A 57,671-nucleotide genomic window follows, 5' to 3' on the forward strand; every position below is an offset into this window, starting at 1 on the left:
AAATTCACTATGCCACTACAGATCGCTTACATTTAGGTTGTATGCCTTCCATAAGTCATACTTCTAAGCGTTTGAGTGAAGAAAAGCACTGGACTGAAGCATTAGAACACTTTCTAGAGTTCAAAGGGGTTCAACGGGTCAGTGCATTGACTGTCCATCAGTTGAAACAGCGCATTACCTTCTTCTTTGAGAGCACTGCGCTATCTGGTTTATCAACAATAACTGCGATGACACTGATGGAGTACATTAAGACTCTCAATAGCTCTAGTCTTTCAGCAAAAAGCTGTAAAGATTATTACGCGGCGTTAAGTCAATTTATACGTTGGTGTGCGACCATGTCTTTGATTGAAAGAAACGTGTCCGCAGATATCAAAGCGACTTTCAAGAAGTCTATAAAAGCTGATAAGCAGCGCTCAAGGTGGTCAGAGAGTCAGCTTTCAACACTCTTCTCATCTGAGCAGTTTCAGCAAGTGGATAATGGTTTCTACTGGGTTACTTTATTGCTCACGTACATGGGTATGAGGCCGAATGAAGTGTGTCAGCTACGTACAGAAGACGTGGTCGTTAGCGGTCCACTCCCTTACTTAAACGTAACAGATGAAGGCCACGGACAGCGGATCAAGAATCGTTATGCTCTGCGACAAGTCCCCATTCATCAGAGTCTAATCAAACATGGCTTTCTTGAATATGTTGAGCTTCGTAAGAACAATAGCAAAACCGGTCTATTCGATTACAAGTCACTGGGTCTCAACAAGGACTGGAGCCAACAATATTGCCAACAATTCGGCAGACTCCTATCTAAGATCGGATTGAAAGCAGGGCAACGCCCTACTGCGTACTCCCTCCGTCACACTTTCATTGATGTTCTTAAGCAAAAGGAAGTGGCTGAGTCTACAGTCGCTGATATCGTTGGCCATCATCACCCCTCAATGACATTTGGCCGATATGGTAAGCAAACAAAACTGAAACTTATGCTTAGTGCGGTTAACCAGTTCTCACTTCAACTGGGAGGCTCACATGAGTAAGTTCAACTATGATGAGTTGCACACGGTTTATAAGGCGTTCAAGCAAAGCTATTTTGAAGGGGATGAAACCTCGTTGCTTGCTTTATCGAAACAGTATAACTATCAAGATATCCACTGCCTCTATCAGCTTTTTGAGCGCCTCGAAGATAAACCAAGCACAACATCTATGTCATTAATGGCATTAGGAATAGATTGGCAAACACAGCAGGCACTGTTTGGTGACTTTGAAACACTGAGAGAAATTGCAGAGCTCGTAAGCCCTCCACCCATGTCACACGTAGAGTGTTTTGATGCCTTTGTTCTACCTTATTGGACCATTATGTCAAAGAAAGGGATTGTTCTTATTAGCACGAGAAGCCAAGAGCATTTTACTTTCGTACATCGTGTGTCAGGAGTAGAAATTCAAGTTAATATAAAGCGCTGAATCTCAATGTCATTTTGAAAAACCAAATCTCGTGAACACCTTAGAGCTCACGAGATTTACCTTTTAAATTATTATGAAGACCTTATCAATCAAACTCTCGGTCGGCACTCATTCTCCGTTTTTTGGGGGAAGCAGTGTTCAGGTTTTCCCTATTATCTAGGAGGGCGTCTTTCATCCCACATACAAGTGCCTGCTGTATTGGGTTTCCATCCAATTTTGTCATGTGAGCTGACATCCTTCTTTCTAATAAAGTCAGTAGTTCTTTCTCATCCCTTTGTTCAAAGACAAATGATTTCATCAAATCTTGAAAGATGGGAGCTAACGTATCAACAACGGTATGAGTCAGTTTAGCGATCACCTTTTTTAGATATGAGTTCGATTTCTCTAACTGTTCATTTATTTCTTCATTGTGTAGAACTTTTGATTCTGCCGTTTTGAGCTGTTCTTTGACTGTTGATAGAGCGGTAGAGGTTGTATCCAGTTGATTAGTTGCAGTGTTTGTGTCCGATCGTAGTAAGTCTATATCTACATGTAATCTTCTTATTTTTTCTTGTTCCTCCTTTTGTTGATTTTTAACTTCGTTGATGTGTTGATTTAATTGGATCAACTCCTCGAGCTTCAATGAGATTGTTTGCTCAATTTGTAGTTGCTCCTTTTCCAGCATTCTAGTGTGATAATTACAATCCCTTTCACTTTTTTTGCTTTCCTTGCCGGCGCATTTCTTTTACTTTTTGTTTATCTTTCTGAAGTTCTTGATTGAACTCCATGCTCAATCCTTTTTCTATGAAGAGGTTTTTATTCATAAACCGCCGAAAACATTCCTGCAACAGCGCTCCATGCTCTGATTGCTCCCTTCTTGTAAAGCACGCTCCTTTTCTGTATTGAATTGGCGAGTGTGAACGGTCCAAGAAGTTCTTCATCATTTGAGCTAGATTTGCTTTGGCTACTCTAAGATCCCATTCTTTAGTTCGGCTATTTTGCGCGTTAAGAAAGAGGTGGACATGCTCCCCAGTATCTTCATTGATACCTCTTTCATCGCTATGAACAAATACTGAGATGACTTCATATTCTTTGAAGTAGAGGCGGTAATAATCCATCAGTGCTTCAGCCATTTCACGGCCACAAAGAAGATCCTGAGAAACTTCATTTCGGTGTGGAATGACAAAAATCGACTCTTCTACCAAGTTTGAGTTCAAATTTTTAGGGAACGAAACCAGTTTGTTATGAAGTGAAATGTACTTCTCAAAAGCGTTCAGCCTCTGCTTCTTGCGAGAGAAATCAATACTCCTAGCTTCATTAAGCAAAGAGTCTAGTTTAAGCGGGACATGTTCAGGGGTGCCTAAAATCTTAGCGATAAAATTAGCCCCCTCGGTATTTCCCTTTTCTGATTGTAAAGCGGCTTTTAGTTTCTTCTTATATGCTCTCTTTCTTTGTTTACATTTAGCTAGGCCTTCTTGAGGTTTCTGAGGAAGTCTTATAGATTCGATAAACTGGGATTTATCGTCATTGCTCAATTCATCAAGTTTCGTCCATTGGTTGTTGATATATACTTCGTTGAGGTGACTGAGATCTGGATTCCATTCAATGGTTTCAGATTTCGCATTTTCATCTCGGATACTATGTCCTGCTGACTTCTTAAGCTTGGCCTGTTTTTCTGCTGTGCCGGAATACGGAAGCGTTGAAAAAAAGCATGTGATGGCTTTATTTTTCATTGTGTAGTCCTCGGTTTGTGTGTTGTTGTGTTGAGGTTGAGGGGCGTAGCCCCCACCAAGAAGCTTTCGTTCATCTTTTACGCAGTAAAAGTGTTGCGAAAGTGTCCTTAGTTACGATGTCGTTATCTTTTTGAAAGCCGGTGTCGAGACACCGGAATGAGGCAAATTAAAGGATGGGTTTGTCGATCGAATTTGCAGCTTTCTGAAAGTGCAAATCAATCAGGTTGGGGTAGTCTTTTGCGTCTTCTTCGATCCATTGGGAGTAGTGCTTATAAAGCATATCTAGCGTGTTGTGCCCTAATTGAGACTTTATCCAATAAAGGTTTGCCCCACTTAAAATAGCCTGAGATGCGAATGTATGACGGGCCTGACTCGCACCTCGATGAGCGACGTTGGCTGCAACGAGCCAGCTTTTAAAGGTGCGATCTATTGCTTTATCTTTTTGGTAAAATTTCCCTGTATCAAGATTAGGGAATAGAGGTTTTGCGGTAAGTTTGGTTCGGGTCTTTTGATCATTTTCGGTGATATGGATTTCTTGAGCCGCTAAGCCAAAGATTAAACTTAACTGGTTTTCAATTATCTTTTGGGCTGTCTTAGACAATTGAATCCTACGCTTTGATCCCGTAGTTTTTGGCCTTTTAAAGTGATTAACTACGCAAGCTCTCTCGACTTTAAGCTCTCTTTTTATTGGGTCATAATCATCAACAACTAGTGCCAACCACTCACTTTTTCGAAGCCCTGTATGGCAAGCCAGAAGGACCCCATTTTTAACACTTGAGCAAGCTGCTGCTTGGTGAGTTAAATTATTTATGTCATTCAGTGTGAATGGATTACAGCTAATGGGAGCGTTTTGTTTGTAAGATCATTATGTGCATGTAAGTAGCGAAGAATACCGCTTCGTACAATATCTCGAATGTCTAGTTCTCCGAAAAACGTTACGATACGTTTTAACTTAGATCTCCATGCTTTTATTGTTGAATTAGCGTAAGTTCCTTTTTCAAGTTCGAACATTGTTTCTGCTACCGTGCGAAACAAAAACTTATCTCTGCATTTCATGATGCAAACCTCATTTTTATTTGAGATCTACGCTACAGATTTACAAAAAAATCGTCAATAACATTGATAAGTCATAAGTGCATGATTTTACTATAAAATAAATACACGCCTCAACATTATTGCTTAAATAACAATCGCTTAAAAAAGTAATTAAGAGATATCGCATAATATAACCAATCAATCAATTTAACTTATCAATAAATCTTAACCAGCAAAAAACACCAAAATTAACCATTAAATTTAGTTAATAATGTTTAGTTGGGTGTCTTTTGCAACACTATCTATTGAAATGTGAAATTCATAATTTTTTGTTTATCTGAATCATTTTAATATGTAGCAAGTTGGCTATGTTTAAGGGTTTAGCTATTTTCGCCCAATAGTAGTGTTGTTTGCACAATCTAAGGAATGATAGAAAAATGTTACGTTTTGGCATATATTACAAATTAAGTATGACGAAACGTATCATTAAAAGTGAATCCATCACAACTCGATAAGCTTAAAAAGCTATCCATATTCACCACCTCAGACGCTGCAAAATTCAATGTAACTCGTGCCGCCCTTTCTCGCGCTGTGGAAAAAGGTGACATAGAAAAACTACAGCGAGGACTCTACGGGTATGTGGGTAGAGAAGAATCGGAGATGCACTCTTTTGCTGAGGTCAGTGTCAGAGCGAAAAAAGGGGTTATCTGCCTTCTATCAGCACTCAGTTACCATAATCTCACTACCCATGCACCTTTTCAGATATGGCTCAGCATTAAAAAAGATGATAGGGCTCCCAATATTGACTACCCAAGCATTAAGATTGTTCGTACCAGGGACGTGACGGATTTGGGGGTGATCTCAACACAAGTTGATGGTATTCCTGTTTTAGTAACGGACGTTGAGCGGACGATTGTTGATTGCTTTAAGTTCCGCAACAAGATCGGGATTGATGTCGCGATTGAAGCACTTACAGAGGCAAAAAGAGCTAACAGATTAGAGCAAGGGAAGCTCTGGGAGTATGTAAAGCATTACAGAATGACAAATGTAATGATGCCCTATATGGAGATAATAAACTACAATGGTTAGTCACTTACTTCTAACACGTTGTTACCTTCTTTTATAGAGTGCTAGATTGAACATCGATCATATTGTAGAAAGCGCAGCAATTGCTCAGGTGTGAAGCATATAGCCAAAGAATTTAAGCGTTTTCCTTTTAGGGTTTCCAGAGGAAAAGCAGCGGTAGAGCAATTTATATCAGCTTCGCCCCAAACAACACGCTGACCGTCGCGCTTTTTATAGCGTTCATCTTGCTTGAGGACGCTTCTGCCTTTCAAGGTATCAATTATAAATCCTAAAGGGAGGTCGTTTATCTTTGCTAAATGCAGCAATGTGTTGACCTTCGTTTTATAGCACTTACTAAAATACCGCATAACTCCCTATATATAGCTTCTGGAATACTTGTGCAGTTTTACAACTAACTACAGGTAATAAAACGAACTGCAGCAGTGACATTGCCTAGTTTAAGCCCCCCGATTCTGTTTTGCTAGCTAACGAGCGTCAGGTCTACTTGTCGATAGCTGCTTATTAAATTCATGTCACTCAAAATTACCAATTATCGTTTTCGCCTTCAGTACGTGTCCGTAGATAGCCGAATTTTGCCCAAATGTAGCTAATCTGACACCCAAAATATGAAAAATTGGCATCATTGTGCGGTTCTTTCATCAAATGAATATTTTGATTTTGAAATGTAAATCGCTCAAAAAGCGCTACAAACTTACAAGGGACATGGCTTTGTCGCGCAATTCAATGGAACTAAATCTAGAACCTACGCTCAGATCTGCTAGATTAACTCCCTCTTGTAGCCTTATGGCTAAACCTTATTGCAAAACAACCAGTCGTTTATTAACCGTGCTTCACTGACCTTCTGGATTGAATAAGAGGCGATAAGTGGGCGGCCGCAATTCAAATTGAGGTCTCATTTAAGATCGAAATGAGGGGAGCAGCAGAGCATCTAGTTGTTAATGGCCTTAAGGTTTATGGTAAAGGGACAGTAAAAAAACAAGGGGCGGATGGCAACCGTAGAGTTAGGCGAAAGCTGCATTTTGCCGTCGATGCTAGCACTCATGAAACAATTGTAACCGAGCTAAGTTTATCGACGGTTACAGATGGAGAAGTGCTCTTGAACTTACTTAAACAAATACACCGAAACCCTAAGTATCTGGTGATGCCGTTTATAACACAAGAGCTTGTCACGCAGTTATTAAGATTAAGCAAGCCGTTGTGCATACTCCGCCAATAGAAGGTGTAGCCTTCTGGGAGCGTTGACGCCCTTGAAATATCGCAGTGGGTTGCCAGAAGTTATACGGCTCAAATCAGTTTTGGAAAGAACGGTATAGATAGGACAAACATTTACTCTCAGAAACAGCGATGTATCGAGTTAAACATTTGCTAGAGGGACGATTAAGCCAAGAAATTACAATACACGAATTGATGAAACTTACGCGATGATAAAACGCTAAACAAATTTAATGGGTTAGGTATGCGTGAACATCGTAAAATTGACCAACAAAGATGCAAATTGGGTAGGTCTATCTACGAATTTAATGACACAACAAAGCCCTTGAAAAAGCGCATTTTCAATCAAACCACGTGGCTCTCTAACAGCGTGTCGTGCGGGGGCGATCTCAACATTGAGTCGTTGAATAATTGAAGTGCTAATGTAATACCTAAATCACTTTATCGATGTCGCTTCCCACGCTTAATATGTCTATCTTGCGTCTAGTTTCTTAACGCTTCTTTGTCAATCCAAAAAGGACAGCGATTTTCGGCCAATGAGTGATTGGTTTATTGCCTAAAGTTGATTGTTTTATAACGAGGTTTAGGTATAGACCGGTCGTGTGGCGAATGTCGCCGTTCAAATCGTAGGTTCTGGATTTAGTTCCACCGAATCAAGCAAAAAAACTAACCCTTCAGTACGCCTACAATGGGCAGGGCTACAGCATGAGTGCCTGGTTTTTCACCACCTGACTAAAACCAGCACTTAATACTGCCTCTAGCATGGACGTATTCATCATACATCGCATTTGTTTCCCTACTATGCTTAGCTTGGTTGGCTCTTCTCGGAGCATGTTCAAGCTCATATGACGTAAGCATGATAAGTTCTCCGCACCGTGATCTTTGTATATCTGGCACGCATCTTCATTCATGGTGACATCAAGTACCCAGTGCATTGACTCCATTCCCCAATATTCTCTAACTGCCTTCGCCGCTTGCTCTGCACTAAGTTCTTTAGAGCTGATGTAATAACGGTACTCTAGCTCGACAGATTTGCCTTTCTCAAGGCGGAAGTTTTCAACCATTACAATGCTCTTTAAGCCTTTCCAGCGAGAAGTTACCTTTAAGTTGGGTGCTGTCAAAAACATAGCATTGGCGAGACTCTACACGACCGTGCCCTTGTTCAATAGAGAGGTCGTCAGCCACGTTTGCTCGTTGAGATGAGAACGCTTTCTCTATTGCTTGTCGCAGTTTTCTTTGGTTGCTCTTTACGGCAAGCAAGTAATCACCACCTTGCTCTACAATGACCTTGGCAATCTTGGTTTGACAGGCCAACAAGGGTTCCCTTGATATCGAGCATCTTTATCAATTCAGGGATCGCGGTAATCTCATTACTTTTTTCTTCGGTTTTCAGCTGTCCCAACACGAGCTTATTTGACGATGCATAAGCACTAATCATATGAATGGTGCTCGCCCTGTCTTCACGATTGTAAGAGCCTCGAAGTGTTTTGCCATCTATCGCAATTACTTGACCTTCGGTAAGAGTATGTATTGATTACATCCAGTTAATGAAGCACTTTTGGAACTGCTCGGGTTCAATGGTAGAGATGATACGAGCTAGCGTGTCATCAGCAAGATTACCATCCAAAACATATCATTACGCTTAAACCAATCATGATGACCGAGAATGTATTCACGAATATCAAACCAACCTTTCGCGCCTGCAATCACCGCACATAGCGAGCCCAAAAGGACTTCAAAAAGGCAATATGTGATCTTTACACCTTTACACCTTTGCGTTGGTCGATAATCGTTTGAAAATGTTCTTGGAAGTGACCAATGTGCACGATGCTATCTCTAAAAGGGGTTATATGATCACAGCTAAATGTGATCGTCAAATCGATCATTTTTTTGATTAAAAAACGTTCACGATCTCACCCGCTACAATGGGTGCTTATCTTGAATGCACATTGTCCGTAATTTATAAATTGTGATCATGAGCGGTTATATCTTATAACCCGTAGTTATATTTGGGATGGATATATCAATAAAGATGCAGTGCATTAGAGTTCGCATGTTCGGTGGTGTAGCATATAAAAATAATATCGGAAGGGGCATTAGGTTCATTAATTCAATGCATTAGATAAGAAATTTAACCTACTGGTCGGAAAATGCTTAAGAGAGAACAAAAGTATAAATTGCAAAGTGCTGAAGTAAATCAGTTGTTTAGTCGCAGAGAGCCAAGAGGTAAGTTTAAAAATGAGTTACTTCTAGAATTAGGGCAGTTTTTAGAAATCACAGCAAAAGTCACAGACAGACAAAGTATAAATATCAGTTCATTTATACATTGGATTAAACCCGCAATTCTTCATGACCAGTACTTATTTATAAAAAACGATGGCGATCTTGATCCTTCTGGGTATGTTCTTTGGGCGTGGGTAAGTAGAAAAACACTAAACGAATATTTTACTCAAGAGCGTTTTGCTCTTCATCCGATGTGCTGGAATGAAGGGAAATATCTTATCATTGTCGATTTTGCGATTGTTGATAATTCATTATCTCAAACTGTAATACGTAACTTGTATCGAAGAGCTCGAAGTCAAGCCGATATATCATTCAATACGGTCAATATTTGTGTTCGGAATCAGGCCGGTTTTGTAGTTAAGCATAATAGGAAAAGTGATTATGGAAATTAACTTCATTAAAAATAATTTTAAAGACAATGCTGACCAATTCGATATTTCTAATCAAAAATTACCGGAAATTTCTTTTGCTTATTTTGAGACAAAAAGATTAAAGAACTCGGAACTGGTATGGTTAAATACTGATCTATTAAATACGTATGGCTTCAATGGTTCAGTCGAAGAAATAGAAAAATTTTTGTTAGAACAATATTCTTATGTCTCGGAGGGCTATACCAACAGCAACCGAGTAATGAATAACACACGTAAGAGTTTTTGGGCTGATCGTTATGGCTCAAGACATGAAGTATGTAATGGTGGAAGTGCTCGCTGCGGGTTTGATGGTTATTTCCAAATTAAAGGTATTGGTTTAACTCCTCTTTTGGCTCAAAATATGAGTGAATCCCATTCTCACGGTAAATTATTCTTAGATGAAGCTATTGCAGAAGCTATTTGGGGGGAAGTATGTCACAAACACCTGCCATTAGGAGCTATTAGAACGTTAGCGATTATAAAAACTAATGTAAATCAAGAGTATTTGTATTTAGATGGTAAACCGAAAAAACCTTGTGCTTTGGCAATTCGAGAGTTTTCTATTCGGCCTGCTCATTTTGAAAGAGCTACTTTCTTTTGGCCATCTCATGAAAATATGTTTCTTCGAGTCGATGATGCAGATAGGGTGCGAGAGTCAATTAAATATCTACCGAGATCTTTAGGTATTAGTGAGTTCGAGCTTTCTTCTAAACAAGAACTTTTAAATTGTTTGAGTCTGATTATTTCTCGAATAGCGAAGCAAGTCGCTTTTTCTAGGGTTAAAGGGATACCACATGGTTCGTTAACAAGCTCTAATATTGGAATTGACGGTCGGTTTTTAGATTTTGGAACCATTACGGCTGTCCCTGATTTTGGTAATTATGTACTTGCCGATGGTGTCGGAGGCGTATGGGATGACCATTTACTAATTTATAATTGGTTGAAGAACTTAATAACAACATTGAACAAATATACAACGTTCAGTGAGGGAATTTCTGAACAAAATTCAAAGGGCTTGGTTGAAGGTTTTTTAAACGAACTTGATTGTCAAGAGAATCTCGCAATACTAGAAGAATTAGGTGTGAAAGATATAAGTAGTAATAATATTTATTTGGCAGGGAAAGTAAAGAACTTGTTGACGTCATCTCAGCGTAGAAACTTAGGTGAGTTTCGTTCAGATATTTTTAAACAGAAAATTGCTGAACTTGCGCAGCGAGAAGGTCTAATCGTCGGTGATATAAAATTTGAACTTAGAGAATTTAATTACTCATCATTTGTCATTTTGAATGACGATTACCTTATAAAATCTAGATACTCGAAAGATTCAATAAATAAACTAATTAGTAAATATTGTTAAGGGTGAATGTATGTTGGATTTAATTGAAATCTACTTAGTTACGACATCATCTATCACTTTGTTGACTACTATTGTCTTGTTTTTATCATACAAATTTAAATCGGAAAATGTGAATTCTTTATATACACCCTCAGTTTCTGTGTTTGTGCCTTATTATAATGAAGATTCAAAATTATTATTGAAAGCTTTATCATTTTTAGACGACCAAAAATATCCATACCAACTAGAAATTTTAATAATTGACGATGGCTCTACAAATGGAACAACCAAAGAGGTAGAAAAGTGGTTGACGATAGAAAGAAATCAAAATTATAAACTAATTAAAAAACCTAATAATGATGGTAGGAAAGGCTTTGCTTTAGATTATGTTCTTAACTTAGGTATTCCTACTGGCGAAGTTTATGTGGTTGTGGATAGTGACACTTTTATTGAAGAAACTGGAATTCGAGAATTAGTCAAAAAATTATGGTCTGATGAACGTTATGCAGCTGTGTGTGGGTATATTACGCCAAATAACTATCAAGAGAGTTTTATTGGTCTACTTCAACATTATGAGCATATTAGTTTTTATGGAGCGATAAGAGCAGCACAAGATAGGTTAGGATGCGTACCTGTCTTGGCAGGAGCTTTTGTTGCCCACCGAGCGAGTGTTGTGAAAGAGCTAGGTGGATGGAGTGAATGGTTAGTTGAAGATATCGCATGGTGTTGGAAAGCAATTTCAAACCAGTATAAAACGGGTTATGCACCAAGAGCCAAAGCAACAACTCAATGTCCAACTGATACAAAAAGCTTATTTAAACAAAGAAGAAGATGGGCGAGAGGGCGTGTGGAAGCTTACGTTGTCGCTTGGAAAACACATTGGTTAGCGGGTCTATGTTCTACTCCATGGTTCATTTTTACAGCAACTCAGTACATATTTCCATCTAGTTTTATATTATTGATGTTTATGATTATGTTTAAAATTTGGATACCGGTTGTGCTGGGTTTAATAAATATGGTTTTATATTTATATTTAGTTAATTTGTATATCAACGATTACGAATTAAAATCACAGACCGATATAAGACAAATACTTAAAGCTCCGCTGTTTTCGTTAGTGCTAGAAACCATTATTTGGCTACCAAATTTAATAGGTTATATTGACGAATTATTAGGAAAGAAGAAAAACTGGTTAACTCGATAGTTCTCGAATTAACATAGATGAGCGCAGTACTCTTTTACTGTATTAATAAAAAGGAAATTAATATGTATAACCTAAATACAGACGAAATTTTGATGGTCGATGGTGGGGGGGATGGTGGTAGCTTTATCAAAACAAGTATTCAGGGATATATCGCTGGAGAAGTGATTGGTGCAGGCCTTGGGTATCTTAATAATGCGCTAGGTGGCAACAATAATTATAGTAATAACTCTGGAGTCAGTACAGGTACCAATCAAAATTATGGAGGCTATGGTTTAGATTCTGGTGGTGGCATGATGCAAGCCGGTGGTTCAAGAGGTGGATATGGTTACTAATATTAATTAGTAATCAATAATCAATAGGGCAGGCTGACTGTACATGCCCTATTTTCAATGGAGCTTAACTTTGAATGTAAAAGTAAATTATGTACTCAAGACTGGTCTTTGCATTTCAGTTTTTACTATTTTTACTTCATTTATCATACAATTGATTGTTAATTTAATTTCAATTGAAGATCAGGAGGTTTATAAAAAAGCTGAATACAGCCTTGCTTTATTTGTATTAATTAGCCCAGTTATTGAAAGTATAATTTCTATACTTATTTTAAGGGTGTGTATAATTTTTATAAGTCAGAACGCATCATGTATAGCATTAGGCGTTGTTTGGGCGGGATTACACTCGACAATGGGCTCTAGTATTTCGAATAGCATTGGTTTATGGTTAGTATCATTTTTATCTTTTTCTGTTTATGGTTGGTTATATTTTAGATGTCTTCATGCTAATTTTTTAGTTAATGTTATCATAATTACATTTCCTCATACCTTGCACAATATTTATGTTTACCTTTTCATTGCTTATTTTTTATAATTAATGATTTTTCAGTAAGTTAAAAGTGTTCATTCAACTTCAACGTTATTATTCTTTGTTTTAAAATATAAAATAATTGTGAATTTAAAAGGTTTAGTAAATATGAAGTATAAGATTAATTCTAATGATGGTTGTTTTTCTGTGAACTGGGCTTTAATTAATAACTGTAATTACAAGTGTGATTACTGTCATTCAGATTTGAATAGTGGATCTATTAAAGCACCCTCGTATGAAGTTGTAGTCGATTTTATACAGACAATACTAGAACAATCAAATAGGTTGCAGCTGAAACCATATTTTGAGTTTGGTGGTGGTGAAGTTACTCTACTTAGATATTTTGGCGATCTTATAAAACATATCCATAAAAATGATGGTTTAGTCTGTATTGTTTCAAATGGTTCGAAATCTTTGCAGTGGTGGACTGAAAACGCTCAATTTTTAAATGGTGTAAGCTTGAGTTTCCATATCAATGATATTCGAGAAAAAGCTCACTTTGTTGAAGTAGCAAGAATATTAGAAGCTTCCAGTAATACTCGTTTACACGTCAATGTAATGATGGAGCCGAATAGATTTAAAGATTGCTATCTATTTGCATTGCAATTAAAAGAGCAAGTTAAATGCTCAATTGCATTACAACCTCTATATGAAGGTTTCGGTCATGGTGGCATCACAAAAAAATATACTTATACCGAAGAGCAAGAATTATTAATGCAAACCTTTCGGGGGAGACCTGATGAAAAGAATCTACCAGAGCCAAGATCGTCCTTAGATATTGAATATACAGATGGTTCAATAGGGACGCTATCCACTTTTGATCTGCTGATTAATAATCAAATCAACTTTATTGGCTGGGATTGTTACGCAGGTGTCGAGAGTATAGTGGTTACTTTTTCCGGTGAAATCTATCGAGCGTGGTGTATGCAAGATGGTGCGATCGGCTCTATATATGATAATGAAATTACACTCCCGACGAATCCGACTCGTTGTCGAACTAAAATTTGTCAATGCGGATCAGATATATCATCTACCAAGATAAATAAAAAATCAGTTCAAAAAGAAAACAATCGTATTGCAATTATAGAATTGGATTAAGAGATCGATCATATGGTGGCAAGAGCCAAACATTTATATCGTCCCGAATTTTTTGAAGCACAAAAACAAACTAATGAGGGTGCCATTTTACTCAATAACTCGTTTAATCAAAATATTTATCTTCTCCTTTCTATGTTGGTTTTTATTGCTGTGGTTGCCTTTATCACGATGGGCGAATATACAAGAAGAGAAACCTTGGTTGGTCTTGTCAGTCCTTTAGGGGGGATGGTGAAGGTGCAAGCCAACGATTCTGGGTATGTAGAAAAATTGTTCGTAAAAGAAGGCGATAGAGTTGAAAGTCTTACCCCACTTTATGAAATTAAAACGGAACGTTTTGACGAGTCGGGCATAGGTGTTAAAAAAAGGATTTTAGCATCACTCGAGAGTCAGTATCAATTAATCATTGAAAGAAGGCAACAAGAAGAAGAAAGGGTTGATTTTGAACGTCAAGCTTTAGTTGAAGATATTGTTCGCTTAGACATCGAAACGAACATTTTAAGAAATGTATTGAATTTGTCCAAAAATGAGTTGGCGCTAACTAAGGAGTTGGTAAATAAACAAAAAGTTCTTTTAAAAAATAACTTTATATCAGAACTTGATTATCAAAAACAACAATTAGATTTGATATCCAAGCAGTCTCAGGTAGAAACTCATAATTTAAACCTGCAAAGGTTACAGCGAGAGAAACAAAGCCTAGTTACTAATTTGAATAACCTCGATATAAATTTAAGTATTAGCCTTAAAGATCTTGATAGACAATTAGAGGCGATGACTCAGAGTAAAGTTGAATTTTTGTATCAGAGTGATAGTCAAGTACGCTCCCCAATTAAGGGGATTGTGGCATCAATCTTGGCAGAAGAGGGGCATTCTGTTGTTAATGATCAACCGCTACTTATTCTTGTTCCAGAAAGTGAAAAAGCTTTTGTCGAATTATACGCACCTAGTCGTAGTATCGGTTTTATGAAAGTTGGACAAAAAGTTAGATTAAGGTTTGACGCATTCCCTTATGAAAAATTTGGTGTCCAGACTGGCATGATCACGAGTGTTTCCAAGTCTTCCGTCGCTCCTGAAATGATTGCTAATCGGCGTTTGATTAAAAATAACGAAGTCGAGGGGTTATACCAAATCAAAGTAGAGCTATCAAAGCCAACGATTACTGTTTATGGACGAGAAGAAAGTCTAGTTTCTGGCATGACGGTTGTCGGTGATATAGAGCTTGATACACGAAAGATTTACGAATGGATATTAGAGCCGCTATATACGATTAAAGGGAAGATATAGATTGTGGAAATGAACAGCCAAATAGATTGGGGGATGGGTAAAAAGTTGACGTTGGTACGTCAAACTGAAAACGCTGAATGTGGCGTTGCCTGCCTCGCTATGATTGCTGATTGGCATGGACATCAAATCAGCTTAAGGCATTTACGGGCAAAGTTTGGTATTACACAGCATGGGATGTCGTTTTCTCGGCTCATTGAATGTTCAGAATTGATAAGCCTGTCAGGACGGGCCGTCCGCCTTGATCTTAATGAATTAGAGCAATTAAGCACACCTTGTATTCTTCATTGGAACCTAAACCATTTTGTGGTTTTGAAATCAGTGAAAGGGAAAAAGGTTGTCATCCACGATCCTGCTAATGGTGTGGTTAACCTTACCCTGTCTGATGTAAACAAACACTTTACTGGTATCGCTCTTGAATTATCACCAACACATGACTTTAAGAAGATTGATGAGAAAGAAAAGACGAAGCTTTCGGAACTGATAGGTAAAACTGTTGGATTAAGGTCGTCTCTTATTAAAATATTTCTGTTTGCATTGGTTTTGGAGGCTCTTGCTCTGTTATTGCCAATGCTTAACCAAATTGTGATTGATGAAGTATTAGTCGGCTATGATGAGAATTTACTTATTTTGATAATATTTTCCATTCTTCTTATTGCAGCAACCCAAACATTAATTGGCCTTGCAAAGGAGTGGGCGACTATTACATTATCGGTCAATTTTAATATGCAATGGACAGCTAACGTTTTTCATCATTTGTTTCGCTTACCGATTGAGTGGTTTGAAAAACGTGATATTGGCAATATCAGTGCTAAATTTGCGGCAATTAACGTAATTCAAAATACATTGACTACCAGCGTGATACAAGCTTTGTTAGATCTTGTGTTAGTGGTTGGCACGTTAACCGTTATGCTTTTATACAGCCCGACGCTTTCCGTAATTGCAATCATAGCTGCACTTGTATATGTGATCTTACGTTTTGCATGGTTTGGTACATTTAAACGAGCAGAAGAAAATACTTGGGAAGCAAATACTAAGGAAGAAAGCTACTTCTTGGAGACCGTGAGAGGGGTTCTAAGTTTGCGAGTTAATGGGACGCTACCTTGGCGAGAGTCTTCTTGGCGGAATTTGAATATCAAGAGAAGAAATGCCCAGCTTTATGAACTTAAATTGGGAATGATTTATAACACGATAAACATCACCATTATCAGCATAGTGTCTGCTTCCGTACTTTGGTTTGGTGCTAATTTGGTGTTAAGTGGGCAATTTACTATTGGGATGCTCGTCGCTTTTTTATCCTATCAAGGTCGCTTCTCAGGCAGTATCAGTTCTCTAATTGATAAGTATTTTGAATATCGAATGCTGTCTGTTTATAACGAACGGCTTGCCGACATCGTACTTACCCAAAAAGAAAGAAATAATGATTACGGATTTAAAGCTGTCCAGTCAAGTACGACGAATAATTATGAGGAATTGATTGATTTTTCGGGTGTTTCTTTTTCTTATGGTGCGAATGATCCCCTTTTATTAATTAATGCATCGTTTTGTATTAAGCGAGGCGAAATAGTTGCTCTTATCGGTCCCTCTGGGTGTGGGAAGTCAACAATATCGAAATTGTTATTAGGAATCTATAAACCAACGGATGGACACATTGGTTTTTTTGGAAATTCTAATTTATCAATGAAAGAAGTCAGGCAACGTATAGGTGCAGTTCTTCAAGAAGATCAGTTATTTAGTGGTTCTATTATTGAAAATATTACTTTTTTTGGTTCTGATTTGGATGAGGAATGGTTAGTAGAGTGTGCTCGAAAGGCGGGGGTGCACGATGATATCGAGCGTTTGAATATGGGATATCATACTCTTGTTGGCGAAATGGGTTCAAGTTTATCTGGGGGGCAAAAACAGCGAATATTAATTGCTCGGGCATTATACAAGAAACCTGAATTATTGATATTGGATGAGGCAACGAGCAGTTTAGATATACATACGGAATCGTTAGTTTGCCAAACATTTAGGCAGATTGGACTTCCAATATTGATGATAGCACATCGTCCTGAAACAATAGCGGCTACTGATCGAGTGCTACTTTTGCAAGATGGAATGATCACCGAAGTGCCAAATTCATTTAAGAGGAGATGAAGTGAAGTATCAATCAAAAAGAATACTCTGTCCGATGTCTGACGTTATGTTAACCGATGAGCAAATAATGGATCGTTATGGTCAATATTTTGGTATAGAGCCTTGGGTTAGTTTTTCGGGCTGTCCTGTTGTTAACTTGACCAGAATTTCAGAAGACACGTCCATATCGATATTATCGTCGGTTAATCAATGTATCAAGATTGGAGTTGGTTGTTATATTGAATCAACGGTACTTCCTGCTTTTCCTTCAGGTCCAACAAAATTAACTTGTGTAGCTATTAAAGATGGGAACTATGGACAAATAACCATCGGGAACAACACGGCATTACAAGGGACTACAATTTGTTCATATCAATCGGTCACTATAGGTGAGCGAGTTATGTTTGGCCCAAACGTAGTTATTATGGATTGTAGTGGTCATGCGACAGAAAGCCGAGGCGAGCAAGACGAATTAGAACGTTTGAAAGTCGCCCCTGTTCAAATTGGTAATGACGCATGGATTGGTTATGGGGTGATTGTTTTACCTGGTGTTTCAATAGGGGAAGGCGCTGTAATTGGAGCTGGGAGTGTTGTCTGTAACGATATCCCTAATGATTGTGTTGCCGTAGGAAACCCGTGTTCAGTAGTAAGGAAATTAAAAGAGGGAATATGAAAAACTATATTATTTTCAAGAAAGATACACTATATTTAGCTATCGATTTAAATGAATATCAAGTGTCAGATGTTATTTACTCTTTATTAGTTCAAAATTTTATTGTAACGAACATTAAAATTGTGGCACCTGATAGTAAGACTGCTTTAGATAAGTTCCATAAAGTTTTATCTGCTTATTCAATTAGTCATAGCGATTTTCGAGGTATATCTGTTTAAATTTAAATTGGGGTTATTTAATCATGAAAGAAATTAAGTGTTCAGGTTTTATATTTGATGTTGATGCTACATTGGTAGATACAATGTCAGTGATTGATGATATATGGAAAGCATGGGCGTCATTAAAAGGTATAAGTTTTACAGAAGTATTTCCATATGTTCACGGACGAAAGGTAAACGAAACTCTATCCATGGTAGATGAGAAATATAATAATATACAGGAACAGGAGTTAATAAAATCAATTGCAATAGAAAAGATGGAGAGTGCAAAACCAGTTAAAGGAGCTTTGGGTTTTATTAGTAAGATACCATTAGATAAGTGGTCAGTAGCCACGAGTGGACCAAGAAGTATAGCTACAACAAGCATGAAAGCTTCCGGCTTTCCTTTACCAAATGTAATGATTTGCGGTGAGGATGTTGATAAAGGAAAGCCTCATCCAGTCCCATTTTTGAAAGCAGCAACACAACTTGGAATTACGTCTGATCTATGTGTTGCATTTGAAGATTCTCCCGTTGGAGTCAAGTCAGCTAAAGCTGCTGGTTGTTTCACTATTGCTTTGCTAACTAGTCACGATGAAGAAGAGTTACTGGAGGTTAATGCTGATTTAATAATACAGGACTTTTCTAAATTACACTTGTGTGAAGATTCAAGTGGTTTTTTAATTAAAATAGAGGAATAAATATGAATGAAATAGTCAATATTGAGATTGATATACCGAAAGCAATTGGTATATCAAAAGTTATTGAAGCTCCACAAGGTTGCACATTAATCAATGTTATTAAGTCAAATTATAAACTTGAAGTTCACTCAAGAATAATAGATGTTAATGATGAAATTAACAGATTTTGTTTAGTTTACTTAGATGGAATAAGAGCAAACGATTCTAACATGACTATAGTCAAAGATTGTAAAATAGAAGTAATATTACCTATGGCTGGAGGATAGCATCGTGAGTGAAAGATACTCTAGACAAGTAAAAGTTATCGGAAATGAAGCTCAAGAACAATTGCAAAAATCGTCAGTACTAATCATTGGATGTGGTGGGTTAGGTTGTCCTATTTCATTATATCTTTCTACTGCTGGAGTAGGTAGTTTAACACTCGTCGATGATGATATCGTAAGTATGTCAAACCTTCATAGACAAGTATTATTTGGAGAAGATGACATAGGGTTAAGTAAGGTTGAAGTGGCTTCTACAAAGCTTAAGAAACTTAATTCAAATGTTAACATAGCTGATTATCACACAAGGTTAAATAAAGAAAACTCTAGTTCGATTATTGATGGCCACGATTTGGTTATTATTGGATGCGACAACTTTGAAACAAGGTTTATAGTCAGCGAAAGCTGTCAAAGACTTCAAGTTCCTTACATTAATGCTTCTGTCTTGGGAGATGAAGGGGCAATCACATTTTTTGATGTTCAAGGTGGATGTTATCAATGTCTTTACCCTGACCTTGATGTTTTAAATGTTATTCCAACACCTAGCTCAATTGGGGTACTTGGTCCAATGGTGGGTGTAATTGGAGCATCAGCGTCTACAATGGCTCTTCAAATACTAATCGGAAAAAAAGAAAAATATTTAAACAAAATATTTTCTTTTGATTCTGATACATTATTAATGAAATCATTTTACTATGATAAAAATGAAAATTGTATAAATTGTAAATAGGTGGGATATATGAATAAAATAAAACCATGGTTAAAAACAAATGATGTAACTTTGACTTCTAGACTCTTGATCGGTACTGAGCAATATGGAACATCTGAATTAATCAGAGATATAACTATCGCATCAGGTTCTGAGTTATTGATCGCAACTATAAACCCAAAAGATCGCAGTTCTGGAGTTACTATCTCGGATGTCGCCTCATCTTTGGATAAAGAAAACTATAATTATGTCCCAGTTTCGACAACTTCTTTTGTACATACGGTAGAGGAAGCCATTGATACAGCTAGAAAGTTAAGAGAGTTATTTGATATAAAATTTGTAAAACTTGATATTAGAAATGATTCTAAACAGCGTTGGTCAAATAATTATGATGTTTTAGAAGCTGCATCAATTCTAATTGATGATGGCTTTGATGTTATGCCTATGATAACTCCATGTCCTTTTGCTGCTAAAAAACTAGAAGAGCTAGGTTGTTGTGCGTTAAGACTATCAGCTGGTGAACTGGGAACAGGCGTGGGAATATATAACCTTCAAGCAATGAAAAATGTTAGAGATGAGGTTAGTATTCCTTGTATTGGTGAAACTGGAATCATTTCTGTATGTGAAGTGACAAAGCTTTTTGAAATTGGAATGGATGCTGTTCTAGTAAACTCTGCAATTGCTCAAGCTAAAAACCCTATTGCTATGGCTCATGCAATGCGATTAGCTGTGGAAAGCTCTTTATATTATCGAGAAGCTAATTAAAAATAAATTATATATTTAAGGTTTTATATATTAAAGTGGAAGTTGATATCGTTTTTTGATTTTATTATAACTTAAGTTTATAAATTATAATTGAAAAGTGGTTCCCTATCTAATATTGGTGGGCGAGATGTACCTTATTTATATAAAGCCTTCTATAATCTTATCCATATTAGAAAGCTATAATTTTGTTGGAATAAAAATGGTCTTACGTGAACTTTCAAGTCAAGAATTATCACAACTTGCATGGCATACGATACATTACTTCATTAAAGTGGGGCGGGGTGTTGATGAGGCAAATTTAAAAAACGCATTTTATACTACGGTTGCAAATGATAAACTAGCCAGTTCCAAGGTTACTCTTTTAAATAACAGATATATTTTTGAAAGTATCAAACCTGAAAGTGTTCCTTTTCATTCTGAGTTCGTTGATGATTTTAGTGAAAAAAGTGAAAGATACAATACTGTGGTGAATAGTCATGTTCCTGTGCATGATTATCAAGTGAAAATGAATTTTTTTAAATCTAAATCAGGGAGTACTATAGTTCTATCGCTTGCTCACTCTATTGCAAGTGGGAGATCTGGAGTCGACTTTATATCCAATATACTTCGAGAGTATGACTGCTTAGTAAGTGATAAAATAAGTTTTAGTGATAGCTTTGATGTTCCTAGACCACTCTCTTACTATGCAAAATTGAAATCGACTAAGATAATGGATTATGTCGACGTTAGTGAGTTAGATAAAGCATATTCACCAATACCAATAATGAGTACCGTTGATACTCCTCGTGATTTAAATACTAAATTTATAGATATCAATGTTATCGAGAAAGATTACTCTAAGTTAGTTGAAATGTGTAAAGTTAATGGCGTTTCTGTTAATTCTTATTTAAGTGCTTGTCAAATAAGGGCAGTCTACGAAACTTTTTTTGATAAAGGTTATGAAAAGCTCTTAACTCACAATCTTTCGATTGATATGCGAAAAAAGGTAAATGATGCAAATTTTGGAGGCCTAGTCCATTTTTCACACTCAGGTATGATGTTCATGCAACCTAGTGACCTTGATTGTGTATGGAGTTTGTCAAAAAGTATTTCCTCTTGGCTTGAAAGGTATTTAAGTTCAGAAAGAATATGGGCATCTCTTAATAAGATTGAAAGTTTAGATTTAATCATTGATGATGTAAATGCGCCAATATTAGATGATACGTTGAGTTGGTCCTCCTGTAATTCTAATTTAGGGATCATAGATTTCAAAGAGTTTGCGGATACTATACCTGTTGAAGGTTTTAATTTTATAGTTAATCGGATAAATGGTTCACATTTGGCATTTATTTCAACGTTGAACGATAGTATATCGATCCGATATGCTTTTAGTGAGCCTCACTATAATAATGAGTGTATGGAGAGACTTACGATTAATTTTAAAAAGCAAATCATTAATGGTTTGCTAATCAAGTAATAGTATAATTATACATGGTTCTTGGTTTATCCAATGGTTATCTTGATAAATCATGTAAGGTCTCTAAACCAAAGGAGACCTTACATAAGCTTTGTTGTGTAATTCAGTTTAGGTACTGGGTCGTTCCGTTTCGTGTTGTTTTTGCCATAATGCGAAGTTTCAGGCTCTCCTAACCCAGTAAGCTTGTCGGTCGTTTTATGATCGCGTAAGTTTACCCACTTGAAAATTGTCACTGATTCGCGTTGTCAACGAGTTTGAGAACTCCGGAGAGTCACGGTAATGAGTTGGTCGATTGTTGCATTAAAGTCGCGTTTATTTTTCAAGTGAACATTATTTCTAAAATTGTGTTTCATTTATTTCCTTAGTGCCTTTGTAGCTTTCTATCTCGAAGGTATCTGAAGGTTTCTAGCTCGACTTCAGTTTACACAAAATTATGACCGACAGTTTTATCCCAAACCGCTATTAACTGGTAATATTTCATTTTGAATGATTTAGTGTACATGTAGCCTTCATAGCGCAATAACTTTTCGTCTAAAGTGAACGAATATAGGATATTTTAGAAGCGTTACTTGACGGATTTACGAATCACTAACTATAGTCAATTTAGTAAGTCAATCATTAGCAAGTTTAGTCTGCATTGTGATTAAGTTATTGATATCAGGTTATTTAAAGAATGAATATCGGAGTTTCTAGGGTTCAAATCCCTGTCCCTCCACCACCATTGAAAAGCCCGCTGAGAAATCAGTGGGCTTTTTTATATCTGCTATCTAGAGATGCCAAAACAGTGCTAATACCAATTATAGTAAATAATACCAATCCGGAAAATTAACTGTTCAGGTTAATCCAATCTCTTATATACGTTCTGAGACTCGCTCTTTGCATTCAAGACATCTATTCCAAGCACCACAGACTTTCGCGACACTGTCATTATAATCAATGAAGTTTTGACTCGCTACAGAGTGTTGTCTTAACTAACTCCATACTTGCTCTATAGGGTTCTGATGATACTGATATTATCAAACTGGTTCGTAATATTGTTTGTATGACAACCTGCGCCATCCATTACTATGACTGCATGACGATCTTTTTCTGTGGCTTTAGATATCTGCTCTCGATGGTTTCTCATGATGTCTTTGTTAACCCAAGGAGTCACAATGGCCTCACCAATCCCTCTTGCAGAGCATACAAAGCTAAACAAATAAGTGTATTCAAATTGCTGCTGTTTACCATGCGAGGTCTCGTTCCACGAGTCGCCCAAAGACGTGTAGTTGTATTCTGCTGATCAAACCTAGCTTCGCTTGAAATTAGACATCAACACTCTCTAACCCAATATTGTAGGAGATAGTAAAGGTCGCTTCGATTTGGCATTTTTTAAAATCGTCTTGGATTTTCTGTGATTGTCTAGAGTGTTTGTAGCGATAAGTTATCCAAAAAACATGTGGTCGAGGAAAAATTAGTGGAATTAGGGTGGTAGGTTTAACTATGTAGTCATGTATATCACCCCCGAGAAGGCGTTTCAGCTTCTTTCTGAGTTGTTGTCTTTCGGCTTATGTGAGGTTTCTCTTGGAGTCCTTCGATGCCTTCTTTGAATTGTTTTTTGTTGGCTCATTAACGTCTTAAGATCAGTATTATGAGGCTAGTCAGAACAATATTTGACAATAGTTCTATAATCTCAATTAGATCATGTTTTTATTTTAATTAAGTATTATATTGAAAAATTTTCAGTTATGACTTAAGCACTGATATAGGAGTGTTTTTTACAAATTTAAACACGGAACTGGTATCAATAGCGGGGTATCGTAGTCTTCTGAGGCTCAACAATATTACAGCCAAATCAGAAAGCATCATTATTATTTTGATCTAATTCCTTATAAATCAGATAGATTATATAGAGGAACTCTAAAACCGTGGCCAACTTTAGTTGAATACTACAAACGCCTTTTAATCATGATGAGTAAAATCAAACTCCACCATTAATTTTAGAGTTATTTTTAATTAATGATTTGAATTGTTCCAATAGATCAATACTTTGTTTATTTTGCAATTTATCTTTGTGTAGATATGCGCCAATGGTTGCGTTACTAAAACACTCTTTCATTTTTAGTGGGACAATATCAAAGGTATGGAAATAAGATCTCATGTTCATTGGATAAGGTAAAATAGCATCACTGTTTTGCAGTAAATCGATTGCTGTTAACAGTGAGTTCGTATTGTAGATAACCTTTTCTTGTAAATAGTGACGTTTTTGAAAGGTTGTTAATTCTTCATTCTGTTGTTGTACAAAATGTGAAAATCGTTTTTTTGCCGCGCCTAAATCAACCGATGGAAAGCGAGCAATATCTTCGTTGCTACAAGTTATTTCTAGCAAAGGATGACCTTTTCTTACATAGACTTCTTCACTACATTGAAAAAGGGGATGGAACAGTATGTCTTCATATTGTGCTAGGCCGAGTATTTCATGGCCAACAAAGATACTGATTTCGTCGCTGAGCAATAAGTTCATTAACTGCAGGTGATTCCCTACGTCAACAGAGATATTGCTGTGAGGATAAGACTCTCTAAAATCTTGTACGCAGTCTCGAATAAACAAATGCCACCATGCGTCTCCACAACCAATTTTAAGCTCGGTTTGATGTCGGATCTTATTCTTCTCTAATTTATTAAGCGTATTTTCATAGAGGTTTTGCATCATTTTTGCTTGTTCGTAAAGTAACTCGCCACTAGAGGTTAGGGTGATCCCTTTAGAGTTACGCTTAAACAACTTGCTGCCTAGTTTCTCCTCTAACTTCTGCATATTGTGACTTAGTGTCGGTTGACTTAAGCAGAGGTTATTAGCAGCTTGAGTGATATTTTGGGTTTTAGCTACTTGAATGAATTGAATCATTAATTTAAACATAATAGCTCTTTGCTTGAATAAGAAAGAGCTATTTTATGTGGCTTACTATTTTCTATCTAGCGATTACTTCTAGTTTTGATACATGGCGAAGCTAAAGGGTGCCAATGTTAACGTCTCTTCTAACTTGCAAGCAGTTTCGTTATAAATATCAAGGACACTATGGTTCGATAATAAATCAGGAAGAGTGATGTGAACCGTATCATTACTGTTGTTCATAATCACAGTAACACTCTCGCCTTTTAATACTTTTTGGTAAATAAGACATTGTTTCTCATCGTCACTCATTAACCAATTAATGTTATGAGCACGCAGAGCAGGGTGCTGTTTACGTAATTTTATGATTTGCATAATATGTTGTTTCATGTCCATATCATGTTTGCTCTCATCCCAAATCATGCATTTACGATTTAATGGGTCGGCTCCCCCATCTAAGCCAATTTCACTACCATAATAAATACACGGTGTACCACTGTGGGTAAATTGGAATAAATAGGCCAGTTTCACTTTCTCTTTATTGCCATCACAACGATGAAGAATACGGGACGTATCATGGCTATCTAACAATGAAAATGCCGCTTCATTAACCGCAATCGGGTAGCTTGCATTGACATCATTTACCGCATATTTGAATTGGTTCGCATTGAGGTTTCCGTTAGCAAAAAATCCTATCATTGCATCGGATAATGGGTAATTCATTACGGCATCAAATTGATCGCCTGTAAGCCAATTCATCGAGTCATGCCATGCTTCACCTAAGATATAGATCTCGGGTTTTATCGCTTTTAACTCATCTCGGAAGCGCCTCCAGAAGCGCTGGTCTACTTCATTTGCTACGTCTAAGCGCCACGCATCAATATCAAAGTTACGCACCCAGTATCGACCGACTTCAAGTAAATATTCCATTACTTCTGGGTTTTCGGTATTTAACTTAGGCATGTTTTGCGCAAAGGCAAAGGCGCGATAGTTGAGGTATTCTTTGCTGTGTTGATCTTTTTTAGACTCATCTACAAGTGGAAACTGTTCAACATAGAACCAATCAATGTATTTGGAGTCTTTGCCGTTTTTAATGACATCTTGCCACTGAATAGAATCGGCACCAATATGATTGAATACGGCATCTAACATGACTTTCATGCCACGCTTGTGGGCTTCTGCTATTAGGGTTCTTACTGTGTCGTCATCACCAAAAGCAGGGTCAACTTTTAGATAATCAACGGTGTCGTATTTGTGATTCGTTTTACCTTGAGTAATTGGTGTGAAATATAAGCCTGTAATACCGAGATCTTGTAGGTAGTCAAGATGGTCAATTACTCCTTGTAAATCACCACCAAAGAAGCTTTTAGTTTTCGGGTCTTCAGAACCCCAAGATAGTACATTTTTAGGTGAGATTGAGGGATCACCATTGGCAAAGCGCTCAGGAAATATTTGATACCAAACTGTATCTTTTACCCAATGTGGAGGGCTAAATACATCGATAGGGTTCATGTATGGGAAGCAGTAGAAATTGAGTAATTGGCTTAATACTGGGTCAGTATTATCGGTGATAGTGAAAATTTGTTTTTCAGTAACGAGCAGTTTTTCTTTCTCTTTACTTTCTAGAATAAAAGCATAACGAGCACGGAAAAATTGGGGTTTCGCTGCGCAGAACCAATAATCAAACAATTCTGTTTCACATTCTTTTTCCATGGTAAGGTTTTCGCCGCCACTCCAACCCATTGCATCTTCTGCATTTAGATTGCCGCCACCGCCACCGGATGTCCAATCGTATGGATCACCAATTCTTAATGTGGCGTTATCGACTTCGCCTTTTGCTGTACGAATGCGTAAATGAAGTGTTTCCTTATCATAAGTATAAGAATAACTAGAGTGAGATCTATGATAGATCGCTGCTTTTGTAATCATGATTAATACCGTTTAATGAAAAACCAATCTAAATAAGCGCTGAGTGACTATTTATCTAGATTGGTAGAAATGTGTGATAGGTAATAAATATTACTTTTGAATCGTTTCTTCGTAATGTTTTACGACACGTAGCACTTCACTGACGCTCCACGCTTGGGCGAAACAACCACGAGACTGACTTGGCGCGTAACCATCATAGATTTCAGCTAATTGACCAATACAGCCTTCATAAAGACCATCTTGGTTGTGCTCAATAAATTGCTCAACAATACGAAGTAAGTCTTTATCTTGTGGGAATTGACGTAATATGCCTATTAGGAACTGTCCAATCATAAAGCCCCAAACCGTACCTTGGTGGTACGCCATATCACGATCAAAGTGAGAGCCTGTACACACCACTTTAAACTCCGGGTCATTCATCGCAAGCGAGCGTAAACCTAGTGGTGAATACAATTCTTTATAAATAGTAAGAATGACCGAACGTGCTCTTTCTTGGCTTAAAATAGGGAAGGGTAAACCAACCGCATAGGCCTGGTTTGGACGAATTTGTTGATTGATCTCACCCTCTTTAATCCAGTCATTTAAGTAGCCTGCATCATTGTAAAACTCATTGTTAAAGGTAGTTTTTACTTGTTCTACCAGTGCAGGCAACTCTGGCATTGGTTTGTTCAGTTTTTGATTAAAGAAATCCAAAATAGATAGTGCATTAAACCAAAGGGCGTTAATTTCTACTGCACAACCGTGTCTTGGTGTTGGTACGATATCCTCGTAACGAATGTCCATCCAAGTCAGCTGATCAAAACCGCTGCCGCCGCTGATCAAACCGTTATCAAGCATCTTAATCTCAAAGTCAGTACCGTTACGATAATGCTGATAAATGTTAGTCATGCATTGATACGCTTCATCACGGATAAACTCTAGATCGCCGCTCGCTTGGTAATATTCATATAAGCTAACAATGAACAATAGCGAAGCATCGATGGTGTTATACATTGGCTCAACCCCAGCTTCAGGGAAAAGATTAGGAAGTACACCACGGCGTTCGTAACGGATAAAAGTACGGAAGATCTGTCTTGCGTCTTCAAATTGATTGGTCGATAAATTACAACCCCATAATGCAATCATGGTGTCACGGCCCCAATCGGCAAAGAACGGGTAGCCCGCAATGATTGATTTAGATTCTGTTGAGTCACGATCTACCACAAACTGCTCACTGGCACGGACCAATTGTTTTCCAAATAAACTCTTTAGATTAGCGTGCTTGATGTACTCTTGTTGGCGCTTAATTTCTGCGTCAATCATTTCGTCGGCAGTCTGCGCTTCTAGAGAAACTGCGCGATCTTCTTCTGCTTCAAATACTATCGAGAATTGTTCGTGCGTTTCAGTGCCTACAAAGGCAATGGTATGAAGTGCTACTTGAGCATCTGTTGCAGGACGACCATCGCGAGCATCATAAGAAAAGTACAGCCCCGACTCATAGCGAGGGGTATCTAATGCTGAATCAGCACCATTGTGACGATAAATAAGTGCTTGACCGTTACTGCTGATTTTGCCTTCTTGATGCGTAAATTCTTGTTGTCTTGATAGGTTCTGCCCTTTTGCACAGAAGTGATATTTTGGTGTTACATTCAACGTAAATGCTTGTTTCAATGGATTGAATATTTGATATTTAATCGCAAGACGGTTTACCCCTTGAGCCATCACAATGGTTTTGGTGATTTCAATACCACGGATACGATAAGTAAATTCTGGAAGATGAGTTTGAGTAAAATTATCAAACAGCAATGTTGAGTCTATTGTGTCATACGGATTTACATTGGCTTGTGAAGATAGTGGGTGAGCTTCGCCACTCGGCAACGTAATACGGTCATCCAGATGACGTATAAAATTAAAGCGATTGTTTGGTGCAACAAGGCTTGCCATAAACAACGCATGGTCATTTCGACTGCAAGAGCCTGCAAGGGTAAGAGAAGAATAACCGCCTAATCCATTTGTTAGTAGGTAGTTCGATTCTTCAAAGCGATCCATATCGCGAAAATTTGCTTTAGAAAGAGAGATTTTCATGTGAACCTTACAATTAAATATCAAATGTTATCCCGTGTTTATTTTATTCACGCATAGGTGATAGGTTAACGAGGGAGTTTATAGTTAGCTTTTAATTCCGTTATAAACGAGTAACAGTTTTTGCACTTCACCTTGGGTGTGCGCGAGATCTTGGCTCTCTTCGTATCCCCAAAGTGATGTAATTTGGACGTCATTTTGGGTCGGTGTTACTTTGAATGCCGCAATGCGTTCTTGCTCATTATCAGAAATAAAAAACAGATAAGGCTGAGGCTGTGTAAGCAGTGCGTTGTATTGAGAAGGCGTGGTATATACGGCATTCACTGCTTTTACGTTTTGAGTGCCATAAAAGCGCTGGGCTTCAGCTAATACAGGTAATGCCATTTCTTGCAGTTGTTTGTAACTGCTTTCTACATGGAATGAACCACAATCACTTGGGATCTGATCACGCAGTGCTTTATATTGGGCATTAATGACTTCTAATGGCAGGGTTAAATAGTCATTTTCAAACTGTTGTGCTGAGGCAAATAGCTCATCATTATTAACGCATTGCTTAAAATTTTGTTGTTGCTCTGTAAATGTTGAGTAGTCAAACGATGGCTTAGGAAGACTGCTGTATGCAATAATAAAGCCGGTAATGAAAATAACGACAGCGACAGTAATATGAAGCATATAGTCGTGAATGCGTTGAAGTTGGCCGTGAAAATTCAAAATATGGCTCCTTTCTTTACGGTGTAAATATGCTCTATAAGGCATGGCTTATTGCCCTCAATGAGGTGAGGGCAATAAAGGTGGCTGTGTTCTATTTCTTAAATTCAGCGGATTTGATTGAGTACTTGATGGACCCTTCCGTCTCCGTATCAAAGAAATGCAGCTTGGTGTTATCGATAACTAAGGTGATTTTCTCATCGATATCAACGTCTGGTTCGCCGGTGCCCAATGTGCCTACAAACATGTTCATTGGTGCAGCATTAAAGAATACGTTAATCGCATCGCCTAAGTATTCGCTGTTAAGTGCGGTGACTTCAAAACAACAATCAGGGAACGCATCGCGGTATTTTTTGCCAGAACGAATGGCACTAGAGCGTGCGCCTAACGTAACTAATTTTCCGTTGTAGCCTGCGTCGTTTAAGATCTGTTGGTCACTTTTATTCAAGGTAATCGTGAAAGAAGGACACATAAACTGACCACCTTCGTACATTCCTTCAATAAGGTTCATTGATGGCATGCCCATGAAAGTCGCTACAAAACAGTTTTTAGGGTTAGTAAATAGCTCTTTTGGATAACCAATTTGCTGAACTTCACCCATCGACATTAATACGATGCGATCCGCCATGGTCATTGCTTCAACTTGGTCATGGGTTACGTAAATGGTGATTGCGCCCTTAGCTCTGTGCATGCGAGAGATTTCAGTACGTGTTGTAGTACGTAATTTCGCATCCAAGTTACTTAATGGTTCATCCATTAGGTACAATTTAGGCGTACGAACCATGGCACGGCCTAAAGCCACACGTTGACGCTGCCCACCTGACAACTCCTTTGGCTTACGCTCTAGGTATTCTTTTAAAAATAAGTCGTCAGAAATATTATCAACTGAGTTTTTGATCTCATCACTTGGGTAATTACGTAATTTTAAGCCGTAACCAATGTTGTCACGTACCGACATGTGTGGGTACAGCGCGTAGCTTTGGAATACCATCGCAATATCACGATCTTTTGAGCTTACGTCATTTACCACTTCACCATCGATGATGAATTCGCCATCAGTAATGTCTTCTAAGCCTGCAATCATGCGTAGTGTGGTGGATTTCCCACAACCCGATGGACCAACAAGAACAATGAATTCACCTTCTTCAATATCGAGATTGAAATCACGTACCGAACACGTATCAGAATTAGGGTATTTTTTATTGATGTTTCTTAATGAAATTTTGCTCATTAGCCTTTTACTCCACCAGACGTTAAACCGCCCACGATATAATCTTGAAATTTATAGAAAACGATAACAGGCGGAATTGCTGCTAAGACCGCGCCTGCTGCGAATACGTTGTAGCTCGATTCTTTAATGTTATTGATAAGACCCATAAGGCCTACTGCCAGTGTTTTCGCTTCTGAATCCATACTTGCAATCAGGAATTTAGGCATGATGATGTCGCCAATTGGACCTAAGAAACAGAAGATAGCGATAACCATGATCATCGGCTTAACTAATGGCAGCAGTATTTCTTTGAAGATCTGCATTTGAGTTGCACCATCAATTTTTGCAGATTCATCTAACGCACGAGGAATCGAATCGTAATAGCCTTTCATTAAAATCGTATTCATTGTGATACCACCTGTGGTGTAGATGAGGATCATAAAGATATACGTATAAAGCGTGGCATTGGCAGAGCTGTAAATACCAATAGAGTTCGCAATCGCATACAAAGCAATTAAGCCACTGCCTGATGGTATGATTTGAATAACTAATAATGACACCAATGCGCTCTTACGAGATTGGTAGCGATACCGAGAGTAAACAAATCCCGAAATTGTCACGATAAACGTAGAGAGGATCATGGTGATTATCGATACTAAGAAGGTATTTCGGTACCAACTTAAATAAGGCGTATCATTAAAAAGTTGGACAAAATTCTTTGTTAAACTGAAATTTTCAGGGAAGAACGACGTAGAGTACAATGAGTTACTCACGTTAAACGCACTCATTAATGTGACCAAAATTGGATAAAGAATGATGACTGACATCGAAATTAAAAAAGCATAACAAAAAAACACACCAATGTTTTTTGTAACAACATGACGGTTTAAGCGTTTTGCTTTCATTTGGCGTTCCAAAGGAATTGCTTTGTCCATTACATAACCTCCTCATTTTTGAAGGCACCAGCTTTTAACCATGAATACAAGACCACGGCACCGACAATGGTGCTAGTAATTAATGTATATACTGCTGCTTCGTTGTATTTCGCATCCATCATTAAACGAAAGCCTAGAGATGAAATGGTATCGAGCGGTTTGTAAATTGAACCTACCGTTTGAACCGTTGCTTCGCCCAACATATATACGATGGTGACGTTATTAAAGTTGAAGGTAAATTGGGTAATAAATACTGGAGCAACACTTATCAATATTAGGGGTAAAGTGATGTCGAAGAAGTTTGTCCATGCGTTACCACCGTCAATCGCACTGGCTTCATATAAATCATCAGGGATGGTTTGTAATACACCTGTCACCAAGATAAATACGTAAGGGAAGCCTAACCATGCTTGAATTAATATGATTGTGATTTTGGCGTAATCTGCATTTAGGAAGAAGCCAATTGCTGTGCTTACGTCGTATTCGTTGCCTGTGAAAAATGGAATAACCATGGTATTCATGCCACCAACTTTTGAGAAGAACAGTTGGAAAACAAGAATGGTCAAAAAAGCAGGAACTGCCCAAGGCAAAATGTAGACAGTACGGAAGAATTTCTTCCCTCTGATATGCTTATTGTTTGCGACCACCGCCAGAGCGGTACCAAGAACGATGGTGAGTGCAGAGGCGCAGAAAGTCCATGTCAGAGTCCAAGATAAGGTTTCCTGGAATGCTGCAGCTGTTCGTTCGTTCGTGAACAAACGCTCAAAGTTGGTAAAGCCTTTCCATTCAATTAGAAATGCAGGTGGTAACACTGGGCGTTTAAAGTTAGTGAAGGCAACGACAATAGAAACAATCGCTGGTAATAAAGCAAAAACAAACAATAGTATAAATTTAGGTGCCGTAATTAGGTTGGGTACAATTTCGTGTGATAATCCGCGTATTTTTTCAGTAAAGGTAATCGCAAAGCCAGATTCATCTATTTGTCGTTTTACATCTTTTGCATCGCGAGCAAAGGCGTAATGCAATATAAAAAAGACTAAGATCATCATTGCACCAACGGTTGAACCCACCATGATAAGAAAAGAGTCATCCACAAAGCGCTCTGCACCAATAGTGATTTTTCCATTAGGTTGTTCGACGGCTAAAAGACGGAAATTAGGAAGAGTGAATTGTATAAAAACCAATATCTCTAAAGCTAATATAGAGAACCCAAATAAAGCCTCTCGCATTCGACGTAGTGCAAGGTGTCCGCTACCTGGGATCAGCATAGAGAACCAGAATACAAACTGTTGACTCATGTAAATAACCTACTTATTTTTTACTGTTGTGTAGATATGTCATGCCTTTGTATTACACGATGCCGAATGTACTCGACATCGTGTAGTTTATTTGAAAACTAAATTAGCCGATTACATGTCTTCAATATCAATTTCAATCGTATCAACGGCAGCGTCTAATACGGCTTTGACATCTTGACCTTGTGCGATTTGAGCAAGGCCTGTTTTCATTGGTCCCCATACCTTCATGAACTCTGGGATGCTTGGCATAGGTTGGCCGATGTTTGTCGCATCAAAGATAGCTTTGTGTAGAGAGCCTTCTTTGTAGTTAACAGATAGGCTAGGTGAGACTTCACGAGTGTCTGAATACCATTTATTAGCATTCTCAGGTGTTGCTAAGAACTTGATGAAAGCACGCGCGCCTTCTTTGTTGCCACTGTAGCCGTTAACGGTCATCCCTTTTGTGCCAGTTAGCGCTTTGTATGGATGGCTGCCATCCCAGCTTGGGATAGGTGCTGCACCAACATTAATACCTGCTTTTTCGATATCGGCAATTGCCCATGGGCCGTTGATAATCGCTTTTACTTTTCCTTCCATGAAGTATTTCATCATGATGTCATAAGCAACGGTATCATCTTGCATCAATGTCCAGTGACTTACGCCGCTGCTATATAAACTATGAGCGGCTAAACCCGCCTTGATTGAATCTGGTGTATTTAAACCAATGTCTTGTGGGTTGTTGTCTTTGAATATATAGCCGCCATTAGACATAAATAGGCCGCCAGTGAAGTAGAAATCAGTAAACTTCGCAGCCCATTCTGAAGGTGGAATTTCTTTAAGTGTTTTTGGCGCTTCTTTTATCATGTCTTTGTTGTATAGAAACAATGTTGTATCTGTAGACATTGGAAGCATGTAGGTTTGACCGTTATAGGTTGATGCGTTGGTAGCGGCATCTGTGTAGCCATTAACGGTAAAGTTGGTTGGTGCAATTAAGTGTTGGTCAGCTAATTCACCAATACGGTCATTTGGGATCATGAAAATATCAGCAATGTTGCCTTTTTGAGTTGGTAGAGCGGCTAGCAAATCAAACATGCTTGTTGCTGCTACTTCAACCTTAAAGTCTTTACCTTTATTGAACTGCTCTGCAAGTTCGGTGAAGTAAGGGACATAGCTTTTTTCAACGCCAATAACGATGTTTTCTGCAGCCATTGCAGCGTTACTTAGTAATAGGGCAGCTGAAACGGCAAGCGATAATTTCTTAATCATTTTATTGCTCCTGAATAGGGGGAGAGGTTTAAATCGATAAAATCACGTTGGGTATATTAATTTAATCATATCAACAGCTTATGTTTATTATTAAGCGGTCTCTCTAGAGTGCTTCCTGCGATACATGTCTGTCTGTTTATAAGACTAACGTCATTGAAATCATCATAAGTCTTTGGCAGCAGGCGGTGAAATGCTATTTATATTTGGTGGCCATAGATAAAATGCATATCACATAGATAAATGTTATCTAACGCAATGATATCCAAACTATTCATGGTCTTTGACAAGTTAAAAATGTGAAGACAATAACAGTCTGTAGGACGAGAAAAAAAGAGAAAAAGGAGAAGGTATTGAATGGTGTACTTGCATGAAAAAAGGGTGGCTATTACCTTTAACTTAGTATGGTTTTTGTGAGGCTATCTTTTGTTTTAACGACTTCGATTAACACCGACGTATCTATTCGCTTCAACTTTGTTCTTGAAGGTTTTTGTATTCTTGATCAACTTTTCAGTGAGTAGTGATTTTATACCATGAAATTTTACTTCGTTTGAACAAATGCCAAACTCTTTTCTCATCCAATCAATGGAAGAGCCAAAATCAAATTTGCCTTATGCCATAGAGTTGCTCGCTTTTCTATTTGGCACGAGTCATATTTGGGTTACAAATCCATGAAGTATGCTCGCGTCCTTTTATGGCCGCTAAGATAACAACAAGAACATTGAGGTGAAAATTGCCAGTAGAACCTAATTCTGTGATTCCTTCTGAACTCAATCGAGCGATATAACTGAGCTGAATACAAGTGTTAACACTGTAAGGTTACCAACAAAACCTACCATGGCCAGTTACTTACTACGATTAGTATTAGTTAATTTTACTTCGACTTGTCCAAGTGCGCGTTGGTACATAAACCATGCACATGTTCCGGCAAGCACATTACCTACCATAGCGCCCCAGAATAGACCTTCAATTCCAGCAAGCTGAGAGCCAACCCACAAGCAAGGCAAGAAGAAGGCAAACAGACGCAACGCTGAAATCGTTAATGCGGTGTAAGACTTGCCTAGAGCGTTAGAAACAGAAACCATCAGCATACAAATTCCCAATGGACCTAAGCTGATAGGAACGATCAGTAGGTGGTAGTTTAAAATCGTTGAGACTTCGCTTTCACTGGTCATTAGGTTTGCCAGCCCACCAGAGAACAACCAAGTCACCAGTGCAATCACCAACTGGAAACCCAATACGAACATCACCGCAATCTTAACGAGCTTACGTATGTTTTCGAGGTTGTTTTCTCCCAACATGCGGCCAATCATCGGAGGCATCGACATCGTTAGTGCTAGCACAGCGACAATTGAGAAGAATTCAAAACGTGAACCCAATGCCCAAGCTGCAACTGCAGCGGTGCCATAGCCTGCAAGCAGTTTTGTGGCGAACATTGATGAAACTGGCGGTAGCAATTGACTGATCATCGCGGGACCCATGATGTTACCAATGGAACGAACACTCTTACCGATATCAAGATCGTGCCAGTCGAACGTCATCCAATGCTTTTTAGTCACTTTTGGAGCAACGATAAAGATACCCGCGCCGAATGCTAAGATGGTCGCAATGGCGGCTCCATTAATGCCCATGTCGAGAGTAAAGATGAAAATCGGATCTAATATCAAGTTGATGATACTGGTCGCGATCATCATTGAGCCGGGCAGCATGGTATTACCATTGGCACGACACACACTGTAGAAGAAGTAGAGCAGTGCACCTGTCCAAGAGCTGACTAGCCAATAGATCCAATAAGAATCAATGATTGGCAATACCGTCGGTGGCGCATCCAACAACTGTAAAATTGGCCCACGAAGCAGATAGATGATGACCGAGAAAAGCGCGACACTCACGCTGCCCATCGCAATCACTAGTCCACCAAGCTGCTTAGCGTAGCGTGTCTCGTTCGCGCCAATAGCTCTCGCGATAACCGCAGTGGTCGCGATACCTAACCCGACTTGAATACCAATGATGATCATCTGTATTGGAAGTGTGAAACCTTGAACGGCGAGTGGCAGCACGCCCAGTTGGCCAATAAAAGCACTGTCTACAAGCTGGAAGCTCATTAGGGAAAGCACCCCAAACAGCATTGGCCATGTCATTGTATAGAGTTGTCGGCCAAGAGATGGCGAGGGAGTTGCGGTAGTCGAATTCATAACACTCTTATCAGTCTTGAAGTCAGGGTTGTCGTGGTGACAATCCTCTCAATGAAGAATTGCGTAAAGGATAACGTAAGGTCAGCTCGATACCAATGTTTGTTGCGATAGGCAGATTAACTTTGTTGGCTTTCGGTGAACAAAAAGCCAGTCGTAGTGACTGGCTTTGTAGTATTTACTTTTTGTGAAAGCGACTTTTGGGCGGTTAAGTGTTACTTATTCGCAACGTTACCCAGTTTCAGCCATGTGTCGATAACTGTATCTGGGTTCAATGAAACCGAGCTGATGCCTTGCTCCATTAACCACTCGGCTAGGTCGTCATGGTCAGATGGACCTTGGCCACAAATACCTACGTATTTACCCGCTTTAGCCGCGGCATCGATTGCCATTTTTAGCATCGCTTTCACTGCTGGGTTACGCTCATCGAATAAGTGCGCAACGTCACCTGAATCTCGGTCTAGGCCAAGTGTCAGCTGTGTCATGTCGTTTGAACCGATAGAGAAGCCATCGAAGTACTTCAAGAACTCATCAGCCAATATCGCATTCGATGGTAGCTCACACATCATGATGACTTTCAGACCTTGGTCGCCACGACGTAGGTTAAACTTAGCCAGAATGTCGATAACTGATGCCGCTTCGCTCGGTGTGCGAACGAATGGGATCATGATTTCAACGTTCTTTAGTCCCATCTCGTTACGAACGCGTTTTAGCGCTTGAGTTTCTAGCTCGAAACAGTCTTCAAATACTGGAGAGATGTAACGGGATGCACCACGGAAGCCCAGCATTGGGTTTTCTTCATGTGGTTCAAATGTTTTACCGCCAACAAGGTTGCTGTACTCGTTCGACTTAAAGTCAGACATACGTACGATTACACGCTTAGGCCAGAATGCAGACGCGATAGTCGCGATGCCTTCCGTTAGCTTGCTTACGTAGAAATCGATAGGATCTTTGTAGCCACGAATTCGCTGGTTGATTTCTGCTTTGATCTCGTCCGTTTGCTCATCGAAGTTCAGCAGAGCTTTAGGGTGAATACCGATCATCTTGTTGATGATGAATTCAAGACGAGCAAGGCCAACACCTTCGTTCGGGATTTGAGCGAAGTCGAAGGCACGATCTGGGTTACCCACGTTCATCATTACTTTAGTTGGCAGCATTGGTAGCTCATCAACCTCAGAACGTTTGATTTCAAAGTCGAGTTCGCCGTTGTAAACGTAGCCTGTTTCACCTTCTGAACATGACACTGTTACGGTGTCGCCATCATTCAGGCTGCTTGTCGCGGTACCACAACCAACAATGGCAGGAATGCCTAGCTCACGAGCAATGATTGCTGCGTGACAAGTACGGCCGCCACGGTTAGTGACAATCGCAGAGGCTTTCTTCATTACAGGTTCCCAGTCTGGGTCTGTCATGTCAGTTACTAGCACGTCGCCTTCTTGAACCAGTGACATTTGGTCTAGAGAATCAACCAAGCGAACAGGGCCTGAACCGATACGCTGACCGATAGCACGACCTTCAACCAAGACATCCGCCTTATTGTTTAGCTCGTAACGCTCGATAACGTTTTGGTCACTTTGAGAACATACCGTTTCTGGTCGAGCTTGAACGATGTAAAGCTTGCCGTCGATGCCATCTTTTGCCCACTCAATGTCCATCGGACGTTGGTAGTGCTTCTCGATGATCATCGCTTGTTTTGCTAGCTCTTTGATCTCTTCATCGTTCAATGAGAACTCGTTACGCTCTTGAGTATCCGTATCGATGATATCAACTTGTTTGCCGATCTCTTGGTTGGTTGAGTAGATCATCTTGATCAACTTAGAACCAAACGTCTTTTTAACGACTGGATAGTGACCCGCTTCTAACATTGGCTTGTGAACGTAGAACTCGTCTGGGTTCACTGCGCCTTGTACAACCATTTCACCTAGACCCCAAGAAGAGGTAATGAACACCACTTGGTCGAAGCCTGACTCAGTATCAAGCGTGAACATCACACCTGAAGAGGCTTTGTCTGAGCGAACCATACGTTGAATGCCCGCAGACAATGAAATGCCACGGTGATCAAAGCCTTGGTGCACGCGGTAAGAGATAGCACGGTCGTTAAATAGTGAAGCGAACACGTGTTTCGTTGCTTCGATAACCGCATCGATACCTTTCACGTTAAGGAAGGTTTCTTGTTGGCCTGCGAAAGAAGCATCTGGAAGGTCTTCAGCCGTTGCCGATGAACGAACCGCAACAGACAATTCTTCGTTGCCTTCAATCAGTTCGCGGTAGTTATCACGGATATCTTGCTCTAGTGATTCTGGGAATGGCGCGTCTAGAACCCATTGTCGAATCGTTGCACCTGTCTTACGCAGTGCGTCAACGTCTTCAACATCAAGTTCATCAAGGAGTTGGTGAATGCGTTCATCAAGACCTTTGTAGTCAAGAAAGTTATTAAACGCATAAGATGTGGTAGCAAAACCATTTGGTACCGATACGCCAGCGTTGGCTAGGTTAGACACCATCTCGCCAAGTGAAGCATTCTTACCGCCGACTTTGTCGACATCTTCCATGGAAAGGCCATTGAACCATAGGGTGTTATTTTGCATTTATTTCTCCAGAAACATAGCAAGCATTGTAGGGATTTAAAGGCAAACGATTACGTATCAGTTTAAAAAAATGTAAATTATTTTCTAAAGCTGTGGGGGACGTAATAGTCAGCAGGGTTTCGTTATATATATTATGGTTCCCATCCTACTCAAAATAATTTTAAACATTAAATAAAAAATGCAAATTGATATCCAAAGTCGTGATGTATTCTATGTTTCTGATGGAACGGCCATAACATGTGAGACTTTAGGGCATGTTGTTCTAGGTCAATTCCCATTCGAAGCTAATGAAAAAACCTTCCCGTTTGTCGAAAGTGAAGACAAACTTTCTGATTTATTGAAAGAGATCGAGATTTCATATCGAGCAACAGGCCATGAACCTTTGGTCTTTTTCTCGATTGTGATTCCGGAGATAAAACTCAAGCTGTTAGATGCGCCTGCGCATTGTTATGACGTGTTAGAGAGTATCGTGCAGAAAGTGCAAGATGATACGAAAATGGCGCCTAAGCCGAAGCTGCAGCGTTCTCGTAGCGTCAATAAAGACTCGGACAAATACTTCGACCGTATTGCTGCTATCGAATACACATTAGCGCACGACGACGGCATTACTTTAAAAGGCTTGGAAGAGGCAGATATTATCTTGTTGGGCGTCTCTCGCAGCGGCAAAACGCCAACGAGCTTGTACATGGCAATGCAGTTTGGTTTACGCGTCGCAAACTATCCGTTTATCCATGATGATATTGCTCGCTTAAGGTTGCTACCGGAATTTGAGATATATCGTCATAAGCTGTTTGGTTTGACGATTGATGCGGAAAGGCTGACCGAGATCCGTGAAAATCGATTAGCAGGCAGTGAGTACGCAAGTGACTCTCAATGTTTGTATGAGCTGCAAACGGTAGAAGGTTTGTTCAGACGTGAAGCCATTCCATACATCAACACCTCGTCACTGTCTGTTGAAGAGATTTCGACACGAATCTTGGAACGTACAGGGTTGAGAAGGCGATTACTGTAATCAAAGACAGCGGAGTCATAAAAAATCTAAGCTCGTAAGGACAATGTTTCGGGGAGCTTCGATTTTTCAAGTTAGTTGTGATTTGCTTGATAAATGAAGAGGGTGATGGGGGAGTCACAAATATAAAAAAGGCTCTGGCTGCTCACTCTAATGCAGAAGAGTGAAGTCAGCCAAAGCCTCAATGTTGTTACCTTTAGCAGAGTGACTACTAAAAGAGCAGAGTGGTTAAACTATGCTTTTTTAAGGTCTTGCGTTGGGTAAGTAAGCGTCATTGCGCCTTCTACAGTTGTAACGTGAACGTAGCCGCCACCAGCGCTTAGGCCAGTCACTACCATTTCACCAAGTTCAACACCTTTTGTTGCTACAACGCGATCGTCAACTGAAAACACTTTACACACCTTCAATAAATTAAATAAATACGATAGATATCGAACGAGGATTTAAACAGATGACACTTCAATCAACTAATCCAGTTATTTGTCGTAAAGATTAAATTTAGTTATGTATAAATGACTATTTCTTAGTTATCAGACCATTAGCGTATTTGTGGTGCCTATTTGTCTGCAGGGTAAACGACACCAACTTGCTGACGCATCTCTGTAATTAACTTGGCAACGGTTAGAGCGCGTTGTTGGGCTTGTATTTGTGTTGTGCTGTCGCCAGCAATACAGTCTGCAAAGGCTTGCGCCTCGTAACACATCGAATTTTCGCTTTGCGCTTGAGTAAGGTTCTCAACACGACCATCACGGTAGCGGATCTTAATGTCGGTACATTCGGCAATGTGATCGATAATGATTGCCCCTCGTTCACCTTGGATTTCACTTGGTGCATAAGAGTCACTGACTTTGGAGTGCGCAAGGGTCACATCAAACTCTGGATATTGAAAGATCGCACTGCCATGAGCATCCACGCCAGAATCAAGCAATTTAGCAGAAGCGTGAGCTGCTTGAGGCTTGCCAAACAGTGCCACGGAAGCGGCGACACAATAGAAACCGATGTCGACCAACGAGCCGTTCGAGAAGGCTGGATTGAAGGTGTTTGGGTTTTCCCCATTTAAGTATTTTTGATAGCGAGATGAGTATTGGCAGTAGTTGATGTGTGCCTTATGTACCTTGCCAATCTTTTCTAAACCAAGTTGAATTTGCTTAAAGTTCGGCAGAAACTGAGATTTGTACGCTTCAAATAACACCACGCCGTTTTGTTCTGCGACTTCAAACATTCGAGTGGCTTCATCAATATTTGACGCGACAGGCTTTTCACAAATCACATGCTTGCCGTGCTTCATCATCAAGATCGATTGCTCACAGTGCATTGAGTTTGGAGATGCGATGTAAACCGCTGTTATTGTACTGTCACTGGCTAATGCTTCGAGAGAGTCATAAGTCGTTTCAACGTCAAATTCTTGGGCGAACTGTGCCGCGCTGTCTAAGTTTCGTGAATAAACCGCAGCAAGTTGTATCGATTGATTTTCATGGGCAGCTTGAACAAACTTTTGTGTAATCCAATTGGTTCCAATTACAGCAAACTTAATCATATAGGTATCCAGTCGTTAGTGTATTGATTCTGTAGAGATAGTAGCATTCAAAGGTCGCCAATGTGCCTTAGATTTGCGGAACAATTTCCGTTTAAATACAGCCTAATATCCATTTTTGGCCTCAAAAATATACCTGAGTTGGCTAGGACAACGGTGCACAAGTAAGTCATTTTTGCTAAGGTATTATGTAATTCAAACAAGGTGATGATATGCAAATCCGTACCGCAAAGGTAACTGACATTCGCTCTATTTTAGCGCTTTCTGAGCAGATAAACCGTCAACATCATCTTGGTGCACCTATGGTGTTTGCACCACCGTCACGAAGCCTTGGCGACAGCGAAGAGTATTGGTTAGGGTTGATGATAGACCCGCTCGGTTCCTTCTTTGTTGCGGTTCAAGACGAACAGGTCGTTGGCTTTCTTGCCGGCAAAGTGACACAGAACAAAGGGGTGAGCTTTATTCAACCGCATAAAATCGCGCGGGTGAATACGATTGTGGTCAACGATCAGATTCAAAGCCAAGGTGTCGGTAAGGCGTTGATGAAATCATTCAACCAATGGTCGCAGGCCAGAGGAGCGATAGAGCTTCGTTTAGAAGTGATGGAGTTTAACCAGCAAGCTCAGAGTTTCTATGAGTCGTTAGGAATGGAAACTCAATCTCGAACCATGTCTATGAGCTTAGAGGGGATATAAAGGTGCGGTTGTTTTTGCCTTTATCACTGTACTTACTCTTTGCGAGCTCTCTGATTTATTCAGCGACTTCCTCTGCTACGGATACGCCGCAATATGTAAAGCCGCCCGCAACTCAGAAGTCACAAGCGCAGAAGCTTGTAGTCGAGAAAATCGTTTCTGATGCAACGGCGATAGAAACCATTGTGTTTGAGTCAGCAACCTCCCATTCTAATCGCACACCTACATCATCGGTCACTGAGAATTCAAAACATGTCATTGTTCTGGACGATGCTCTTGAAGGGGACTCTCAACAAAAGGTCGGCCAGCTTTCTCAAGGTTCATCGAAACGCCCACCTCAAAGCTCATCCCAAAAGTTTTACAACGTGCCTAATATTGCTTCAGAGATAGACCCGCTACTTCAAGTAGTCACTTTGGTTAAGGTTGATAAATCGAAACGTAGAATGTACCTACTTAAAGGGGAGGAAGTGGTTCAGGAATTTCGTATTGCACTAGGTAAACAACCGAAAGGGCATAAGCGCTTTGAAGGGGACAACCGAACGCCAGAAGGGCAATACCAGCTTGACTATGTTTTGGAAGAATCGGATTTTCATCGCTCAGTGCATATTAGCTACCCGCAACCTTCGGATATGCAGTGGGCAAAAGAAAATGAAGTTGATCCTGGCGGGAACATCAAAATCCACGGTATTAAAAATGGTGAGCGCCGTTCACCGAGCTTTATACAAAGCTTTGATTGGACGGATGGTTGTATTGCTTTAACGAACCAAGATATGGATGCGTTTATTGAACTAGTTAAAATGGGCACTCCTATCCATATCGAATGGTAGCACCCAAATTATTTTACTCGTTCAGTTTAGATTTTCACTTACGCAGATTAAGTTTTCACTTACCCAATTTAGACGAGTACTCGACCTGCACTGAATATAGCAATTACGATCAGCAGTGCAATGGTGACTGGCTTGAATTTTTCTCCGCCAAACCTCTCGAACAATTTAGACCCGATATAGCCACCAAACATGCTGCTTGGCAAAAGTACCATAGTAATCCAGACCACATCACGGTCGACCAATCCTGCGATGGATGCCGAGAAAAATGCACTCGAATCAGCCAGTACAAAGAACGCGATCAGGCCTGCTCTGGCAATGTGAGGCTCGACAGGACTTGCCAATGCATGCGTGCCAACCGGAGGCCCAGACATTGAAGCTGCGCCATTCATAACCCCGGCAAGGCTGCCTAAAATATAGGGAGCAAACCTAGGTTCGCTTTTGTATTGGAATCCTTTGTAGATCATAAGTGCAGACGCAAAAATGAAGGCACTGATGATCAAGATGATCGTGTCTTGGCTAACAGATTTGAGCAACAGTAAGCCGACGGGAGTGAAGGCCAAACAAGGGATAAATACCTTTGAAACCCAGCGCCAATTTACATGATGTTTAACCTTCGGCAGCAATTGGATATTGCCTAACAGGTCGATCAGCATGAAAACGGGAACCAGTTCGATAACAGGCACGAATAACGCACTCAATGGCAATGCCACTAAGGTGAACCCAAAACCTGAGAAGCCACGAACAATAGCGGCGAAAATGAAGATTGCACCCAAAATTGGGAAAGTTGGACTAAAAATGAGATCCATAAATTAAGTAACCAATGAAGCTGTCTAATAAGGCGAGCTAGTGAAACCAAGTGAGTAGCGGAATGTACTCCTACTCACTTGTGTTTGCTACTTAATTTTATGGTTTCCTGGGAGTTAATTTTAAAGTTTATCGAGGCTATTTCTGCGGTATTTACGAGCTCAATTTATAGAGTTGAATTGATTCGGAAAATCAGTGAATACGGCATCTACTTTTGAGAGGAATTTGAAGCGAGACGGGTCATTGACGGTGTAGCACCATGCTTGAATGTTCGCTTCGTTGAGTGTGTCAAGATCGCTCTGATCAACGTGTTCATAGTTCATGTGACAGCTGAACGCTTTGACCTCATTGATGAGCATCAGATCATCTTGAGTCAGCTGCTCAGTGATCACCCCCACTCGATATCTCGGCAAATGACGAGCCATTTCAGTAACCACCTTATGGCTGAAGCTCGATAATAAGACCTTATCAGTGTCCAGATTTGAGCGAATCAACTCGTCGTGTAACAGATCAACCACATGAGGGGCTTGATGTCGGCTGTCGACTTTAATTTCGAGGTTGACGCTGAGATCATGTTGCTTAACAAGCGCGAGCAACTCTCCTAGCGTCAGTATTTTTTCTCCAGCGAATTGTTCCGATTTCCAGCTACCAAAATCTAACAGGCGCAATTCTGCCAAGGTATGTTCATCAACACGCCCTTGACCATCACTACAACGTTCTAGTGTGTGGTCGTGACAGACGACCAGCTGGTCATCCTGAGTGGGCTGAATATCAACTTCAATCCATTTCAATCCGAGTTTAGCCGCTTGTTCAATGCTTGCTTTGGTATTTTCTGGGTGAGTACCTGCTACACCCCGATGACCTACGATGATAGACGACATAATTAATCCTTCTTAAAGACGCACCGTAAAAACGCATTAAATATCAGTGTACTCGATTAAGCTAGAGCCGTCGTTAAGCTTGTCGCATCTTCGTGTGACTCCTGTGATGTGAAGTTATTTGGGTGAATGCGTTTGCCAAGATTGTCAAAAATATGCAGGTTGGATTTATCGATGCTTAGCCCGAGGGGGACGGCTTGGGACAACGTCGTTTCGGGTGTCACTGCAATAAAAGGTTGTTCGTTCACAAGGCCATGAACTAATTGATTTGGCCCTAAAGGCTCAACCACGCTGATGCGTAATTCAAGCGGCAGAGCGTTCATGACTAATTCGGTACAAACCTCTGAGTGCTCTGGGCGAATACCAAGCGTGATAGTGGTGTTCTTAACGTGAGCGTATTCTGGTAAGTACATTTGCTGATCGCCAATCTCAAGGTAGCCGTCGTCAAGTGTTGCTGGTAAGAAATTCATCGCAGGGCTGCCAATGAAGCTTGCCACAAAGATACTCGCTGGCTGGTGGTAGACCTCTCTTGGTGTACCGACTTGCTCTATCTGACCTTTGTTGAGTACTACGATTCTGTCTGCTAGCGTCATGGCTTCAACTTGGTCGTGAGTGACGTAAACACTAGTGACACCGAGTTCGCGCTGCAGTTTTTTGATTTCTAGTCTCATGTGAGCACGCAGTGATGCATCTAGGTTAGACAAAGGTTCATCAAACAAGAACAATTGTGGATCGCGGACGATCGCTCGCCCCATAGCAACTCGTTGGCGCTGACCTCCAGATAATTTGGCGGGCTTGCGATCTAGGTACTCTTCTATTTTCAGTGTTTTGGCGACTCTTTCAATCTTCTCTTCAATAAGGTGCTGACTGACACCTCGGTTCTTTAAGCCATAAGCGAGGTTCTTATACACCGTCATGTGAGGGTAGAGTGCGTAATTCTGGAAAACCATCGCGATATCACGCAGGGCTGGTTTCTCGGTATCGACCCGACGACCAGCTAAGTGTATCTCACCGCCAGAGATGCTTTCCAAACCCGCAATGGAACGTAGGATAGAAGACTTTCCACAACCAGAAGGGCCGACCAAAACAAGGAATTCACCCTCATCGATATCAAGTGAGACGCCTTTGACGGCTTGATGGCCGTTTTCATACGTCTTCACCAAGTTTTTGATACCCAACATGGTGGGAGCTTTACGCATACAATTCTGAGTGTCTTGTTTGTGCGTTAGCGTCTGTTTTGGGTTTGGCATCGGTTTGTCCTCTGTTTTGTTCGGAGAAGCTGGGTGAGACGTTTTGTACTCATCGAGTGATTGAATGCGGTTATCGTTCATTTGAGTTGTGTCGTTATTATTTTTCACTTTCTACTAGCCCTTTTACAAACCAACGCTGAAATACAACCACCACTAAAACGGGTGGTAACATGGCTAAAATCACCATGGCGAAAGCATAGTCGTAGCGCGGTAAACTGGTTTCATTGATGTTGTTGAGTACTTGCTTGATGCCCATCACGATGGTGTTGTAGCCTTCGTCTGTGGTTATGATGATTGGCCACAGGTACTGGTTCCAACCCACAACAAACATGATGATGAAGATCGCGGCGATCATGGTCTTAGATAGCGGCAGTAAGATATCGACAAAAAATCGAAATGGACCTGCGTTATCTAGTTGAGCAGCTTCTAATAATTCATCTGGGATGGTCTTGAAGAACTGCCTAAAAAAGAATGTTGCGGTGGCTGAGGCGATCAAAGGCAGAATCAACCCTGTGTAGCTATTAAGAAGACCGAGCCCTGCAACAACTTCGTAAGATGGGATTATGCGAACCTCCAATGGCAATAGCAGGGTCACAAAAATCAACCAAAACCACGCCGTGGCGTAAGGTAGTCGAAAGTAGACCAATGCATACGCTGCCATCATCGAAATGATGATCTTACCGATCGCAAAACCTAACCCCATGATCATTGAGTTGGCGATCATTTTGCTGGCGGTGACTTCGCCACTAAAGCCCATGCTTTTGTTCCAAGCTTCGCTATAAATGGTCGTAAAGTTATCGCCCGGTAGCCATTGCAGGCCTTCGCTGACAATAGTGTTTGGGTTGTGGGTCGAACTGGCGAAGATTAGCCAGATAGGGACTAACATAAACAGCATCCCAGCAATTAAAATTAGGTGGTCAGAGACCTTATTACTTTTCATAGATAACTCCTGTCGTGTTAAAACCTAGCTGTAGTGGGCTAGTAATGAACACGCTTTTCTACAACGCGAAACTGGATGAATGTAAGAGCGAGGACCAACAGTAAAAGCACAACTGATTGTGCGGAGCTGCCGCCTAAATCTGCGCCGACAAAACCATCTCGATACACTTTGTAGACTAACGAAGTGGTGCCACCACCTGGACCGCCATTGGTCATGGTGTCTATCACACCAAAGGTTTCAAAGAACGAGTAGGTGAGGTTGATGACCAATAGAAAGAAGCCAGTTGGGGCGAGTAGTGGGAAAGTGATGGTCCAGAAACGTTTCGAGTCACTGATACAATCCAGCATCGCTGCTTCTTTTACGGCGTAAGAGATCGATTGAAGCCCCGCTAGAAAGTAGATGAAGTTCACCGAAACCTGTTTCCACACGGACACCAAAATCAGAGCAAACGTGGCATCAACAGGATCGGTTTGGAAACTGAAGTCCCAACCCACAACGGTAAATAATTCGGTAAATACACCAATGTGCGGATTAAACAAGAAAGCACCGATAACGCCTGCTATCGCGGGTGCAACTGCATAAACCCAAGTGAGAGTGACTTTGTAAGCCCCTTGACCATGAATGATATTGTCAGCTTTGACCGCGAGCAGCAGCGCTAAAGTAAGCGATAGGAAAGAGACCACAATCGCAAACATCAAGGTGAAGCCAATCGAGTTGAGGTACTCACTCGATTCAAATAGCATTTGATAGTTCTCAAACCACACGAAGATGGAAGAGGTGCCCCAAGGGTCTTCCAACATAAAAGACAGGTATACCGCTTTTGTCGCTGGGTAGATAAAGAAAACGGCAATGATGAGTATCTGAGGCGCCAAAAATAGGTAAGGCAGCGGAGAGTGAAAGAATTGCTGACGTCGTTCCACAGGGTAATCCCTAAAAATAGTTACAGTGGCCACTAATATTTACAGTGACCACTAATAGTTACAGTAGCCACTATTAGCGACCTAAATCACTAGCGCGGTATTAAGGAATGCATCCAGTTGAGTTATCGTTGTTGGAGCAAGAAATGGCGCTAATGAACAATCTCCTCACACTTTGCCATTACGTTTTTAATCGCAGTGACAAGTTGTGAGGAGCGATGAACTGCTTTGGTTTGTTGAACTGATTTGGTTTGTTAAGCCTTTAGTTCAGTTATCTGCTTTAGCTAAAAAGCAGAATTAGTTCATGGTGCGAGCGAAACGTTTTAGTAGTTTGCTGCTTTCATCTTCGACCTTGTCTAGGCTGTTCTCGACGCTAGAGCGGTCGGCGAAGATGTTATCGAACTCACGGTGCATCACTTCACGGATCTGCGGGTAATAACCTAAGCGGTAGCCCTTAGTCCATTCGCCCGATTTAAGGCTTAGCTGCTTTACGCCCACTTCCGCGTCTGGCTGTTCTTTGTAGTAGCCAGACTCTTTCGCTAGTTCATAGGCAGCGGTCGTTACAGGTACATAGCCAGTGGTTTTGTGCCAGTAAACTTGAGTTTCAGGCTTAGTCAGGTAATCAAAGAACGCTGCCACACCTTTGTCTTGTTGTTGGTCATGGCCATTGAGTGCAAACAGAGCTGCACCGCCAATGAAGGTTAAGCCAGCATCCGGGTTAACCGATTTCCAGTATGGAAGATAAGTTGTGCCTAACTCGAAAGGTACGCGGTTACGTAAACCACCGAATGAACCTGAAGAGCCCATCCACATTGCCACTTCTTGGCGTTCGAAAGGCGTTTGGTTCGCATCCCAATCGCTGCCGTAATACTTGTAGTAACCTAGATCTGACCACTCTTTCATCTTGCTAACGTGCATCATCATGTCTTTGGTGTTGAACATAATTTTAGTGGATAGGCCGTCATAGCCATTGCTCTGGTCAGAGACTGGTAGGTTATGGCGTGACTTAAAGTTCTCGAACATGATCCATGGTGTTAGAGATTGAGAAAACGCGATGTGTCCTTCGGCCTTCAGTTTCTTAGCAACCACTTCGAGTTCTTCATAAGTCTTAGGCGCTTTAGCACCCACTTCCGCAAGAAGGTCTTTGTTGTAGTACAGCACTGGGGTTGAACTGTTGAAAGGCATACCAACCATCTTGCCTTGGTTGTCGGCATAGAAGTTACGAACGCCCGCTAGGTAGTCGTTCGAATTAAAGCTGTAGCCCGACTCTACCAGAATATCCTGTACCGGTTTCGCGACGCCTTTAGCGTTCATGATGGTGGCAGCACCGGCATCGAATACTTGTAGAATGTTAGGAGCTTCGCCTGCTCGATATGCCGCGATACCCGCTGTTAAGGTCTCTGTGTATGAACCTTTATAGATTGGCGTGATCTTGTAATCATCTTGTGACGCATTAAAGTCCGTCGCAATCTTATTGACGGTTTCTCCAAGTTGTCCGCCCATTGCGTGCCACCAAGTGACTTGAGTCGTTGCGAACGCTGGCATTGCCGCTGTCGCAGAAAGAACGCCTGCCAAAATTAGCTTATTCATCTTCTTTTCCTTTTGGATGAAATCGATGTAGATGTATTGAATTAGAGTATTAACGAGACGGTAGGGGTATCGTTTGAAGCTATCTTGAACAGGGTATATTTCACTTACGTGGCTAAACCGTTTCACTGATATGAAAGATTCGTTTCGATTTTATTTAAGAGAAAAGTTATTGATGGTTTTGATGTTTAATAGGTTCGGTTCTTAAGACGTTTTATTGAACAACTGTTGTCCAACAAAAAAGCCTCTTGAGGGAGAGGCTTAAGAGTAAAGTTCGATGTGGATACAGTGTTAGTGCGCGATGTCGAGTTGGTTGTCTTTCACACCATTAATACGGAACCAACCAGCAATGCTGAAACGCTCTGTGTTGGTTGGCAGTACCTCGTGTGGGAATTGTTCCGACAAGAACACAAATAAGCGGCCTGACTTTGGTGGAATGGTCGCGATGTGATTGTCTTTTAGATCGTAAACCACGAGCTCCCCTGCGTCTTCCTCAGACCATTCGTCATTCATGTAGAACACGGTGGTCAGGCGGCGGTTTTCATTGCCTTTGAAGCAGTCTAAGTGCTTCTGGTAAAAATCACCTTTTTCGTATTTCGCAAAGTGCGCTTCGTATTCGAACAGACCTAAAAAGAACGCTTGATTTGCCTCTAAACGAATTTGTTCCATTTTGTCTAGGAACAGAGATGCTGGTTCGCCCATATCACGGCGTACCCACTGAATTTTGTCACTACGAATCGTTGCTTCTCGTGCTACGTCATCGTTACGGCCGATCCTAGCCTTTTTCCAGTTCTCTGGAATGCAATCCCTCAATGCCACCACTTCTTCGTTAGTTAAGAAGTCATCCCAAACGAAATAGCCTTGGGTAGAAAGAGCATCGATAAGTTGGTTCATGTATAGCACTCAGACAATAAATTAGAGGCGCATATATAGTCCGATTAACTCAGGCCAACAAATCACATATTTTGTCGTCACGACTAATGCTTGTAGTTTACTGGTGAAGATAAAAGGGAAGAACAACCGAAAAGAAAAAGTGAACCAGTTTAAAGGCTCACTTCTGTTGGATTATCGTCCGGTTGTCCCTTTAGCGAGTGCTTTGATTCGGACGACTTCGAATGGTCTAGTACCGGTATCTTTACCGTTGTTTAAGGCAGCTGTTCGATCAAGCTGGTTGACCGTTACGTAAATATAACCGTTAGGGCCAAATGACATGCCATCAGGCCAAGTTTGGTTGTCTGATAGTGTGGCTATGATTCGATATCCTTTTGGTGTGGAAACTCCAATAGCATTACTCTCAATATCCGTCACATAAACGTTCTGAGCACTGTCTACAGTAATACCATCTGAATAGGGTTTATCTGCGTATCTTTTAATATTATCTGCGACTGTCTTGCCATTGTTATCGAACTCACTTGCTTTGACTCGATAAATGGTGCGTCCATTAACAGCTCCGAAATAAATCCATTCGTAGGATGGATCGATGGTGATTGGGTTTAACGCAAAACCAGTTTTACTGTCGGCTTTCATTGATGGGTGGTTTTCTGCCACTCGAACCGCTTTCCCTGTCTTCAGGTCGACTGTTACAAAGGCTGGGATTGCCTCACTTTTTAGATCATTCTGGGTCATATCAGCAATAATAATGCGCTGTCTTTTTTGGTCTAAAGCAAAGTCTTGCAGAAAGCTTGTCGGTTTTAGAACAGAATCAGGTATTTTTATCGTTTTGATCAAGGCTTCATTTCGAGTATCCCAGCCCGTTATGGTATGAGTCGCCAGATCGAGGATCCACGCGACTCCGTTGTCATCCGTCCGAATGGCAATGACGGCTTTAAACTGAGAGTTTTCACCTTGTGCATATTCCATTGTCGGGTATGGCGTTTGATTTCCAGCCACGCTTAACTCGATTACTTTAGTCGTTGGATGATCAAGCGGATGAACGCTCAACAATAAACGCCCATCTGGTGTAACTGAAGGGTTACCTGGGCGTTCAGTCATGGTCGCGACCACGGTAGCTTGTTTTGGAGTGAGTTCAGCCTCTGCATGTGCATAAGTAGATAAAATTGCGCTCACTAGCACGGTGTTGATTAATGTTTTTTTCATTTTATTCCCCTTGATAATTCACGTAAATGTTACCAATGGGTTAACATTCATCAACAGCATTGTATTTGTTACACCTTCAAAATAAATTTGGTAATGAGCTTTAATCGGTTTTCTTTCATGCATATCGATAATGGGTTAAATTTAAACTTAGTACTTAAAAATCATAATGATGAAAGCAATTTTATATTGTGATTACTTTTTGTTTCGGGTAACAGGTTCATCTTTTTGTTATCAATGTCAGTAATTTTGAACTCACAAAACCACAGTTTGTTGATCTTTGCTATATTCTGGTTAGACCACTTGTTGCTGAACTGTTAATCAGTTCTGATCGGCTGGAATAACGAATAGGAATACGGTTTGCAACTTCATACCATCAAAGGCTATATCCAAGAAATGTATCTCGTAGAGTATCCAGATCGGTTGCTGTTACTTGATGGCGCGTGCCGAGCGGATATACCACATCTTAGAGCTTTCATTAAAGAAGAGCTTGGTCGCGAATTTAGTGACCTGCATACAGTGGTCGTGACGCACATGCACCCAGACCATGCAGGAGCAGCGCATAAGCTCAGAAAGCTCACCAATTGTAATTTGGTAGCAGCAAATCGAGATAAAAACTGGTATCACGGTATCGATGGCATATTGATGCACCTGACTGATCTGGCGCTTGCACGATGGATGGCAAACAGATTGGGTAAGCCTAAAGCTAACCTATGGTATTCAAGAAAATTAAAGCCGGACTACAAGCTGTCGGATGGTGAGAGCATTCCGGGTTTTGATGACTGGTTGGTTCTAGAAACACCGGGGCACACTGACAGAGATCTTTCAGTTTATTGTCCCTCTCACAGCGTTGCCTATGTGGCAGACCTAATGGTGGAAGTGAAAAAGAAGCTGATTCCGCCTTTCCCAATTTTTCATCCCAATAAGTATCGAGAGTCGGTATCTCGTATTTATAACATGCAGCTCGACACCTTGCTGGTGGCGCATGGGGGACAAGTGAATTTGAGTGAGCAAGCGTTTGAACACCTGCTGATGAGTGCACCAAGAAGGCCAGTAACACATTGGCGAGTGACTAAGATTAAACTCAAAGGCTTGCTAAAATCTGTTTGGCGGTTTGGGTTTAAAGAGAAAAAAAATCGCCATAAATAATAAAGGCCAGTCTCAAAGACTGGCCTTATTAATACGCGTTGTTGACTCACTATTTGAGCTGTGGAGCAGTTCAATTAGTGAGAAATTAGAAATTCGCCCGCTGGGTCAACAATCACTTTGTCACTCATGCCTTGACGACCAAGCAGCATCATATAAGTCATATCTTGACGGTTGCTTAGTGTGATATCGATAGGCCATTCCTGACCACCAATTTTTAGCATGGTTTCAATCACACAACGGTGTTCAACTTCGCCGTTCGATGATTTGATTCTTTTACTCGTTTTCAGCTTCGCCTTGCAGCGCACAGTCTCTTCTAGGTGGTAAACGTCTGGGTGAAGATCGAACTCAACGAAGTTTTCACCGTCTGTTTTTACACATAGTAGATTGTCTACGTGCAGAGAAGAGGTTTGAGCCCCTGTATCAACACGCGTATGTAGTCCAGTTATCCCTAACTCTGGTAAGCAAAGTGCTTCTGTATTCCCTATGATCATTTTATTGTTCATGTTTTTTCCAATCATGAGTAAACGGCGTTTAATCAGCCTTTGCCACGAGTACGGTTAGCGTTTGGTTTTGCATTTTTTTCGATGAATCCGAAAATCATGTCTGCTACATCTTTACCTGTCGCTTTCTCGATACCTTCTAGGCCTGGAGAAGAGTTCACTTCCATTACAACAGGGCCATTCTTAGATTGTAGAATATCGACACCACATAGGTTTAAACCCATGATTTTAGCTGCATTGATCGCTGTAGCGCGCTCTTCTTTGGTTAGTTTAACCAATTGAGCTGTACCGCCACGGTGCAGGTTAGAGCGGAATTCACCCTCACCAGCTTGGCGTTTCATTGCTGCAATAACCTTGTTACCCACAACAAAACAACGAATGTCTGCGCCATTAGCTTCTTCAATGAACTCTTGAACCAAGATGTTCGCTTTTAGGCCCATGAATGCTTCGATAACGCTTTCAGCTGCTTTGTTTGTTTCTGCTAGAACCACGCCGATACCTTGAGTACCTTCAAGAAGCTTGATAACCAGTGGCGCACCACCTACGTTTTTGATCAAGTCTTGAATCTTGTCTGGGCGGCTAGCGAAACCTGTTTTTGGTAAGCCAATACCTTTACGAGACAACAATTGTAGTGAGCGCAGTTTGTCGCGAGAACGGCTGATTGCTACTGACTCATTGATACAAAAAGTGCCCATCATTTCGAATTGGCGAACAACCGCAGTGCCGTAAAAGGTAATGGAAGCGCCAATACGTGGAATAACAGCATCGTATTGAGGTAGCTCTTCACCCATGTAGCGAATCTTCGGATTGTTACTCGCGATATCTATATCACAGTGCAGCGTGTCGATAACATCGACCTGGTGACCACGAGCTTCTCCTGCCGCTTTTAAGCGAGAAGTAGAGTATAGATTTTCGTTGCGAGAAAGAATTGCGATACGCATGGCGTTTCCTTAGTTAATACCTGATTGGTAGCTGCAAATAAATTAGTTGTTAGCTGAGCTTTCAGTTTTTCTGAGGCTCCTTGCTTGCTTCGGGGCGAACCTTAAGGCTTTTCGTTTAACTAAGAAAACGAATTAAATTTGTCGAGTCGACAACAGAAATTTATCGTATGTGTGAGTGATTGGTACGGCAGGGTTTAGAGGGAGTTTTGAATGGAAAAGCGAGTTGAGACCTAACTCATATTGGGGGTAGGAGCATATTAGGTTGTACTCAACTCGCGTTAACTCGGTGCTTAAAAGTGTACTAATAACGCCAGTTACATAGCTCTATAAGTGTTCGTAGTGCTTCTCTTTCGAGCTTGCTACAGGTGCTTTTAAGCTTGTTAAGATAGTATTTTCTCATGATGATTACTTCTCTTGTATTAGGCTTTGGTGGGAACTCAAAGTTCCTTGTTGACCCATTAATTATGGCCACTTAATAGGAAGTAATAAACAGATAGGTTTTTACTAAGTTGTTCCTGTTTTTGTCTTTTAGCGCTACTTTTGGGCTGATATGTTTTATAATGAGCTTAATCAGGAAGGGTTGTTTCTAAAAAGGTTCATTATTTGTCTGATCTAAACATGATGCGTTACTACACAAGGCTAGATTCGTTCGAGCCTAACTTTTCACACTCGGTGACATTAACTGAGGTGGCTGACAAGCTGTTTACCAGTTTACGCCACGCAAGAACCTTGTTAGGTAAGATGCATCAGGCTGAATGGGTGGTGTGGGAGCCAAAAGTCGGGAGGAATCAACGTTCTAACCTGACATTGTGCTTTAGCAGCCAACAACTGACTCAACATGTCGCCAGTAAACTCATCGAACAGGGCAAGTACGAAAAAGCGCTCTCAATTTTAGACAATGACCGTGCTGTATTTGGCTCTCTCCTCCAAGAAACCTCTGGTGCGACGATGCGTGAAGGGTTGCTGCACGTTCAATTAACCTACAAGCGTAAGTTTGAGGATCTTTTTCCACATCATATTCACCGCAGCAGTGAACGATTTTTGATTAGGCAAGTGTTCAGCTGCCTCGTCACTTGTAATGGCAAGGGCAAGTTGAAGCCTGAACTGGCGCACCATTGGGAATATGATGCTGAAAAGTTAGTTTGGACTTTCTATTTGCGCCCAGGCTTAACCTTCCACGATGGTAACCCCGTCGACGCCAAACAGCTAGTATCGTTGTTTACTGCTTTACAACCGCTACCTTTTTATCAGAAAGAGTTAGCCCATGTTGCTTCGGTTTACAGTGAGCAGCCGTTAAGAATCAGCTTTCAATTGACCAAAGCCGATACTGGTTTTGCTGGCTTATTGGCTGGCGTTAAATATTCCATTCAACCAGCGGCGCAAGTAACCCGTGAACCCTCTCCATTAAATTCGGTATCGCATACCGTGATTGGAACCGGACCATTTAAAGTGGTTGAGACCAATAATGAACGAATCAAACTCGCTGCATTTGAGCACTATTATGGTTGTCGTTCTTTAACCGATGAGGTGACTATCTGGCAGTTTGAGGAGTCAATGACGAGCAGCGCTCGGTTTGATGACAGTCAGATGCACGTATCGCCTTATGAAGATTCTTCTTGTTTTCATCAATTAGGGAAAAGCGATGCGGAGCTTGTTTCTGCAGACACCGATGGCCTTCGTAGCCGAGTTGAGGATGGGTGCTTATTTATCCTGTTTAATCAGAGCTCAGTGGCTAGTCCACTGAATAATGAGCAGCGTAAATACCTTTCAGAACTCACCAACCCACAAGCGATTTTGTCTCAGTTGGAACAGAATAAGGGTTTGTTCAGTGTGTCTTTGGCTCAGAATATACTGCCAAATTGGCAGAAATTGTATCGAACGCCTTCGGTAGAAGCGCAATTGCCGAAAAAGATGAGTATTGCGGTTTACGACTACTATGCGTTGTACCGATGTGCCATCTGCGTATCAGACATATTGAAACGATATGGCGTGGAAGTTGAAGTGAATACCTACAGTTTTCGAGAACTGGCGCAGCTTTCTCAAAGTGGCGGCCTAACAGAAGATTTGGTGCTGTGTAACCTGAACCTAGATGACAATGCCCCGTCTTCGCTGTTCTCGTGGATGATGAATGATCCTGTTTTGCATTCAGCTTTAGGAGATCTGAACAGTGATTGGCTCAAACAGCGCTTGGATAGTCATAAAGCCTCTGTAGAACTGCCTAATTACTTGGCAGAGCTAGAACCTATCGCGTCCACTTTGATCTCAGATTATTGGTTAGTGCCTATATTCCACCACCTACAAACCGTGCGTTTCCAAGGTATTCTGAAAAACGTAGCCATCACCAACTGGGGATGGCCAGATTTTAAGAATGTATGGTCTGCTGATTAGTCTCGCCAATCTACAAAAACAAGTTTTGAAAGCCGATCCTATTTTTATAGGTTTGCTTTCTAGCTTTCTAGCTTTCTAGCTTTCTAGCTTTCTAGCTTTTTAACATCCTAATTTTCAAATGTTCGGACTTAGTACTTTAGATCAGCTTTCTAGGTTGTGAGCCATTTTGTTGGCGACTTTTCGGAACTGTTCTAGCTCGTCGTCGGCCATGCCTTTGGTCATTCTTTGCAGCATCTCTCGATCAATATTCGATACCTTACTCATGATCTCTTGACCCTTATCGGTCAGAACCAATAACTGGCTACGCTTGTCTTCTGGGTTCGGAGATTTCTTCACAAGTTCCTGACTGATCAAAGCGTTAATCAATCGAGTGACCTGTGCTTTATCGCGATTTAAGAAGTGCGCGATATCGATAGCCGTACATGGAGACTTCTTGGTAATGATCTTCATGACACGAATGTTCATGGGTGCGATCTCAGAGTCCAAGCTCTCAATCTGCTCGCTCATTTGACGTTTCAAAGAGTGCACTAAGCGAAAGATGGATTCTAGCGATGTGTTATCAGACATAAACGATCCTCAGAAAAGTAGTTGACAATGTCAACTACAGTATTTGTAGTTGACATTATCAACTTAATTGTTCGTAAATTCAAGACAGGAAATAGATATGACGATTCAAGCAACACTAACGCCAACTCTTCCTGAGCAAAAAGGCACCCCAGTTTTATACAAAATTTTGGTCATGATGAGCTTAATGCTAACCATTGGCGGCAGCTTAACGGCCGTGATGACCTACATGAATGTCGGATTCGGTGAGGCATTCATCGGTAACTGGCTCTCTTCGTTAACCCTAGTTGTCGTGATTATGATGCCAATTGGCGTGGTAATGATGACTTTGGTGACTAAGTTGGTCGCCAAGGTATTACCCAATAACGGCGAGAAAGCTCGTAACTTAGTCGTGGGATTGATTATGGCTTTTATCATGGAGTCCATCATGGCATTTGTAACAGCGGCAAATAATATTGGATTTTCGGATACATCGGCGTTTACCAGTGGATGGTTTAATGGATTTATTGCTGCGCTTCCTATTGGCCTTACGATCATGGTCGTGATGTCGATGACGGTAAAACCTAAGCTCGAACGATTCATGAAGAGCTAGTCAAAACACTTTTTAGCATTTTAGGAGATCCACATGACAGCATTGACAGGCAAACATAACAACTACCGTATCACTATCGAAGAAGTGAACATTAAAGAAGATCGTGAACTGCAAACCATGCAGTTTGAAATTG

The 57,671-nt window shown here is 40.5% G+C and carries 53 protein-coding genes and 2 pseudogenes (1 of these 55 running past the window's edge); 25 read left to right on the forward strand and 30 right to left on the reverse strand.

From position 1 onward, the window contains the following. On the forward strand, positions 1-1,025 hold a 1,025-nt coding region (locus BCU75_RS07045), incomplete at its 5' end, for a site-specific integrase (RefSeq protein ID WP_102473345.1). Next, the gene (locus tag BCU75_RS07050) at positions 1,018-1,449 is read left to right on the forward strand and encodes a hypothetical protein (protein ID WP_102473346.1); all 432 of its coding nucleotides are present in this window, start codon (positions 1,018-1,020) and stop codon (positions 1,447-1,449) included. The genes BCU75_RS07045 and BCU75_RS07050, both read left to right, overlap by 8 nt. Positions 1,450-1,534: 85 nt before the next feature. On the opposite strand, the gene BCU75_RS24525 is transcribed toward BCU75_RS07050, so the two are convergent. From BCU75_RS24525 to BCU75_RS07060, 3 genes are all read right to left on the reverse strand, one after another. Further along, a complete protein-coding gene (locus BCU75_RS24525) occupies positions 1,535-2,113 on the reverse strand; it encodes a hypothetical protein (RefSeq protein ID WP_241905358.1) in 579 nt (192 codons plus the stop codon). A 25-nt stretch (positions 2,114-2,138) separates the two neighbouring features. Further along, positions 2,139-3,161, reverse strand: coding sequence for a hypothetical protein (locus BCU75_RS24530; RefSeq protein ID WP_241905359.1), 1,023 nt, complete (start codon positions 3,159-3,161; stop codon positions 2,139-2,141). Between the two features lie 166 nt (positions 3,162-3,327). Then, the gene (locus BCU75_RS07060; RefSeq protein ID WP_339385707.1) at positions 3,328-4,002 is read right to left on the reverse strand and encodes a tyrosine-type recombinase/integrase; all 675 of its coding nucleotides are present in this window, start codon (positions 4,000-4,002) and stop codon (positions 3,328-3,330) included. A 686-nt stretch (positions 4,003-4,688) separates the two neighbouring features. Between BCU75_RS07060 and BCU75_RS07065 the strand changes: the two genes are divergently transcribed. Together BCU75_RS07065 and BCU75_RS24360 are read left to right on the forward strand one after the other, a co-directional pair. Next, complete coding sequence (locus BCU75_RS07065; protein WP_102473347.1) at positions 4,689-5,285, forward strand: type IV toxin-antitoxin system AbiEi family antitoxin domain-containing protein; 597 nt, start codon at positions 4,689-4,691, stop codon at positions 5,283-5,285. An 871-nt stretch (positions 5,286-6,156) separates the two neighbouring features. Further along, a pseudogene (locus tag BCU75_RS24360) lies at positions 6,157-6,747 on the forward strand (transposase); the annotation flags it as partial. A 445-nt stretch (positions 6,748-7,192) separates the two neighbouring features. On the opposite strand, the gene BCU75_RS24805 reads toward BCU75_RS24360, so the two are convergent. The 3 genes and pseudogenes from BCU75_RS24805 to BCU75_RS24815 all read right to left on the reverse strand — a co-directional run bounded on the left by BCU75_RS24805 (position 7,193) and on the right by BCU75_RS24815 (position 8,204). Beyond that, positions 7,193-7,558 (reverse strand): ISAs1 family transposase, encoded by a 366-nt coding sequence (locus BCU75_RS24805; RefSeq protein ID WP_372201310.1) that lies wholly within the window; start codon positions 7,556-7,558, stop codon positions 7,193-7,195. Continuing rightward, positions 7,551-8,025, reverse strand: a pseudogene (locus BCU75_RS24810) (ISAs1 family transposase). The gene BCU75_RS24805 and the pseudogene BCU75_RS24810 overlap by 8 nt, the downstream one beginning before the upstream one ends. Before the next feature lie 65 nt (positions 8,026-8,090). Further along, positions 8,091-8,204 carry a hypothetical protein gene (locus tag BCU75_RS24815; RefSeq protein ID WP_425336948.1) on the reverse strand — a complete coding sequence of 38 codons (114 nt, stop codon included), beginning with the start codon at positions 8,202-8,204 and terminating at the stop codon, positions 8,091-8,093. Positions 8,205-8,644: 440 nt separating this feature from the next. On the opposite strand from BCU75_RS24815, the gene BCU75_RS07080 reads away from it, so the two are divergent. From BCU75_RS07080 to BCU75_RS07145, 14 genes are all read left to right on the forward strand, one after another. Beyond that, entirely contained in the window at positions 8,645-9,169 is a 525-nt protein-coding gene (locus tag BCU75_RS07080) for a toxin-activating lysine-acyltransferase (RefSeq protein WP_102473349.1), read from the forward strand. Next, positions 9,159-10,544, forward strand: a complete 1,386-nt coding sequence (locus BCU75_RS07085; protein ID WP_102473350.1) for a protein adenylyltransferase SelO family protein — start codon at positions 9,159-9,161, stop codon at positions 10,542-10,544. The genes BCU75_RS07080 and BCU75_RS07085 overlap by 11 nt, the downstream gene beginning before the upstream one ends. 10 nt (positions 10,545-10,554) lie before the next feature. Next, entirely contained in the window at positions 10,555-11,727 is a 1,173-nt protein-coding gene (locus BCU75_RS07090) for a glycosyltransferase family 2 protein (RefSeq protein WP_102473351.1), read from the forward strand. A gap of 62 nt (positions 11,728-11,789) precedes the next feature. Continuing rightward, complete coding sequence (locus BCU75_RS07095) at positions 11,790-12,059, forward strand: hypothetical protein (protein ID WP_102473352.1); 270 nt, start codon at positions 11,790-11,792, stop codon at positions 12,057-12,059. A 634-nt stretch (positions 12,060-12,693) separates the two neighbouring features. Further along, a complete protein-coding gene (locus tag BCU75_RS07100) occupies positions 12,694-13,683 on the forward strand; it encodes a radical SAM protein (RefSeq protein WP_102473353.1) in 990 nt (329 codons plus the stop codon). Positions 13,684-13,695: 12 nt separating this feature from the next. Further along, on the forward strand, positions 13,696-14,964 hold the full coding sequence (locus tag BCU75_RS07105; RefSeq protein ID WP_102473354.1) for an HlyD family secretion protein: 1,269 nt from the start codon (positions 13,696-13,698) through the stop codon (positions 14,962-14,964). Between the two features lie 9 nt (positions 14,965-14,973). After that, on the forward strand, positions 14,974-17,100 hold the full coding sequence (locus tag BCU75_RS07110) for a peptidase domain-containing ABC transporter (protein ID WP_198593409.1): 2,127 nt from the start codon (positions 14,974-14,976) through the stop codon (positions 17,098-17,100). 1 nt (position 17,101) lies between these two features. Next, the gene (locus BCU75_RS24685) at positions 17,102-17,752 is read left to right on the forward strand and encodes a DapH/DapD/GlmU-related protein (protein ID WP_277868902.1); all 651 of its coding nucleotides are present in this window, start codon (positions 17,102-17,104) and stop codon (positions 17,750-17,752) included. Continuing rightward, entirely contained in the window at positions 17,749-17,970 is a 222-nt protein-coding gene (locus tag BCU75_RS07120; RefSeq protein ID WP_102473356.1) for a hypothetical protein, read from the forward strand. The genes BCU75_RS24685 and BCU75_RS07120 overlap by 4 nt, the downstream gene beginning before the upstream one ends. A gap of 23 nt (positions 17,971-17,993) precedes the next feature. Beyond that, positions 17,994-18,650, forward strand: coding sequence for an HAD-IA family hydrolase (locus tag BCU75_RS07125; RefSeq protein ID WP_102473357.1), 657 nt, complete (start codon positions 17,994-17,996; stop codon positions 18,648-18,650). Positions 18,651-18,652: 2 nt separating this feature from the next. Continuing rightward, positions 18,653-18,916, forward strand: a complete 264-nt coding sequence (locus tag BCU75_RS07130; protein ID WP_102473358.1) for a hypothetical protein — start codon at positions 18,653-18,655, stop codon at positions 18,914-18,916. Between the two features lie 4 nt (positions 18,917-18,920). Then, complete coding sequence (locus tag BCU75_RS07135; protein WP_157933899.1) at positions 18,921-19,640, forward strand: HesA/MoeB/ThiF family protein; 720 nt, start codon at positions 18,921-18,923, stop codon at positions 19,638-19,640. Positions 19,641-19,649: 9 nt separating this feature from the next. Further along, positions 19,650-20,384: a hypothetical protein gene (locus BCU75_RS07140; protein WP_102473360.1), complete on the forward strand. Its 735-nt coding sequence runs from the start codon at positions 19,650-19,652 to the stop codon at positions 20,382-20,384. 199 nt (positions 20,385-20,583) lie between these two features. Continuing rightward, on the forward strand, positions 20,584-21,840 hold the full coding sequence (locus tag BCU75_RS07145) for a hypothetical protein (protein ID WP_157933900.1): 1,257 nt from the start codon (positions 20,584-20,586) through the stop codon (positions 21,838-21,840). 988 nt (positions 21,841-22,828) lie between these two features. Here the strand turns inward: BCU75_RS07145 and BCU75_RS24245 are convergent. The 11 genes from BCU75_RS24245 to ppsA form a co-directional block, all read right to left on the reverse strand. Beyond that, complete coding sequence (locus BCU75_RS24245) at positions 22,829-22,993, reverse strand: hypothetical protein (RefSeq protein ID WP_157933901.1); 165 nt, start codon at positions 22,991-22,993, stop codon at positions 22,829-22,831. Positions 22,994-23,800: 807 nt separating this feature from the next. Next, a complete protein-coding gene (locus tag BCU75_RS07155) occupies positions 23,801-24,736 on the reverse strand; it encodes a LysR family transcriptional regulator (protein WP_076676284.1) in 936 nt (311 codons plus the stop codon). 69 nt (positions 24,737-24,805) lie between these two features. Next, on the reverse strand, positions 24,806-26,638 hold the full coding sequence (locus BCU75_RS07160; protein WP_076676286.1) for a glycoside hydrolase family 13 protein: 1,833 nt from the start codon (positions 26,636-26,638) through the stop codon (positions 24,806-24,808). 90 nt (positions 26,639-26,728) lie between these two features. Beyond that, positions 26,729-28,702 (reverse strand): amylo-alpha-1,6-glucosidase, encoded by a 1,974-nt coding sequence (locus BCU75_RS07165; RefSeq protein WP_102465100.1) that lies wholly within the window; start codon positions 28,700-28,702, stop codon positions 26,729-26,731. Positions 28,703-28,786: 84 nt separating this feature from the next. Further along, positions 28,787-29,410 (reverse strand): hypothetical protein, encoded by a 624-nt coding sequence (locus BCU75_RS07170; RefSeq protein ID WP_198593402.1) that lies wholly within the window; start codon positions 29,408-29,410, stop codon positions 28,787-28,789. Positions 29,411-29,501: 91 nt separating this feature from the next. Then, a complete protein-coding gene (locus tag BCU75_RS07175; protein WP_102473362.1) occupies positions 29,502-30,638 on the reverse strand; it encodes an ABC transporter ATP-binding protein in 1,137 nt (378 codons plus the stop codon). Beyond that, positions 30,638-31,552, reverse strand: coding sequence for a sugar ABC transporter permease (locus tag BCU75_RS07180; RefSeq protein ID WP_076676294.1), 915 nt, complete (start codon positions 31,550-31,552; stop codon positions 30,638-30,640). Before BCU75_RS07180 ends, BCU75_RS07175 begins: the two co-directional genes overlap by 1 nt. Further along, on the reverse strand, positions 31,552-32,850 hold the full coding sequence (locus BCU75_RS07185) for a carbohydrate ABC transporter permease (RefSeq protein WP_102473363.1): 1,299 nt from the start codon (positions 32,848-32,850) through the stop codon (positions 31,552-31,554). The genes BCU75_RS07180 and BCU75_RS07185 overlap by 1 nt, the downstream gene beginning before the upstream one ends. Before the next feature lie 111 nt (positions 32,851-32,961). After that, the gene (locus tag BCU75_RS07190; RefSeq protein ID WP_076676298.1) at positions 32,962-34,095 is read right to left on the reverse strand and encodes a sugar ABC transporter substrate-binding protein; all 1,134 of its coding nucleotides are present in this window, start codon (positions 34,093-34,095) and stop codon (positions 32,962-32,964) included. An 842-nt stretch (positions 34,096-34,937) separates the two neighbouring features. After that, the gene (locus BCU75_RS07195) at positions 34,938-36,287 is read right to left on the reverse strand and encodes an MATE family efflux transporter (protein ID WP_102473364.1); all 1,350 of its coding nucleotides are present in this window, start codon (positions 36,285-36,287) and stop codon (positions 34,938-34,940) included. Between the two features lie 212 nt (positions 36,288-36,499). Further along, positions 36,500-38,872 (reverse strand): phosphoenolpyruvate synthase, encoded by a 2,373-nt coding sequence (gene ppsA, locus BCU75_RS07200; protein ID WP_017108297.1) that lies wholly within the window; start codon positions 38,870-38,872, stop codon positions 36,500-36,502. Positions 38,873-39,050: 178 nt separating this feature from the next. Between ppsA and ppsR the strand changes: the two genes are divergently transcribed. Further along, complete coding sequence (gene ppsR / locus BCU75_RS07205) at positions 39,051-39,884, forward strand: posphoenolpyruvate synthetase regulatory kinase/phosphorylase PpsR (protein WP_009846294.1); 834 nt, start codon at positions 39,051-39,053, stop codon at positions 39,882-39,884. Between the two features lie 230 nt (positions 39,885-40,114). Here the strand turns inward: ppsR and BCU75_RS24365 are convergent, their stop codons facing one another. Together BCU75_RS24365 and BCU75_RS07210 are read right to left on the reverse strand one after the other, a co-directional pair. Beyond that, positions 40,115-40,273, reverse strand: coding sequence for a hypothetical protein (locus BCU75_RS24365; protein ID WP_162929977.1), 159 nt, complete (start codon positions 40,271-40,273; stop codon positions 40,115-40,117). Between the two features lie 164 nt (positions 40,274-40,437). Next, positions 40,438-41,418: a Gfo/Idh/MocA family protein gene (locus BCU75_RS07210; RefSeq protein WP_102473365.1), complete on the reverse strand. Its 981-nt coding sequence runs from the start codon at positions 41,416-41,418 to the stop codon at positions 40,438-40,440. Between the two features lie 209 nt (positions 41,419-41,627). On the opposite strand from BCU75_RS07210, the gene BCU75_RS07215 reads away from it, so the two are divergent. Together BCU75_RS07215 and BCU75_RS07220 are read left to right on the forward strand one after the other, a co-directional pair. Then, on the forward strand, positions 41,628-42,110 hold the full coding sequence (locus BCU75_RS07215; protein ID WP_102473366.1) for a GNAT family N-acetyltransferase: 483 nt from the start codon (positions 41,628-41,630) through the stop codon (positions 42,108-42,110). Positions 42,111-42,112: 2 nt separating this feature from the next. Then, a complete protein-coding gene (locus BCU75_RS07220) occupies positions 42,113-42,934 on the forward strand; it encodes a L,D-transpeptidase family protein (protein ID WP_102473367.1) in 822 nt (273 codons plus the stop codon). Positions 42,935-43,002: 68 nt separating this feature from the next. Here the strand turns inward: BCU75_RS07220 and BCU75_RS07225 are convergent, their stop codons facing one another. The 8 genes from BCU75_RS07225 to BCU75_RS07260 all read right to left on the reverse strand — a co-directional run bounded on the left by BCU75_RS07225 (position 43,003) and on the right by BCU75_RS07260 (position 51,407). Beyond that, positions 43,003-43,740, reverse strand: a complete 738-nt coding sequence (locus BCU75_RS07225) for a sulfite exporter TauE/SafE family protein (protein ID WP_102473368.1) — start codon at positions 43,738-43,740, stop codon at positions 43,003-43,005. Positions 43,741-43,899: 159 nt separating this feature from the next. Next, a complete protein-coding gene (locus tag BCU75_RS07230) occupies positions 43,900-44,619 on the reverse strand; it encodes a glycerophosphodiester phosphodiesterase family protein (protein ID WP_102473369.1) in 720 nt (239 codons plus the stop codon). A 56-nt stretch (positions 44,620-44,675) separates the two neighbouring features. Then, positions 44,676-45,974: a sn-glycerol-3-phosphate import ATP-binding protein UgpC gene (locus BCU75_RS07235; protein WP_102473370.1), complete on the reverse strand. Its 1,299-nt coding sequence runs from the start codon at positions 45,972-45,974 to the stop codon at positions 44,676-44,678. After that, the gene (gene ugpE, locus BCU75_RS07240; RefSeq protein WP_102473371.1) at positions 45,964-46,806 is read right to left on the reverse strand and encodes a sn-glycerol-3-phosphate ABC transporter permease UgpE; all 843 of its coding nucleotides are present in this window, start codon (positions 46,804-46,806) and stop codon (positions 45,964-45,966) included. The genes BCU75_RS07235 and ugpE overlap by 11 nt, the downstream gene beginning before the upstream one ends. 38 nt (positions 46,807-46,844) lie before the next feature. Continuing rightward, positions 46,845-47,726, reverse strand: coding sequence for an ABC transporter permease subunit (locus BCU75_RS07245; RefSeq protein ID WP_102473372.1), 882 nt, complete (start codon positions 47,724-47,726; stop codon positions 46,845-46,847). A gap of 294 nt (positions 47,727-48,020) precedes the next feature. Further along, positions 48,021-49,313 (reverse strand): extracellular solute-binding protein, encoded by a 1,293-nt coding sequence (locus BCU75_RS07250; RefSeq protein ID WP_102473373.1) that lies wholly within the window; start codon positions 49,311-49,313, stop codon positions 48,021-48,023. 288 nt (positions 49,314-49,601) lie between these two features. Beyond that, positions 49,602-50,204 carry a 2OG-Fe(II) oxygenase gene (locus BCU75_RS07255; protein WP_102473374.1) on the reverse strand — a complete coding sequence of 201 codons (603 nt, stop codon included), beginning with the start codon at positions 50,202-50,204 and terminating at the stop codon, positions 49,602-49,604. 171 nt (positions 50,205-50,375) lie between these two features. After that, complete coding sequence (locus tag BCU75_RS07260) at positions 50,376-51,407, reverse strand: L-dopachrome tautomerase-related protein (RefSeq protein ID WP_102473375.1); 1,032 nt, start codon at positions 51,405-51,407, stop codon at positions 50,376-50,378. A gap of 357 nt (positions 51,408-51,764) precedes the next feature. Between BCU75_RS07260 and BCU75_RS07265 the strand changes: the two genes are divergently transcribed. Continuing rightward, positions 51,765-52,553: an MBL fold metallo-hydrolase gene (locus BCU75_RS07265; RefSeq protein ID WP_102473376.1), complete on the forward strand. Its 789-nt coding sequence runs from the start codon at positions 51,765-51,767 to the stop codon at positions 52,551-52,553. A 74-nt stretch (positions 52,554-52,627) separates the two neighbouring features. On the opposite strand, the gene BCU75_RS07270 is transcribed toward BCU75_RS07265, so the two are convergent. Together BCU75_RS07270 and rimK are read right to left on the reverse strand one after the other, a co-directional pair. Continuing rightward, positions 52,628-53,056 carry an ATP-dependent zinc protease family protein gene (locus BCU75_RS07270; RefSeq protein ID WP_004733090.1) on the reverse strand — a complete coding sequence of 143 codons (429 nt, stop codon included), beginning with the start codon at positions 53,054-53,056 and terminating at the stop codon, positions 52,628-52,630. Between the two features lie 32 nt (positions 53,057-53,088). Next, positions 53,089-53,994: a 30S ribosomal protein S6--L-glutamate ligase gene (gene rimK / locus BCU75_RS07275; RefSeq protein WP_010428457.1), complete on the reverse strand. Its 906-nt coding sequence runs from the start codon at positions 53,992-53,994 to the stop codon at positions 53,089-53,091. Positions 53,995-54,597: 603 nt separating this feature from the next. Here rimK and BCU75_RS07280 point away from each other — a divergent pair. After that, on the forward strand, positions 54,598-56,382 hold the full coding sequence (locus BCU75_RS07280) for an SgrR family transcriptional regulator (protein ID WP_102473377.1): 1,785 nt from the start codon (positions 54,598-54,600) through the stop codon (positions 56,380-56,382). Between the two features lie 141 nt (positions 56,383-56,523). Here BCU75_RS07280 and BCU75_RS07285 read toward each other — a convergent pair whose 3' ends face one another. After that, positions 56,524-56,949: a MarR family winged helix-turn-helix transcriptional regulator gene (locus BCU75_RS07285; protein WP_076676326.1), complete on the reverse strand. Its 426-nt coding sequence runs from the start codon at positions 56,947-56,949 to the stop codon at positions 56,524-56,526. Positions 56,950-57,046: 97 nt separating this feature from the next. Between BCU75_RS07285 and BCU75_RS07290 the strand changes: the two genes are divergently transcribed. Then, the gene (locus BCU75_RS07290) at positions 57,047-57,538 is read left to right on the forward strand and encodes a DUF2798 domain-containing protein (protein ID WP_102473378.1); all 492 of its coding nucleotides are present in this window, start codon (positions 57,047-57,049) and stop codon (positions 57,536-57,538) included. 33 nt (positions 57,539-57,571) lie between these two features. After that, on the forward strand, positions 57,572-57,671 hold the start of the coding sequence (locus BCU75_RS07295; RefSeq protein ID WP_102473379.1) for a DUF3861 domain-containing protein. It continues 206 nt past the right edge of the window; the window shows 100 of its 306 coding nt (coding positions 1-100); its start codon is at positions 57,572-57,574; its stop codon lies off the right edge, out of view.

Origin of the sequence: Vibrio splendidus (genome assembly GCF_002873455.1) — a bacterium.
GTDB classification, from domain to species: domain Bacteria; phylum Pseudomonadota; class Gammaproteobacteria; order Enterobacterales; family Vibrionaceae; genus Vibrio; species Vibrio splendidus_J.

Excerpts from the sequence above, each read along its gene's own strand:
- ppsR (WP_009846294.1), top strand. The coding sequence starts at position 39,051 with ATGCAAATTGATATCCAAAGTCGTGATGTATTCTATGTTTCTGATGGA.
- BCU75_RS07165 (WP_102465100.1), bottom strand. The coding sequence starts at position 28,702 with ATGAAAATCTCTCTTTCTAAAGCAAATTTTCGCGATATGGATCGCTTT.
- BCU75_RS07230 (WP_102473369.1), bottom strand. The coding sequence starts at position 44,619 with ATGTCGTCTATCATCGTAGGTCATCGGGGTGTAGCAGGTACTCACCCA.
- BCU75_RS24530 (WP_241905359.1), bottom strand. The coding sequence starts at position 3,161 with ATGAAAAATAAAGCCATCACATGCTTTTTTTCAACGCTTCCGTATTCC.
- BCU75_RS07145 (WP_157933900.1), top strand. The coding sequence starts at position 20,584 with ATGGTCTTACGTGAACTTTCAAGTCAAGAATTATCACAACTTGCATGG.
- BCU75_RS07110 (WP_198593409.1), top strand. The coding sequence starts at position 14,974 with ATGAACAGCCAAATAGATTGGGGGATGGGTAAAAAGTTGACGTTGGTA.
- BCU75_RS24805 (WP_372201310.1), bottom strand. The coding sequence starts at position 7,558 with ATGGTTGAAAACTTCCGCCTTGAGAAAGGCAAATCTGTCGAGCTAGAG.
- BCU75_RS07195 (WP_102473364.1), bottom strand. The coding sequence starts at position 36,287 with ATGAATTCGACTACCGCAACTCCCTCGCCATCTCTTGGCCGACAACTC.
- BCU75_RS07085 (WP_102473350.1), top strand. The coding sequence starts at position 9,159 with ATGGAAATTAACTTCATTAAAAATAATTTTAAAGACAATGCTGACCAA.
- BCU75_RS07090 (WP_102473351.1), top strand. The coding sequence starts at position 10,555 with ATGTTGGATTTAATTGAAATCTACTTAGTTACGACATCATCTATCACT.
- BCU75_RS07105 (WP_102473354.1), top strand. The coding sequence starts at position 13,696 with ATGGTGGCAAGAGCCAAACATTTATATCGTCCCGAATTTTTTGAAGCA.
- BCU75_RS07095 (WP_102473352.1), top strand. The coding sequence starts at position 11,790 with ATGTATAACCTAAATACAGACGAAATTTTGATGGTCGATGGTGGGGGG.
- BCU75_RS07290 (WP_102473378.1), top strand. The coding sequence starts at position 57,047 with ATGACGATTCAAGCAACACTAACGCCAACTCTTCCTGAGCAAAAAGGC.
- BCU75_RS07215 (WP_102473366.1), top strand. The coding sequence starts at position 41,628 with ATGCAAATCCGTACCGCAAAGGTAACTGACATTCGCTCTATTTTAGCG.
- BCU75_RS07130 (WP_102473358.1), top strand. The coding sequence starts at position 18,653 with ATGAATGAAATAGTCAATATTGAGATTGATATACCGAAAGCAATTGGT.
- ppsA (WP_017108297.1), bottom strand. The coding sequence starts at position 38,872 with ATGCAAAATAACACCCTATGGTTCAATGGCCTTTCCATGGAAGATGTC.
- BCU75_RS07270 (WP_004733090.1), bottom strand. The coding sequence starts at position 53,056 with ATGAACAATAAAATGATCATAGGGAATACAGAAGCACTTTGCTTACCA.
- BCU75_RS24525 (WP_241905358.1), bottom strand. The coding sequence starts at position 2,113 with ATGCTGGAAAAGGAGCAACTACAAATTGAGCAAACAATCTCATTGAAG.
- BCU75_RS07190 (WP_076676298.1), bottom strand. The coding sequence starts at position 34,095 with ATGATTAAGAAATTATCGCTTGCCGTTTCAGCTGCCCTATTACTAAGT.
- BCU75_RS07210 (WP_102473365.1), bottom strand. The coding sequence starts at position 41,418 with ATGATTAAGTTTGCTGTAATTGGAACCAATTGGATTACACAAAAGTTT.
- BCU75_RS07285 (WP_076676326.1), bottom strand. The coding sequence starts at position 56,949 with ATGTCTGATAACACATCGCTAGAATCCATCTTTCGCTTAGTGCACTCT.
- BCU75_RS07120 (WP_102473356.1), top strand. The coding sequence starts at position 17,749 with ATGAAAAACTATATTATTTTCAAGAAAGATACACTATATTTAGCTATC.
- ugpE (WP_102473371.1), bottom strand. The coding sequence starts at position 46,806 with ATGAAAAGTAATAAGGTCTCTGACCACCTAATTTTAATTGCTGGGATG.
- BCU75_RS07100 (WP_102473353.1), top strand. The coding sequence starts at position 12,694 with ATGAAGTATAAGATTAATTCTAATGATGGTTGTTTTTCTGTGAACTGG.
- BCU75_RS07255 (WP_102473374.1), bottom strand. The coding sequence starts at position 50,204 with ATGAACCAACTTATCGATGCTCTTTCTACCCAAGGCTATTTCGTTTGG.
- BCU75_RS07140 (WP_102473360.1), top strand. The coding sequence starts at position 19,650 with ATGAATAAAATAAAACCATGGTTAAAAACAAATGATGTAACTTTGACT.
- BCU75_RS07125 (WP_102473357.1), top strand. The coding sequence starts at position 17,994 with ATGAAAGAAATTAAGTGTTCAGGTTTTATATTTGATGTTGATGCTACA.
- BCU75_RS07080 (WP_102473349.1), top strand. The coding sequence starts at position 8,645 with ATGCTTAAGAGAGAACAAAAGTATAAATTGCAAAGTGCTGAAGTAAAT.
- BCU75_RS07155 (WP_076676284.1), bottom strand. The coding sequence starts at position 24,736 with ATGTTTAAATTAATGATTCAATTCATTCAAGTAGCTAAAACCCAAAAT.
- BCU75_RS07175 (WP_102473362.1), bottom strand. The coding sequence starts at position 30,638 with ATGAGCAAAATTTCATTAAGAAACATCAATAAAAAATACCCTAATTCT.
- BCU75_RS07225 (WP_102473368.1), bottom strand. The coding sequence starts at position 43,740 with ATGGATCTCATTTTTAGTCCAACTTTCCCAATTTTGGGTGCAATCTTC.
- BCU75_RS07260 (WP_102473375.1), bottom strand. The coding sequence starts at position 51,407 with ATGAAAAAAACATTAATCAACACCGTGCTAGTGAGCGCAATTTTATCT.
- BCU75_RS07050 (WP_102473346.1), top strand. The coding sequence starts at position 1,018 with ATGAGTAAGTTCAACTATGATGAGTTGCACACGGTTTATAAGGCGTTC.
- BCU75_RS07180 (WP_076676294.1), bottom strand. The coding sequence starts at position 31,552 with ATGGACAAAGCAATTCCTTTGGAACGCCAAATGAAAGCAAAACGCTTA.
- rimK (WP_010428457.1), bottom strand. The coding sequence starts at position 53,994 with ATGCGTATCGCAATTCTTTCTCGCAACGAAAATCTATACTCTACTTCT.
- BCU75_RS07160 (WP_076676286.1), bottom strand. The coding sequence starts at position 26,638 with ATGATTACAAAAGCAGCGATCTATCATAGATCTCACTCTAGTTATTCT.
- BCU75_RS07185 (WP_102473363.1), bottom strand. The coding sequence starts at position 32,850 with ATGAGTCAACAGTTTGTATTCTGGTTCTCTATGCTGATCCCAGGTAGC.
- BCU75_RS07250 (WP_102473373.1), bottom strand. The coding sequence starts at position 49,313 with ATGAATAAGCTAATTTTGGCAGGCGTTCTTTCTGCGACAGCGGCAATG.